The 57,671-nt window shown below is 38.7% G+C and carries 49 protein-coding genes (2 of these 49 cut by a window edge); 25 read left to right on the top strand and 24 right to left on the bottom strand.

The genetic code is table 11. The annotated features are described in order from the left end of the window. Positions 1-753, top strand: the 3' portion of a protein-coding gene (locus ACKGJN_RS08010; RefSeq protein WP_409538951.1) for a hypothetical protein. The gene continues 6 nt to the left of window position 1, outside the view; only the last 753 of its 759 coding nucleotides appear in the window; its start codon lies off the left edge, out of view; its stop codon occupies positions 751-753. 80 nt (positions 754-833) lie between these two features. On the opposite strand, the gene ACKGJN_RS08005 is transcribed toward ACKGJN_RS08010, so the two are convergent. The 3 genes from ACKGJN_RS08005 to ACKGJN_RS07995 all read right to left on the bottom strand — a co-directional run bounded on the left by ACKGJN_RS08005 (position 834) and on the right by ACKGJN_RS07995 (position 2,992). Next, positions 834-1,697, bottom strand: a complete 864-nt coding sequence (locus tag ACKGJN_RS08005; RefSeq protein WP_409538950.1) for a Cof-type HAD-IIB family hydrolase — start codon at positions 1,695-1,697, stop codon at positions 834-836. Between the two features lie 226 nt (positions 1,698-1,923). Next, on the bottom strand, positions 1,924-2,280 hold the full coding sequence (locus tag ACKGJN_RS08000; protein WP_409538949.1) for a phage holin family protein: 357 nt from the start codon (positions 2,278-2,280) through the stop codon (positions 1,924-1,926). Positions 2,281-2,356: 76 nt separating this feature from the next. Continuing rightward, positions 2,357-2,992, bottom strand: a complete 636-nt coding sequence (locus ACKGJN_RS07995) for a SanA/YdcF family protein (RefSeq protein ID WP_409538948.1) — start codon at positions 2,990-2,992, stop codon at positions 2,357-2,359. 171 nt (positions 2,993-3,163) lie between these two features. Here ACKGJN_RS07995 and ACKGJN_RS07990 point away from each other — a divergent pair, with 171 nt between their 5' ends. Beyond that, complete coding sequence (locus tag ACKGJN_RS07990; RefSeq protein ID WP_409538947.1) at positions 3,164-3,793, top strand: NAD(P)H-dependent oxidoreductase; 630 nt, start codon at positions 3,164-3,166, stop codon at positions 3,791-3,793. A 26-nt stretch (positions 3,794-3,819) separates the two neighbouring features. Here ACKGJN_RS07990 and ribB read toward each other — a convergent pair whose 3' ends face one another. The 5 genes from ribB to ACKGJN_RS07965 all read right to left on the bottom strand — a co-directional run bounded on the left by ribB (position 3,820) and on the right by ACKGJN_RS07965 (position 12,138). Beyond that, entirely contained in the window at positions 3,820-4,968 is a 1,149-nt protein-coding gene (gene ribB / locus ACKGJN_RS07985; RefSeq protein ID WP_409538946.1) for a 3,4-dihydroxy-2-butanone-4-phosphate synthase, read from the bottom strand. Between the two features lie 39 nt (positions 4,969-5,007). Beyond that, complete coding sequence (locus ACKGJN_RS07980; protein ID WP_409538945.1) at positions 5,008-6,453, bottom strand: LptF/LptG family permease; 1,446 nt, start codon at positions 6,451-6,453, stop codon at positions 5,008-5,010. 2 nt (positions 6,454-6,455) lie between these two features. Beyond that, complete coding sequence (locus tag ACKGJN_RS07975; protein WP_409538944.1) at positions 6,456-7,100, bottom strand: LolA family protein; 645 nt, start codon at positions 7,098-7,100, stop codon at positions 6,456-6,458. Positions 7,101-7,110: 10 nt separating this feature from the next. Beyond that, on the bottom strand, positions 7,111-9,492 hold the full coding sequence (locus ACKGJN_RS07970) for a DNA translocase FtsK (RefSeq protein WP_409538943.1): 2,382 nt from the start codon (positions 9,490-9,492) through the stop codon (positions 7,111-7,113). A gap of 1,599 nt (positions 9,493-11,091) precedes the next feature. Then, positions 11,092-12,138 carry a response regulator gene (locus ACKGJN_RS07965; RefSeq protein ID WP_409538942.1) on the bottom strand — a complete coding sequence of 349 codons (1,047 nt, stop codon included), beginning with the start codon at positions 12,136-12,138 and terminating at the stop codon, positions 11,092-11,094. A gap of 305 nt (positions 12,139-12,443) precedes the next feature. Between ACKGJN_RS07965 and ACKGJN_RS07960 the strand changes: the two genes are divergently transcribed. The 4 genes from ACKGJN_RS07960 to ACKGJN_RS07945 all read left to right on the top strand — a co-directional run bounded on the left by ACKGJN_RS07960 (position 12,444) and on the right by ACKGJN_RS07945 (position 16,631). Next, on the top strand, positions 12,444-12,830 hold the full coding sequence (locus tag ACKGJN_RS07960; protein ID WP_409538941.1) for a hypothetical protein: 387 nt from the start codon (positions 12,444-12,446) through the stop codon (positions 12,828-12,830). Positions 12,831-12,878: 48 nt separating this feature from the next. Next, positions 12,879-13,142 (top strand): zinc ribbon domain-containing protein, encoded by a 264-nt coding sequence (locus ACKGJN_RS07955; RefSeq protein WP_409538940.1) that lies wholly within the window; start codon positions 12,879-12,881, stop codon positions 13,140-13,142. Positions 13,143-13,289: 147 nt separating this feature from the next. Then, positions 13,290-15,797, top strand: a complete 2,508-nt coding sequence (locus ACKGJN_RS07950; RefSeq protein ID WP_409538939.1) for a cation-translocating P-type ATPase — start codon at positions 13,290-13,292, stop codon at positions 15,795-15,797. A gap of 174 nt (positions 15,798-15,971) precedes the next feature. Beyond that, positions 15,972-16,631, top strand: a complete 660-nt coding sequence (locus ACKGJN_RS07945) for an LOG family protein (RefSeq protein WP_409538938.1) — start codon at positions 15,972-15,974, stop codon at positions 16,629-16,631. A 120-nt stretch (positions 16,632-16,751) separates the two neighbouring features. Here ACKGJN_RS07945 and ACKGJN_RS07940 read toward each other — a convergent pair whose 3' ends face one another. From ACKGJN_RS07940 to ACKGJN_RS07925, 4 genes are read right to left on the bottom strand one after another with little or no spacing between them, the layout of a single operon-like run. Then, positions 16,752-17,252: a hypothetical protein gene (locus ACKGJN_RS07940; RefSeq protein ID WP_409538937.1), complete on the bottom strand. Its 501-nt coding sequence runs from the start codon at positions 17,250-17,252 to the stop codon at positions 16,752-16,754. A 56-nt stretch (positions 17,253-17,308) separates the two neighbouring features. Next, positions 17,309-18,310 (bottom strand): MlaD family protein, encoded by a 1,002-nt coding sequence (locus ACKGJN_RS07935; protein ID WP_409538936.1) that lies wholly within the window; start codon positions 18,308-18,310, stop codon positions 17,309-17,311. A gap of 7 nt (positions 18,311-18,317) precedes the next feature. Then, on the bottom strand, positions 18,318-19,073 hold the full coding sequence (locus ACKGJN_RS07930) for an ABC transporter ATP-binding protein (RefSeq protein ID WP_409538935.1): 756 nt from the start codon (positions 19,071-19,073) through the stop codon (positions 18,318-18,320). A 13-nt stretch (positions 19,074-19,086) separates the two neighbouring features. Further along, positions 19,087-19,863 carry an MlaE family ABC transporter permease gene (locus ACKGJN_RS07925; RefSeq protein WP_409538934.1) on the bottom strand — a complete coding sequence of 259 codons (777 nt, stop codon included), beginning with the start codon at positions 19,861-19,863 and terminating at the stop codon, positions 19,087-19,089. A 248-nt stretch (positions 19,864-20,111) separates the two neighbouring features. Between ACKGJN_RS07925 and ACKGJN_RS07920 the strand changes: the two genes are divergently transcribed. Together ACKGJN_RS07920 and ACKGJN_RS07915 are read left to right on the top strand one after the other, a co-directional pair. Continuing rightward, a complete protein-coding gene (locus ACKGJN_RS07920; RefSeq protein WP_409538932.1) occupies positions 20,112-22,067 on the top strand; it encodes a S9 family peptidase in 1,956 nt (651 codons plus the stop codon). A 114-nt stretch (positions 22,068-22,181) separates the two neighbouring features. Then, complete coding sequence (locus tag ACKGJN_RS07915) at positions 22,182-22,382, top strand: hypothetical protein (RefSeq protein ID WP_409538931.1); 201 nt, start codon at positions 22,182-22,184, stop codon at positions 22,380-22,382. Positions 22,383-22,613: 231 nt separating this feature from the next. Here ACKGJN_RS07915 and ACKGJN_RS07910 read toward each other — a convergent pair whose 3' ends face one another. From ACKGJN_RS07910 to ACKGJN_RS07895, 4 genes are all read right to left on the bottom strand, one after another. Next, positions 22,614-24,788 (bottom strand): M3 family metallopeptidase, encoded by a 2,175-nt coding sequence (locus tag ACKGJN_RS07910; RefSeq protein ID WP_409538930.1) that lies wholly within the window; start codon positions 24,786-24,788, stop codon positions 22,614-22,616. Between the two features lie 399 nt (positions 24,789-25,187). After that, positions 25,188-25,766 (bottom strand): pseudouridine synthase, encoded by a 579-nt coding sequence (locus ACKGJN_RS07905; RefSeq protein WP_409538929.1) that lies wholly within the window; start codon positions 25,764-25,766, stop codon positions 25,188-25,190. Between the two features lie 88 nt (positions 25,767-25,854). Beyond that, positions 25,855-26,052: a YgaP family membrane protein gene (locus ACKGJN_RS07900; RefSeq protein WP_409538928.1), complete on the bottom strand. Its 198-nt coding sequence runs from the start codon at positions 26,050-26,052 to the stop codon at positions 25,855-25,857. Positions 26,053-26,096: 44 nt separating this feature from the next. Further along, positions 26,097-27,179 (bottom strand): zinc-dependent alcohol dehydrogenase family protein, encoded by a 1,083-nt coding sequence (locus tag ACKGJN_RS07895; protein WP_409538927.1) that lies wholly within the window; start codon positions 27,177-27,179, stop codon positions 26,097-26,099. A 238-nt stretch (positions 27,180-27,417) separates the two neighbouring features. Between ACKGJN_RS07895 and azu the strand changes: the two genes are divergently transcribed. From azu to ACKGJN_RS07845, 10 genes are all read left to right on the top strand, one after another. Then, the gene (azu, locus tag ACKGJN_RS07890) at positions 27,418-27,942 is read left to right on the top strand and encodes an azurin (protein WP_409538926.1); all 525 of its coding nucleotides are present in this window, start codon (positions 27,418-27,420) and stop codon (positions 27,940-27,942) included. 230 nt (positions 27,943-28,172) lie between these two features. Further along, positions 28,173-29,522 (top strand): DEAD/DEAH box helicase, encoded by a 1,350-nt coding sequence (locus ACKGJN_RS07885; protein WP_409538925.1) that lies wholly within the window; start codon positions 28,173-28,175, stop codon positions 29,520-29,522. 495 nt (positions 29,523-30,017) lie between these two features. Beyond that, complete coding sequence (locus ACKGJN_RS07880) at positions 30,018-31,658, top strand: TldD/PmbA family protein (protein WP_409538924.1); 1,641 nt, start codon at positions 30,018-30,020, stop codon at positions 31,656-31,658. A gap of 29 nt (positions 31,659-31,687) precedes the next feature. Further along, complete coding sequence (locus ACKGJN_RS07875; protein WP_409538923.1) at positions 31,688-33,001, top strand: TldD/PmbA family protein; 1,314 nt, start codon at positions 31,688-31,690, stop codon at positions 32,999-33,001. A gap of 649 nt (positions 33,002-33,650) precedes the next feature. After that, on the top strand, positions 33,651-34,271 hold the full coding sequence (locus ACKGJN_RS07870; protein ID WP_409538921.1) for a DUF4159 domain-containing protein: 621 nt from the start codon (positions 33,651-33,653) through the stop codon (positions 34,269-34,271). 12 nt (positions 34,272-34,283) lie between these two features. Next, positions 34,284-35,297, top strand: a complete 1,014-nt coding sequence (locus ACKGJN_RS07865) for an AAA family ATPase (protein ID WP_409538920.1) — start codon at positions 34,284-34,286, stop codon at positions 35,295-35,297. Continuing rightward, positions 35,298-36,194: a DUF58 domain-containing protein gene (locus ACKGJN_RS07860; protein ID WP_409538919.1), complete on the top strand. Its 897-nt coding sequence runs from the start codon at positions 35,298-35,300 to the stop codon at positions 36,192-36,194. A gap of 1 nt (position 36,195) precedes the next feature. Next, a complete protein-coding gene (locus ACKGJN_RS07855; RefSeq protein WP_409538918.1) occupies positions 36,196-37,494 on the top strand; it encodes a BatA domain-containing protein in 1,299 nt (432 codons plus the stop codon). Continuing rightward, positions 37,491-39,707: a tryptophan-rich sensory protein gene (locus ACKGJN_RS07850; RefSeq protein WP_409538917.1), complete on the top strand. Its 2,217-nt coding sequence runs from the start codon at positions 37,491-37,493 to the stop codon at positions 39,705-39,707. The genes ACKGJN_RS07855 and ACKGJN_RS07850 overlap by 4 nt, the downstream gene beginning before the upstream one ends. Further along, positions 39,697-41,433 (top strand): hypothetical protein, encoded by a 1,737-nt coding sequence (locus tag ACKGJN_RS07845; protein WP_409538916.1) that lies wholly within the window; start codon positions 39,697-39,699, stop codon positions 41,431-41,433. The genes ACKGJN_RS07850 and ACKGJN_RS07845 overlap by 11 nt, the downstream gene beginning before the upstream one ends. A 27-nt stretch (positions 41,434-41,460) precedes the next feature. Here the strand turns inward: ACKGJN_RS07845 and ACKGJN_RS07840 are convergent, their stop codons facing one another. Genes ACKGJN_RS07840 through ACKGJN_RS07825 form a run of 4 tightly spaced genes read right to left on the bottom strand, consistent with a single transcriptional unit; the run spans position 41,461 to position 44,439 of the window. Continuing rightward, positions 41,461-42,228: an oxygenase MpaB family protein gene (locus tag ACKGJN_RS07840; RefSeq protein WP_409538915.1), complete on the bottom strand. Its 768-nt coding sequence runs from the start codon at positions 42,226-42,228 to the stop codon at positions 41,461-41,463. A gap of 19 nt (positions 42,229-42,247) precedes the next feature. Further along, positions 42,248-43,492, bottom strand: a complete 1,245-nt coding sequence (locus ACKGJN_RS07835) for a hypothetical protein (protein WP_409538914.1) — start codon at positions 43,490-43,492, stop codon at positions 42,248-42,250. Between the two features lie 24 nt (positions 43,493-43,516). Then, positions 43,517-43,816, bottom strand: coding sequence for a winged helix-turn-helix domain-containing protein (locus ACKGJN_RS07830; protein WP_409538913.1), 300 nt, complete (start codon positions 43,814-43,816; stop codon positions 43,517-43,519). After that, positions 43,813-44,439, bottom strand: coding sequence for a hypothetical protein (locus ACKGJN_RS07825; RefSeq protein WP_409538912.1), 627 nt, complete (start codon positions 44,437-44,439; stop codon positions 43,813-43,815). The genes ACKGJN_RS07830 and ACKGJN_RS07825 overlap by 4 nt, the downstream gene beginning before the upstream one ends. Positions 44,440-44,751: 312 nt before the next feature. Between ACKGJN_RS07825 and ACKGJN_RS07820 the strand changes: the two genes are divergently transcribed. The 7 genes from ACKGJN_RS07820 (at position 44,752) to recQ (ending at position 53,242) form a co-directional block, all read left to right on the top strand. Then, entirely contained in the window at positions 44,752-45,090 is a 339-nt protein-coding gene (locus ACKGJN_RS07820; RefSeq protein ID WP_409538911.1) for a protease inhibitor I9 family protein, read from the top strand. A 111-nt stretch (positions 45,091-45,201) separates the two neighbouring features. Continuing rightward, positions 45,202-47,076, top strand: a complete 1,875-nt coding sequence (locus ACKGJN_RS07815) for a S8 family serine peptidase (RefSeq protein WP_409538910.1) — start codon at positions 45,202-45,204, stop codon at positions 47,074-47,076. A gap of 130 nt (positions 47,077-47,206) precedes the next feature. Next, a complete protein-coding gene (locus ACKGJN_RS07810; RefSeq protein WP_409538909.1) occupies positions 47,207-47,386 on the top strand; it encodes a hypothetical protein in 180 nt (59 codons plus the stop codon). A gap of 210 nt (positions 47,387-47,596) precedes the next feature. Beyond that, on the top strand, positions 47,597-49,396 hold the full coding sequence (locus tag ACKGJN_RS07805; RefSeq protein WP_409538908.1) for a DUF885 domain-containing protein: 1,800 nt from the start codon (positions 47,597-47,599) through the stop codon (positions 49,394-49,396). A 473-nt stretch (positions 49,397-49,869) separates the two neighbouring features. Next, the gene (locus ACKGJN_RS07800) at positions 49,870-50,175 is read left to right on the top strand and encodes a panthothenate synthetase (protein ID WP_409538907.1); all 306 of its coding nucleotides are present in this window, start codon (positions 49,870-49,872) and stop codon (positions 50,173-50,175) included. A 474-nt stretch (positions 50,176-50,649) separates the two neighbouring features. Beyond that, positions 50,650-50,985, top strand: coding sequence for a single-stranded DNA-binding protein (locus ACKGJN_RS07795; protein ID WP_409538905.1), 336 nt, complete (start codon positions 50,650-50,652; stop codon positions 50,983-50,985). 172 nt (positions 50,986-51,157) lie between these two features. Further along, a complete protein-coding gene (recQ, locus tag ACKGJN_RS07790) occupies positions 51,158-53,242 on the top strand; it encodes a DNA helicase RecQ (protein WP_409538904.1) in 2,085 nt (694 codons plus the stop codon). A gap of 207 nt (positions 53,243-53,449) precedes the next feature. On the opposite strand, the gene ACKGJN_RS07785 is transcribed toward recQ, so the two are convergent. The 4 genes from ACKGJN_RS07785 to ACKGJN_RS07770 all read right to left on the bottom strand — a co-directional run. Beyond that, on the bottom strand, positions 53,450-54,181 hold the full coding sequence (locus ACKGJN_RS07785) for a peptidase associated/transthyretin-like domain-containing protein (RefSeq protein ID WP_409538903.1): 732 nt from the start codon (positions 54,179-54,181) through the stop codon (positions 53,450-53,452). A 485-nt stretch (positions 54,182-54,666) separates the two neighbouring features. Beyond that, the gene (locus ACKGJN_RS07780; RefSeq protein ID WP_409538902.1) at positions 54,667-55,584 is read right to left on the bottom strand and encodes a M14 family metallopeptidase; all 918 of its coding nucleotides are present in this window, start codon (positions 55,582-55,584) and stop codon (positions 54,667-54,669) included. A gap of 130 nt (positions 55,585-55,714) precedes the next feature. Beyond that, positions 55,715-56,764 carry a glutathione synthetase gene (locus ACKGJN_RS07775; protein WP_409538901.1) on the bottom strand — a complete coding sequence of 350 codons (1,050 nt, stop codon included), beginning with the start codon at positions 56,762-56,764 and terminating at the stop codon, positions 55,715-55,717. Further along, a protein-coding gene (locus ACKGJN_RS07770; protein WP_409538900.1) for a flavohemoglobin expression-modulating QEGLA motif protein crosses the window boundary here: on the bottom strand, positions 56,761-57,671 show its final stretch. The gene runs 940 nt beyond the window's last position; the window shows 911 of its 1,851 coding nt (coding positions 941-1,851); the start codon falls outside the window, past its right edge; the stop codon is at positions 56,761-56,763. The genes ACKGJN_RS07775 and ACKGJN_RS07770 overlap by 4 nt, the downstream gene beginning before the upstream one ends.

The following is a 57,671-nucleotide window of genomic DNA, read 5'->3' as shown; positions in this document are numbered from 1 at the left end:
TTATTTGAAACCACCAGATTCCTTTGTCTTATATTTCTTTTTTTGATTTCTCCCGAATTGCTCTCAGCTCAGGAAACATCCATTATGATAAGGGTTAAAGCTAAAGACGCAAAATTCATAGGCAGTTCCATGGGAGGGTCAAAGGTTATAGTAAAAGAACATTTGTCAGGAAAAATTTTGGCAGAAGGTTATACATCCGGAAGCACGGGGAATACAGATAGAATCATGAATAATCCTATCTCCAGGAATACCCAACTTTCAGATGAGCAAACAGCCGGATTTATGGCGAAATTATTAATTGAAAAACCTGTTTTTGTAACCGTATCGGCTTATGCTCCAATAGATAATAGCGTAAAGTCGGAAACACAGCTTTGGTTGATTCCGGGAAAAGATATTACAGGAGATGGTTTAATACTGGAAATCCCGGGCTTTAAAATTGATGTTTTGACTCCACAACTTCACGAAAGTATAGGTGAGAAAAGTGAAATTGAGATAAGGGCAAATATAATTATGATGTGCGGATGCCCTCTTACAAGTGGTGGATTATGGAATGCCGACGAATATGAAGTGGAAGCTCTTATTTTTAAAGATGGGAAACCCTTAAATCCTATTCCAATGCAAATCACGGACAAACAAAGTACTTTTTTGGGGAAGGGAGATTTTTCTCCGGGGAATTATGAGGTTAATGTCTATTCCTATGATCCTAAAACGGGAAATACCGGTTTAGGAAAAACAAGTTTTATTGTTAAGTAATATTTAATCCCACCAGCGAATTTAAAAATTCCTATTTCCGCTGGTAAAGTTTGGGTGGGCATTCTGGGAGTTTCTTATAGCTATTCCAATAAACCTAGTTGAGCGATGGTTTTTAAAACACCGTTTTCATTATTATCAAAAACTGTGATAAACTTGCTTGCCCCTATAATTTCAGGGTGTGCATTTTTCATTGCATAACTATTCGTGGTATTCTGCATCATTTCAAGGTCGTTAAGGTAATCTCCAAATACCAGGGTTTCATCCGGAGTAATATTTAATTCCTTTTGAATCCCTTTAATTGCATTCCCCTTATTGGCAGTGAGGGAGGTGATATCAAGAAATATATCAGCAGCGATGGCCACCTTAAAGTCATTTTCAAAATGTTTGAAGGAATGATAACCATTTGCTTCCACCCCTCTGTAATCACAGATAGTCACTTTTAAGATAATATCTTCTACCTCCTGAAGATCTTTAACAATTATGAGTCGTTCATAATATTGTTTGATTTCACTGATGAATTTCTCATCGTTATATTCAATATAAGCCGATTCTTTTCCGCAGAGAATAACCTGAGTATCTTCGAGTTTTCTTCCAATTTCAATGAATTTCCTTGCAGCTTTGGCATCCAGAGCATTTATATAAAGTTCTTTGCCTTTGTGTAAAACGTATGTGCCATTTTCAGCAAAAAACAACATCCGTTCTTTTATTCGCTCGAATTTTGATTCCAGATTATAAAACTGGCGGCCGCTGGCGACCGAAAACATTATTCCTTTTTTTGTGAGTTCTTCCTCTATTGTCCAAAAATCGGGATGGATTTCGTGTTGATCATTCAACAAAGTGCCATCCATATCGGTAACTATTAGTTTTATCATATTTTTAATCCCACCATCGGTGTGTTTAATTCCCAGATATCTTCCCGGTCCAATCGAGTGGGGTTTTATCAAAATTCAGGATGTTTTATCCTTTAGCATTCGTCGTTCGCATTGCTTAAAGATTATTGATTTTGTTGCAAATATAAAGGTTTAAATTATCCTTTTAAGGATTTTAAATCGGCTTTAAGATTGGAATAGATAGAAGTATTGATCAAGAAGATAAACAAAATGGCCTCCGACAAATTGTTGGAGACCATTTTTTAGAATTTTTAAGCCCTCATTGAAGGTTTTAATTATTTTAGAACAAAATCGCATCTACAATCGCTCCAACAATAGCCAGGATTATTGCAAGCCAAAGCGAGGTTAAAAAACCAATGGTTTTAAAATCCTTGCTTAGTTTATCGGCAAGTTCAATAATAATCGCATACACAATAATTCTAATTATAAATCCTAATCCTAAGAAATAGAAAATTCCCAGGGTGCCAATGTGAAAAATTGCTGTTAGGATCCAGCTTAATAGAAAACTGAGGATTCCAATAATAAGAGCAACAATTATTGCTGATTTAAATCCTTTTAATTCGACTTTAGTCATCATTTTGGCGGCAGCCAATAGTACAAGGGAATCAATAATTAGGTGAAGTAGCCACTGTAACATAATCTTGGTTTAGAAGTTAATATTATAAATATAAAAAATAATATCAAGCTAAACATTACTTTTTTATGCTGGAGGATTAATCATTATAAGGATTTTCAAGGGTGGTTGGTCCCCGATCGATTATGATTTCCCAAACGGCCTTGAGGTTGGCAAGTTTTTCTCTGATTAAAAGTTGGTGTGAAGGTTTATAAACCCTATTTTTAGCGATGTAACCAATATAATTTAAATCAAGATTTTTGGCTACAAAAAGAGTGCGGGGCAAATGAAATTCCTGAGTGACAACAATAGCATCAGAAATGTTGAATACCGCTTTTGAACGATACATGCTGTCATAAGTGTCATATCCGGCGTGGTCTAAGATTATTTTATCTTTTGGAATTCCTTTTTCTATCAGGTAGTTACTCATGGCATCCACTTCGTTATAATCGTCGGTTTTATGATCTCCGCTTAGTAAAAATTGTTTTGCTTTATTTTTCTGAAACAATTCAAAGCCCGCATCTATCCGGTCTTTTAAAATGGGAGAAAGTTTACCATCAGAAAATACACTGGCTCCCAGAACTATAATTGTTGAAGAATCTGGAATCATCTCCATTTGATCATAGATTAAGGTTTTGGTGTAATTCTCAATGTATTTATGTAAACCCCAAATTAGACCTAACCCCAAAAGTAGGAGTGCAGGTACGAAAATCAGGATTTTTTTGAGACTTTTCATTTGACTGTTTACAATGTGAAGTAAAAACGCTTTTTATTCAAAAGTAGTACTTTCAGAAAGGTTGAAGATACTGGAATATAGCTTTATGGTGATGTGCCATTGAGATAATTTATTCCCGGAAATCAAACTTGGTTAAAGTATTTCTTAAATTTGCAAATTGAAAGAAAAGTTATGAAAACTATTGAAGCTCTACAATGGCGTTATGCCACAAAAAAATTTGATAACGCAAAAGTTCTTCCTGGGGATAAAATTGAAACCCTTAAAAAAGCATTTAATTTAACAGCTACTTCCTATGGACTTCAGCCTATTAAACTGGCGGTTGTTCATAATAAAGATATTCAGTCAAAACTGGTGGGTTTTTCATTGAATCAAAAGCAGGTAGCCACGGCTTCTCATGTTTTTATTATTTGTATTGAAAGAAAAGTAGATAAAAAATTCATTGAGAATTACTTCAATAATGTTCATAAGATCCGGGCTACCTCAAATGAGATCCTCGACCCTTTTAAAAACTTTTTAATTGGTGATTTTGAGAATAAATCGGTTGATGAAATTACAAATTGGGCTATTAATCAGGCGTACCTGGCGCTTGGTACTTTATTAACAGTGTGCGCAGCTGAAGGTATTGACGCCTGCCCAATGGAAGGTTTTGAACCTGAAAAATACGATGAACTATTGGGGCTTGATAAAATGAATTTAAAATCGGTGTTGGTACTTCCGGTTGGTTATAGGGCAGACGATGATTTGTTTCAGGATTTTAAAAAGGTACGCCGGCCCTTATCTGATGTGATCATTGAATTTTAGTTCCGGAAAAAAAGATAAATACTGAATTAGTAGTTAACGTATTCGGTTATTTCAAGGCCGTATCCTATCATTCCAACTCTTTTGGTTTGACGTGTATTAGATAACAACCTGATTTTATGGATCTCAAGATCGTGAAGAATTTGTGCTCCAATTCCAAAATCCTTATTATCCATAATAACCGGGGGAGCTTTCATTTCTCCTTGTTTTTGAATTTCTTTTAATTCGCCAAGCCTTGAGAGCAGGTTCAAGGATGGATTTGCGGGATTTATAAAGACAATTGCACCCCGACCTTCATCATTGATGGCCTTGAACATATCATCCAGTTTTTTATCGGCATTATTGGTGAGCGTTCCTAAAATATCATTATTGATAAGAGTGGAATTCACCCTTACAAGGATCTCTTCATCTGGTTTCCAGGATCCTTTGGTTAGTGCAAGGTGTACCTGGCTGTTGGTAGTTTGTTTGTAAGCTCGTACCCTGAAGGTTCCAAATCTGGTTTGGATATCAAAATCCTCTTTTTTCTCTATCAGGGAATCATGTTTCATTCTGTAGGCAACCAGATCTTCAATGGAGACAAGTTTTAAATCAAATTTATTTGCAACTTCTATCAATTGAGGCAGTCTTGCCATCGTTCCATCATCATTCATGATTTCAACAATAACTCCCGCAGGCTGAAACCCTGCAAGCCTTGCAAAGTCTATTGCAGCTTCTGTATGCCCGGTTCTTCTTAGAACGCCACCTTCCTTGGCTTTTAATGGAAATACGTGGCCTGGCCTGCTTAAATTCTGGGGTTTGGTTGCTGGATCTATAAGGGCACGGATGGTTTTTGCACGATCGGCTGCAGAAATTCCAGTAGTAACACCTTTTCCTTTTAAATCGACAGAGATCGTAAACGCGGTTTCCAAAGGATCTGTATTGGTGCCCACCATCATTTCGAGTTTCAGCTCTTTACAATGTTCTTCTGTAAGTGGAGCACAAATTAATCCTCTTCCGTGGGTAGCCATGAAATTGATCATTTCAGGAGTAACCATTTCAGCAGCGGCAAGAAAATCTCCTTCATTTTCACGATCGATATCATCCACAACAATAATAACCTTGCCAGCTCTTATATCGTCTATGGCTTCTTTTATTGAATGTAATTTAATGGATTGAGGATTTTCAGTAATCTGGGCCATAGTTTTAAAATCTTTTTAAGGCTGCAAAGGTATTTAAATCTATTTTGTTTCCTTCTTACCTGAACTTAATTTTTTGATCAGCTTCTGAAATGGTCGAACAAAGTTTCCAAATGCAAGCAGTCCCTGGTCTGTTGTTGCACGGTAGGTGAAGAATACTCCCAACGGAAGCATTACCAACGTGGAGAGCCAGGTAGCAAGAAATGGACTCATAGATCCTTCCTGCGCGCTGTTTTTAGCGAAAATCCCAATAAAATGATAAGTGAGGAACATTAAAATGGCAATTACCATTGGTAATCCCATTCCGCCTTTGCGAATGATAGCACCCAATGGGGCTCCTACAAAAAACAATACGATGCAGGCAGCGCCCAATGCGTATTTTTCATGCAATGCGATCTCAAATTTATTGAGTTGTTTGGCACTGGCTTTAAATTCCTGCTTTTTGATGGTGATATTTGATATACCGGCGTTAACCGTTCCCAATGCCAGATTTACAACTTTCAAACCATTGTCTGTTTCATATAAATCCAGTATGGGATTCCCAATTTCGAGGGAGGTGGTATCTTTAGGATTGAGATTTGCAGCGAATAGTGTTGCACCGGTTCTGCGATACATAATATCTGCAAATTTATTCATCTCCTCATTATAAGAGTTCGATAAGGAGTCGATACTTTGGTTGAGTTCAGAAATTTTGAGCATTCCCTGAGAATTTCGGTAATTTTCATCTTCAAGGTCTACATTATTGAATGTAGATAGATCAATATTGATAATGTATTCTTCAAAATAACTTTTAGTGAAAGGCTTATTGGCTCGTTTTGCAGGATCCTTTTGCTGAATTTCATCGTAATAATTCCCGTCTCTTAATATCAACGAAAGTATTTCAGAATCTGTACTTCCCGCCAATTCTCCCTTATTCGCCTTAATTACTGTGTAATTGCCCCCGCGACTGGATCTCTGATGAATGATAACATCATTTAAAAACTGATCGTTATCTCCGGTTTTTTTATCAACCTTAATATTGAAATCTCCTATTTCATTAAAAATCCCTTCTGAAATTGCCATCGCAGGTTTTAATTGAGCTATATTTTTTCGGAGATTGATGGATTTAAATTCGGCAGCGGGGATGACATTATTTGCGAAAAAGAAAGCGATTAAACTCACAAAAACAATGAAAAAGGTAAGGCCCCTCATGGCTCTTTGCAGGGAGATACCGGATGATTTCATCGCGGCAAATTCATAATTTTCTGCAAAACTTCCAAAGGTCATTATGGAAGTCAATAAAATGGTTAATGGTAGAACAAGCGGGACCAATTTAGGAGAAAAATAAAGCAGGAATTTCATGATAATGCCTACATCCAGATCTTTACCGGCAAGTTCACCTATGTACAACCAGATTGTTTGGAGTACAAAGATGAACATCAGGATTGTAAAAACCACAATGAAGGTTTTTAAATAACTTACCAGTATATATCTGTCTAATATCTTCAAAATTAATCCAGGCGATTGATGTAAAAGTCCTTATAACGATCCTCACCAAAGCTGAAAAGGTTTTTAGCTAAAGGTTGATTTGTTTTAAAACTTTTTACGGTGATGGTGATTTTTGTACCATTCTCCTGGGTTTGGATCAAATTGTAAATATGTTTTGTCTCACTATCAATACCCAAAAGAATATTTTTCACATCGGCATTGGAGTCAATAGGCGTAAGGTTGATGTATTGAATTTTTCTTCCCTTTATATCCTGGGCTATATCCCATTTGTAGGTGTATCCATCTTCATAAAAAGTAAACATTTTAGATGGGGTGATGTTATTTTCATCTTCTTCTACATAGGTGGAAATATTTATTTCCTGATCTTCCGGAATGATGGTGTAAATCTTTTTACCATCGAATAACTGAGTGGTGCCCATAAGGTTCAAAACATATTTTTCGCCATTGATACTAACATCTCCGCGGGTTTCCTGACTTACATTTTCTGAAGCATTTTCAAGTGAATATTTAAAATCTATCACCATATTATCATAGGATTTGACTTTAGCCGAAACCTCGTTCAACAGTTTATTTGCCTTATCTGAATTCTGTGCATTTATTGAGAAAACGCTCATTACAGCAAGTATAAGAATGCTTAATTTTTTCATTTTGATTTTTTTAATTGTTGATCTCATTATTTAATAATTTATCCAGCGACACCATATCAGAGATCAAAACCTGCCTTGCCTTGCTTCCCTCAAAAGGACCTACGATCCCCGCGGCTTCCAGTTGGTCGATAATCCTACCTGCTCTGTTGTAACCTAATTTCAGTTTTCTTTGAAGCAAAGAGGCTGATCCCTGTTGGGCTACTACAATTGTTTCGGCTGCTTCCCGAAACAATTTATCGCGCTCGCTAACATCAATATCAAGACTTGTGCCACTCTCCTCCCCATCGTATTCGGGCAATAAATGAGCATCTGGATAGGCTTTTTGAGATCCAATAAATTCCGTGATCTTTTCAATTTCCGGGGTGTCTACAAATGCACATTGGAGTCTTATTAAATCATTTCCCTGAGTAAATAACATATCTCCCCGCCCAATTAACTGATCGGCTCCTGAACTGTCTAAAATCGTCCTGGAATCTATTTTTGAGGTCACCCTAAAGGCAATTCGCGCCGGGAAATTAGCTTTTATGATTCCCGTTATCACGTTTACAGAAGGTCTTTGAGTGGCGATGATGAGGTGAATTCCTATGGCCCTGGCCAGTTGGGCCAAACGGGCGATGGGAGTTTCCACTTCCTTCCCGGCAGTCATGATTAGATCGGCAAATTCATCAATAACCAAAACGATGTAAGGAAGAAATTTATGTCCGTTTTCAGGATTTAGTTTCCTTGCTTTAAATTTCACATTGTACTCCTTGATATTACGAACCATTGCATCCTTTAGAAGGTTGTAGCGGTCATCCATTTCAATACATAAGGAATTAAGCGTGTTTATAACCTTCGTATTATCGGTGATTATGGCATCATCCGTATTTGGTAATTTAGCAAGGTAATGGCGCTCAATTTTATTGAAAAGCGTTAATTCCACTTTCTTGGGATCTACCAGTATAAACTTGACTTCTGCTGGGTGTTTGCAATATAAAAGTGATGCAAGAATCGCATTTAATCCAACAGATTTCCCCTGTCCTGTGGCACCCGCCATAAGTAAGTGCGGCATTTTTGCAAGGTCTACAACAAAGGTTTCGTTGGAAATAGTTTTCCCGAGGGCCAGTGGCAGCTCCATTTCAGCATTCTGAAATTTTGGCGAAGCTATTACAGAACGCATAGAAACTATGGTGGAATTTTTATTAGGCACTTCAATCCCTATAGTTCCTTTTCCAGGGATAGGTGCTATGATCCTGATACCAAGCGCAGAAAGGGAAAGCGCAATGTCGTCTTCCAGATTTTTTATTTTGGAGATCCTTATTCCTGCCTCGGGAACAATCTCATATAAGGTTACTGTTGGTCCAACAGTAGCTTTTATTTGTGCGATTTCAATTTTGTAATTCTTAAGGGTTTCAACAATTTTATTTTTATTTTCTTCAAGTTCTTCCTGATCTACCGTAATTCCTCCACTATTGATGTTATAATCTTTAAGAAGATCTATGGTTGGCCACTTGTAGTTTTTAAGTTCAAGAGTAGGATCAAATTCGCCAAAATCCCTGATTAGTTTGCTGCTAAGCGTATCGACTTCTTCTTCCTCTTCCTCTGGAGTTTCCACTTCCATTTTCACTTCAACTTCGGGAGAAGTAACCTTCGTCTTTGAAACTTCTTTTTTCTTTCCTTCTGAAATTGAAAAGTCGATTTTGGTATTAGGTTCTTCTTTGATTTTTCCCTTCTCCTTAGCCGCTTCAGATACCCAGTCTTTTTCTTCGGAAGTGATTTTAGCTGAAGGGTTTGAAGAGTCAAAATCTGTTTTGATCTGTTTTTTCTGATTTTTGAGGTATTGGCCGACCATTTCCGGAGAAATTTTAAGGCGAATTGCAAGATAAGTGATTAGAAGGAAGGTGAGGAGCAATAAGGTTCCTGCAAATCCTATATAATCCTGTAAATAATCGTTGAGTTCATAGCCTACACGACCGCCAAGCAGTTCACTAAGTTCTGCGAAAAAACCGAAGAAAACGGCCCACCAAAGCATTAATAGGATTCCCCAGAACCAATATAAAAACAGGTTTTTAAGCTGATATCCAAAAAAAAGATAAAAACCGGTCAAGGTAATAAGTCCGGCAACAATAAATGCAGAAACACCAAATCCCTTATAAATAAAAAAGTCACTTATGGCTGCTCCAAATTTGCGCATCCAGTTTTTGGAGACCACTTCCCGGTTTCCCAGTTCACTCAAGGTACTTTGATCTGCCTGCCAATTAAACAGAAATGAAATGAATGCTATAAACAAAGCAAGTCCCAAAAGCATTAAAAAACTACCCAAAACCACTTTTTGTTGTCTGCTTATTTTAAAACCCGGCTTTTTGGATTTTGCGGTACCGTTTTTTTTTGTAGAATTTTTTTTGTTGGCCATGAATATTGATGGAAATTTTTTTCAAAAATACAAATTAGCATTTGTCTAAAATAGAGAAAAGAATATGAATCTTCCAATAAATAGAATCAGGAAGTATAACATCATTTTGAATGAATTATTTTAACCCTGATTTTTAAGGTGTAATTGAGTCAATGTAAGAATTTATTGTCGATTTAATTTGTGGCGTAAGGCAATAAGGTTGAAAACCTGGACAGTGTTTTTTTAATACCCCCCTTAAGTACCTCCCCCAGGTGAGAATTATTGAAAGTCAAAATGCAAATTTAACTTTAGTATTAAAAAAATTAATTTAAAGCATAAAAAAAAGAAGCAGAAAGTATTAGCTTACTGCTTCTTTTGGAGTTTTAAGTTCACTTACGTAACCATTAAGGAGTATAATATCCTCTATAAATTTTCAAATTTGCGATTAAACTGTGTTTTGACTCCACTAATTTCTATAACCCGAAGTAAAGATTTTTAAAACAATTAAAATATGATATATCTCATCTATTGAAATTTTAACATTCACCATGGATATTTCTGGTATTCAAAATTAAATTGCAACATCAACATAAAATAGAAACGGGAAGCCTAAGCCTCCCGTTTCCTTAAGAAGATATTAAGTGTACTAATAACTTAATGAATATCAACAATCTTACAACTTAATATAAAAATCTGGTTATTCGGTTAAAGTACCTTTGACATCTTCTCAATTCGATCTTCAATTCCAAAAGGCTTTGAAGAATCGAATATTAGTTTTTTGATCCCCTAAAAGATAAATTATCAATTTTAAGTTATACTAATTTACATTCTCTTTTGGTAAAAAAATATGATATATCTCAGATAGCTTAATTTTAACATTTAACCTAATTAGATCCTTAGTTCTCAAATTAGATTCCAGAAATTTATTTAAAATAGAAGCGGGAGACCGAAGCCTCCCGTTTCCTTAAGAAGATATTAATTTCACTTCTAAACATTTTATGAAGGTCAATAGCATTGCAACAAGTGCAATATTTTGAGTCTCCGATTAGAGTGTATTTAACATCTTCTAAATTTGATTTTTTCACTCCTAATGGTACTGAAAAACCAAATGTCAATTTCTGAACTTAAATAAACAATTCTATTTTTTCAACACAACTAAATTAATTATTTGGGTTTTTAAAATCAATGATATAAGTCATATTCAATAAGTTTAACATTTCAAATAATCCAAAGGTTTTATATGACTCCTGTTTAGTTACCTCATTTTTTTAAAATTTTCAATTTTCTTTATTATTTAGAGAGATTTTCTAATACGAATTTATTTCATCCAGGCGTATATAAAATAAAAAAGCAGAAAACTAAAGTTTCCTGCTTTTTAGTAGGAGTTCTTAGGTATCACTTACGTAACCATTAAGGACTATTTTAATCCTCTATGAATTGTTAAATTCGCGATTAAACTGTGTACTGTTTACTCCTTAAATTTGATCTTTTTCCTCCCCCAAAGTACTCAAGATCAAATTTATTTTTTGATTAGTACTAAGATAATACACTTTTGATTAAAAATATATGATATATCTCAACTGACTGAGGTTTAACATTTTAATCATTTTAATTTAAGTTTTACTTTACACCATATAGCTTCTGTAAATTTAATATTTTAATATTTCTGCCATCTATATCGATTAACCGGTCTTTTTTTAATAATGAAAGACTCCTTATAAGACTTTCCGTAGAAATTCCAGCAACACTTGCAAGATCACTCCTCGAAATATTTATCGAATCACGATGTTTATCGTGCATTTTTGCGGCAAATTTTAAAATTGTATTACTGGTTTTCTTCAATACCGATGCATAGGCCATTTCCAATAAATGTGATTTTAGAGCAGATAGATTATCCGAAAGCAACTCGGCTAATTCCATTGTTAAAAGGGGATTGTGAGACAATATTTCCCTGAAATGCAAATTTGATATTCTGTAAGCCAATCCATCTTCCAAAGCCGTGGCTGTTTCTGAATAACGGGCTGGATTATTAAAAGAATAAAACCCAAAGAGATCTCCGCTTTTATAAAGACCGGTTATAAGTTCCTTGCCATATTCATCCATTCGGTAATTTTTAACCATACCTTCTTCGGTTAAATAGACATAATTGGCATTTTTTTGTTCTTTATAGATCACTTTATTTTTACCTAAATTGACCTCATCTCTTAAGGATTTAATATAATCTTTAAATTCAAAAAGGGAAGCCAGTTTAATTTCAGGAAGTTCTGCAGATTTCTGTTTTGGAGCATACTTTAATTGGGCTAGTTTTTTCAAACGGCTATCGATGCTGTTCAGAAGATCAGTTTCTTTAAAAGGTTTACTTATATAATCATCGGCTCCAAGGTTCATTCCTGATCTTATATCCTTCTCTTCCGATTTGGCCGACATAAAAATGAAAGGAATTCTTCTTGTGGTTTCCTTTTGGTTTAACACATTAAAAACTTTGAATCCATCCCATTTTGGCATCATAATATCACAAACAATAATGTCTGGTCGGTTTTGAAGTGCAATCTTAACCCCGGTTTTACCGTTTTCTGCAGCGAGTACATTGTAATTTGATAATTGCAATATTTCGGTGGTATTCTCTCTTAACAACTTGTCGTCTTCTATTAGCAATACAGTTTTCATCTTCCCTTTTTTTTAGAAAATTCATAGAAATATTTCTGAATAAATGAATAGGGGTAATAATACTTTCGGTGGGGTTTTGAAAGTGGGGGAAAGGGTAATAATAATGTTTTAAATATACACAGTTTTTTTAATTCTTCGGCTTTTTTTTAGGAAATTTATTGATTTGTGAACGCCCGTGTTTATTGGCGTCCATTATTTTATTATAAATTACAGCGCTTCAAAAGTGATATTTGTCATATAATTTCTTGTATCTTCAATTTACTTTTAATGTCGATATTAACTTTGTTTTTAAAAAAAATGCAAATATGCAGGGTATTCAAAAATTATATCAAAATCTGGGAAAGTTATTTTATGCAGTAGCTGCATCAGATAAAGTGGTTCGTGAAGAAGAAAAGAACGCACTGAAAAATATAGTTAAAGAGGAGTGGCTGGATGTAGATGATTTTAAGGATGAATATGGATCGGATGCAGCCTATCTTATCGAGATCATTTTTGATTGGCTTGATGAGAATGAACCTTCGGCTTTTAGTGCTTTTAATGATTTTAAAGATTTTAAAAAAGACCATGAAGAATTCTTTACTCCCGGTATCAATAAATTGATATGGAAAACCGCCGACCAAATAGCATCTTCTTTTTCAGGAAAAAATAAATCGGAATTGATAATGCTTTCTGAATTAAAAGCGATCCTTTAGAGACAAAATACTTATATAATTATGTTTTCTTAACCAATACTATTATAGATGAAACCAGCTATTTGTCAAAGTTGTGGATTACCCTTTACCATTGAAACCAGTGGAACAAATCGTGATAATTCTAAAAACTTGGATTATTGCATTAATTGTTTCAAAAATGGCGAATTTGTGGATCACTCCCTGAGCCTTCATGAACTGGAGATCAAACTTCTTGAAATGGCTGAAATTCACAATGAAATTTCTCTGGAGGAAGCACAACAGATTATTAGGATACTGCCGGATCTGAAAAGATGGAAAATGAGCAATATTTAATTCCTGCTAATCTGAAGATTTCAGGAGAATATCTCCGCTCATTCTTAGGATTGAATATAGGAATGTGATACCTGCCTGTAAACCTAGATATGTCCATTTAAACAATACATATAGATGTAGCTATTTGCATTCGTGATTTTTATCAAAATGAAAAATCAAAATCCGTTCACTTTTAAAGGTCTCTCTGCTGAGGAAGTCAAGGAATCCCGATTGAAACATGGAGAAAATACAGGGAAAGACCGGGATTCAGGGTATTTTCTCTCAGCTATAAAGGAGATTGTGCTGGAGCCTATGTTTATTTTACTTGCGGTAACCTCTACCATCTATTTTATACTTCAGGAATTTACCGAAGGCTTTTTTTTATTAGGAGCGATTATCCTTATTTCTGCTATCTCCTTCTTTCAAAATGCCCGATCTCGTAAAGCCCTCAACGCCCTTAAGGAATATACCCAAAGCCTAACTTCTGTTATTCGGGAAGATAAGATTATCAAAGTAAAATCAGAAGAAATAGTCGTTGAGGATATCGCAGTTGTAAATGAAGGAGAAATGATTACCGCGGACGGAAGAGTTCTGCAACTCAATGACTTTTTGGTAAATGAGTCTGTCCTTACCGGAGAATCTTTCAGCGTAACTAAAGGAATTGCTGCGAAGGAAGACAACAATGTGTATCAGGGAACTTCCGTAATATCGGGACAATGTGTTTATAAGGTAACCCAGGTTGGACCGAGCACAAAATTGGGTAAAATAGACGCTTCACTAGGCGATATTCATAAAATGAAATCCCCACTACAAAAGCAGATTTCAAGGTTTGTAAAACAAATGGCGCTCTGGGGAGTGTTTGTTTTCCTGTTGATCTGGGGTTTAAGTTATTATAACACCCGGGATCTTTTGGAAAGCCTTCTAAAAGGACTAACCATCTCAATGTCCGTACTTCCGGAAGAAATCCCGGTTGCTTTTACAACTTTTATGGCACTTGGGGCTTATAGATTAATGAAACTCGGAATTATAGTCAGGCATACCCAAACCATAGAAACCCTTGGTTCGGCCACTGTTTTGTGTACAGATAAAACCGGTACCATCACCCAAAACAAAATGGATTTGTATAAAATCTATGAGCATAATACAAAAAAGATTTCCGATAAAAAAAATTGGGATCTACCGGAATTTTATAAAATTATATCCATCGGGATGTGGTCAAGCGAATCGGTTCCTTTTGATCCAATGGAAAAATCCCTGCACGAGGCATATCAAAAGTATGGAGGAGAAGACGAACGTACTTCCTACAAGATGATCCATGAATATCCATTGGGAGGTAAACCACCTATGATGACCCACATTTTTGAAAATTCATCAGGGGATCGAAAAATAGCTGTAAAAGGTGCTCCTGAAGCTGTGATCGCCCATGCAAATCTCAGTCAGGATGAAAGCGATGGAATCTTAAAAGAGGTTTCCGATTTCGCTTCCCAGGGTTTGAGGGTCCTGGGGGTAGGAGAAGCACAGTTTTCAGGAAACGATTTTCCTGAAACCCAGGAGGAATTTCCTTTTGAATTCCTGGGGTTACTCGGTTTTTACGATCCCCCAAAAAAGAATATTAAAAACACCTTGGATACCTTATATGATGCCGGAATAAAGATCAAAATTATAACCGGCGATAATAGTTTAACAACCCTGGCCATTGCAAAACAGGTAGGTTTCAGGAATGAGGAGGAGGTGTTGACAGGGGAGGAGCTCATGAAACTTTCTGACGCCGAATTTGATAAAAAAGTATTACAGAACAATATTTTCACACGTGTATTTCCAGAGGTGAAATTAAAAATAGTTCATAGTTTGAAAAATCAAAATCAAATTGTGGGAATGACCGGAGATGGAGTAAATGATGCGCCGGCTTTAAAAGCTGCACATATAGGGATTGCTATGGGGAAACGAGGATCGGATATTGCCAAAGAATCCTCCTCTCTAATTTTATCTGATGATGATTTCGGTAAAATGGTGGATGGCGTAGCGATGGGGCGCAAAATTTATTTTAATCTTAAAAAGGCCATTCAGTATATCATATCTATCCATATTCCCATCATTTTAACAGTAGCTCTTCCCCTGGTTTTAGGTTGGATCTATCCTGTGATTTTCACACCAATTCATGTGATATTTTTGGAATTGATAATGGGGCCAACCTGTTCTATCATTTATGAAAATGAGCCGCTTGAAAAGAACGAATTAAAAAAGCCTCCGCGATCTATGGAATTAACATTTTTGAGATGGAGAGAGCTTTCAAGAAGTGTGTTGCAGGGCTTGATCATTACAGCAGGCTGCTTGTTTATTTACCAATTCTCTGTTCAGAATTTCTATGGAGAAACAATTACAAGGACCATGGTTTTTAGTAGCCTAATCTTTGCAAATATATTTCTAACACTTGTGAACAGGTCATTTTATTTTTCGGTGTGGAGCACTTTTCGGTATAAAAACCCTTTGATCTGGATAATTATTGCAGGGAGTTTTGTTTTGTTGTTGGTTATTATCTATCAGCCAGCGGTAGCTTCATTATTTAAATTAAGTCCGTTATCCTTATATCAGTTCACAATTTCAGTTGGAGTTGGGTTTACAAGCGTCATCTGGTTTGAAGTTTATAAATGGGTTATCCGGTTAAGGCAATTATAATACTGGATTTTAACTGATAATTGTCACGTGCAAATGAAAGCCTATGTATTAATTTTATTCTGAAGAATCCACGGGATTATCGCTTTCAAAATGAAAAATAATAATTCAAAGCTGCCTTTCTTAACCGCGGAAAGAAAATTTTTGTCGGGCCCAAGATCCAGGTTCAAGAATTTGTTGTTTACTATTAAGGTTGCCTGGAGTTTTATTAAAGGTTTCAGAAAAATGCATTCTTTAGGTCCTTGTGTAGCGGTCTTTGGATCGGCAAGATTTAAAGAAACAAGTAATGATTACCTAAAAGCTGTGGAAATTGGAGAGGCGCTGGCCAATTTAGGATTCACGGTAATGACCGGTGGTGGCCCTGGGATTATGGAAGCTGCAAATAAAGGCGCTTTTCAGGCAGGGGGAATTTCAGTGGGCTGTAATATTATCCTACCGGAAGAACAGGCTCCTAATCCCTATCTTCATAAACAAATCACTATTCCTTATTTTTTCGTAAGAAAGGTTATGCTAATAAAATATTCCTATGCTTTTATAGTAATGCCAGGTGGATTGGGCACCTTAGACGAATTTTTCGAATCGCTTTTATTGATTCAAACAAAAATGATCAACCGGTTTCCAGTGGTGCTTTTTGGAAAGAAATATCATAAGGACCTGATCACTCATATTATCATGATGCATGAAAATAAAAATATTGATGAAGCAGATATCCAAAATCTTCTTATTACCGACTCTGTTGAAGAAATGACTGAATATCTTAAGGAACATTCAATAATCAAGTATAAGTTGATTAAATCTTACAATAAACCAAAATGGTGGGTTGGCGGCCGATTTTAATCCCCTCACTAAGGGTTTAATTCTCCGTGGCTTGCCCGAATCCTTCAGGCGGGCCTGCCTCGAATTTTTAAAAGTATTCTCCAATTCATACCTCTTGGGGTTGCCCGAGGTTTTTGATTTTTACTGAGTTCTAAAGCCTAAATTTGTTTTAATAAGCGGCACCTCCCATTTAATCATCTCCTTTAGGAATTCATCTAATTTTTCCGTCACCAATATTTCTGTAACCTGAATGGGAGTGTAGGTGCCCAATTCTATAAGGTCATCATCCAGGGCATTCCAATTTTCGATAATTGGAAATACAATGAAGATTTCCACATCTCCATTATACATTTGAGAAAATACCAGGGATCCTCCTTTTAAAAATTGAAAAGCAGGTATGAGATTTGTTTTTTCAATCATTTCCGGTGGAAAAGAATCAAAGGTGATATTTACAGCTTCATTTGTATGGATCCAGTTTAATTCCTGCACCCGCCATCCAATATTATAGGTTTTCTCAGCATCCTTTAATACTTTGGTAATTAAAATTTTGATTTGGGTATTCCAGAGAATACGCTTTTCTATCACCGTTTTTATAGAATCTTTATACTCATTTACGCGTTCTTCAAGATGTTCTATTTTCATATGAATCCCCTTTAATTTACGTTTGGATAAATTAATAAGTTGTCGGTCATTTAAGGTTATTGCTTAATGGTATCTTGAGCTTTAATGAAACGCTGTTCCCGCCTTTCCTGTTTTCTGAAATAACCCCGGAATAAAAAACTTTGTTTTATGGCCCCCATGATCTCGTCGAATTTCTCACTTCCCTCTTCCGTATTCCGGATGGCGCTGTCGAAATTTTTCACAAAAGAGGTATCCTGCATTAAGTAGTTTACAGCACCTTCCCCATCTCTTAAATTCACGGAGAATTCATTTAAATTTTTGGATATGGAATCAATTTCCCGGGAAGATATTTCCAGATTGGTAATGATGTTTTCTATTTTTCCTTTTGAAACTGTATCACTGAAGAGCACTCCTGCTACACTTTCCTTTAAGTCAATTTGAGAAAGAATGTTGTTAAGCTTAGCTATCGATCTTGAACCAGCCTCGCTCGTTCTTTGAAGATTTGTGATGCTCAGTTTTATATCGGTTACTAAATCCTCATCCTTAAGCAGCGTACCAAGAAGGCCTTCGCCATTATTTATTGCATTTGTTATTTTAAGTAGGTCGGCAGTTAGCAAAGCTGCATTTTCATTGGTGGTATTTAGGGTGGTTAACATATCTACAGTAGCGATTTTGCTAATAGATGCTATTGTATCCCCGGATTTTACAACTTCATTTTCAAAATTATCACCCGGTAAGATATTAACGATCATACTCCCCACCAATCCATCCGACCCAATAGTTGCCAGAGAGCTTTTCCTTATAAGGTTAGCTGTTTTCATCTCAATCGCCATATTAATATTTATGGCGGTGTCATTAATGATTACGATCTCCCTTACAGTACCCACATTTACACCCGCAAAGCGTACGTTATTTCCTAGCTGAAGCCCTGATACATTTTTAAAAACAGAATTTATTCTTATGCTTTCTCCAAAAAGATTCTGCTTGCTCCCAATAAAATAAACGCCGAGTGAAAAGAGGATTATTCCAATAACTACAAATATGCCTAAGAGCACATTTTGTGATGTATTCTTTCTCATAATAGAATTATTTAAAAAATGCTTTTGTCTTGGGATCATCAGAATTGGATAATTCCTGAAAAGTTCCTTCAACATAATTTATTCCATCCAGCAAAAGGATCATCCGGTTTGAAATAACCCTTGCACAATCCACATCGTGCGTAATTATTAGCGATGAGGTATTATATTTTTCCTGTATTGTCTTCATTAGTTCTATAATTTCTTTGGAAGTTATAGGATCTAGTCCGGTTGTAGGTTCGTCATATAAAATTATCTTGGGCTTTAGAATTAATGCTCTGGCCAAAGCTATTCGCCGTTGCATTCCTCCTGAAAGTTCTTCGGGCATGAGATCAACTGTATGCTCCAATCCTACATTTTTCAGGGCTTCCATCACCAATTCGTCTGTGTCTTTCAAATCGAACTTATCGGTATGCCGCCTAAGAGGAAATTCCAGATTTTCCCGTACGGTCATGGAATCATAAAGAGCACTGCCCTGGAATAAAAATCCTATTTCTGTACGTAATTTATCCATTTCCTGATGACTTAAAGTGGAAATATCTTTCCCAAGAATCTTAATATTTCCGCTATCCGGCTCCAAAAGCCGAACCATGCATTTTATCATTACCGATTTTCCAGAACCGGATTTTCCCATCATAACAAGGTTTTCTCCTTCATACAACACTAGGTTAAAACCATTTAAAACCTTAAGGTCACCAAAACCTTTGTAAAGGTCATTTATTTCAAGTACGGCTTTACCCGTGGTATGGGAAGTATTTTTTTTCATATATCATGCATTCTTAATAGAAAATATCAGCAATAAAAACAGCGATAAAATCTATAATAAATAATAACATAGAGGTATAAACTACTGCTGAATTTGAAGCCTCTCCAACTCCGGCGGTTCCTTTTTTGCTGTTATATCCTTTAAAACATCCAACCAGGCCAATTGCAAATCCGAAGAAAAAGGTCTTCAAAGTAGCAGGGAGCAAGTCTGTAAATTCCAGGGCATCAAAAACCTGATTGAAATAGAGTTGAAGGGAAACGCCTCCTTTGATGTTTTCAATGATCGCAGATCCTACCAAAGCGATAAAATCCCCGAAAATAACCAGTACCGGAAGCATAAGGGTGGCGGCCAAAACCCGGGTAACCACCAAAAACTTGAACGGATTTGTTCCTGAAACCTCCATGGCATCAATTTGTTCAGTAACTTTCATAGACCCAAGTTCAGCCCCTATTCCAGAGCCAATGCGTCCAGCACATATCAAGGCAATAATCACAGGGCCAATTTCCCTCACAATGGAAATGCTTATCATTGAGGGCATCCAGGCAACAGCACCAAATTCCAGTAGTGTTGGCCGGGATTGAAGAGTGAAAACCAAGCCTAAAATAAATCCTGTTACTCCAACCAGCAAAAGTGATTTATTACCCATATTGTAACATTGGTTTATCAATTCCCGAAATTCAAAAGGAGGAGATAAAACTTCCCTGAAATACCGGCCGGCAAAACGCGCGAGTGCTCCTACCTCCTCAAAAAAAGTTCTTAAATTTGAATAAAAATTTAAAGATTTACTCATACGTTTCACGGTTAATAAATAATCAAAGCTATATAAGTTGGTAAATTGCTGAAATGATTTATGTCATATTATAATCCCAGAATATTTCATATTTAATTATTTAAAGTTACGTTAGGTTCCGTCTTATTCGTAATTAAACTAAATTAATAAAGGAATACTTAATCATATCTATTAAATTAATCAATAATTTCCAATTTATTACCCTAATTTAGGGGGTAATAATTATTAATAATCTAAAATTGGTATTTATGAACAAAAATTTTATTTTTTTGATACTGTCTTTCATTTTTCTATTTTCCTGTAAGAAGGAAGAGAAGAAGGAGGAGAAAAGGGAAATCGGTACTTATTCCATAGCGCAGTTTATGGACAATGAAACTGTATTTGGAAATAGTTTTTCTCAGGATAATTCAAATCTGCTGGTAACCAGTAACCGGTCTGGAATATTCAATATATACACAGTTCCTGTTGCCGGGGGAGAATTTAAGGCTATTACAAATTCAGACAGTTCTTCCGTTTATGCCATTTCCTATTTTCCTGAAGATGACCGTATTTTATTCCGGATGGATGATAATGGGGATGAGGTTTTTAAATTGTATTTAAAAAAGGGAGACAGCATTCAGCGCCTGACTCCGGCTAAAAATGCCCGGGCCATTTTTTACAACTGGGCAAATGATGATAAAAGCTTTTACTACGCAAGCAATCAAAGAGACAGCCGCTTTATGGATCTTTATAAAATGGATATTGAAAGCTTTACTCCTAAGATTGTCTATGAGAATAATGAAGGATATGAAGTTTCAGCAATATCCAATGATGGGAATTATCTAGCACTAACAAAAGCTTTAAATACAAATGATTCTGATTTGTACTTATACAATCTGAAAAATAAAAATCTAACCAAAATCAACCAGGAGAAAAATGCCAATGCTGCTCAGGATTTTTCTGAAGATGATCGTTTTCTTTATTATACCACCGATGCGGGCAGTGAGTTTGCTTATTTGATGAAATATGATATCGCAAACAAAACTTCAGAAAAAGTATTGGAGAAAAAATGGGATATCATGGGAATGGGATTTTCAAAAAACGGAAAATATCGTATTGTTTATGTTAATGAAGATGCTGTAAATGTAGTAGAAGTTCAGGATACAGAAACCGGTGAAAATTTGGAGCTTCCTAATTTTGAAAATGAATTTATTACCGGAATCGGATTTTCAAAGGATGAAAAAGTGGCTGTCCTCAATGTAGGGGGGTCCCATACTCCTACAAACTTGTATGTTTACAATCTGGAGACAAAAGAAGTTACGAAACTCACCAATGTTCTGAATGAAGAAATTGCACAGGAGGACCTGGTAGAGGCAGAGATTATTCGGTATAATTCTTTTGACGGATTGGAAATCCCGGCGGTGTATTACAAACCTTTAAACGCCTCGGAAGCGAATAAAGTTCCGGCCCTTGTATGGGTGCATGGAGGTCCCGGAGGCCAATCCAGACAAAATTTTAGTTCATTTATTCAATACCTGGTTAATCATGGATATGCTGTGCTGGCGGTAAATAACCGGGGGAGCAGTGGTTATGGAAAAACCTTCTATCAAATGGATGATCAAAAACATGGAGAGGAAGACTTAAAGGATGTTATAGAAGGAAAAAACTGGTTAGTCCAACAAAAGGATATCGATGGGGGAAAAATTGGGATTATAGGAGGTTCCTATGGTGGGTTTATGACTATGGCAGCACTTACTTTTGCTCCCGAGGAATTTGATGCCGGGGTGAATTTATTTGGAGTAACAAACTGGATCCGCACTTTAAAAAGTATTCCACCCTGGTGGGAATCTTTTAAAGATGCGTTATATCTGGAGATGGGCGATCCATATTCCCAGGACAGTATTCGTTTAAAAAAGATCTCACCCTTATTCCATACAGAAAAAGTAACCAAACCTTTATTGGTATTGCAAGGTTCACAAGATCCAAGGGTTCTTAAGGTAGAATCTGATGAAATCGTTGAAGGGGTTCAAAAAAGCGGAGTGCCTGTTGAATATGTATTGTTTGAAGACGAAGGTCATGGTTTTGTTAAAAAAGAGAACCAGATAGAGGCCTATGAGAGAACTTTGCAGTTTTTGGATAAGTATTTGAAAGGCGGAGAAACCAATCCGGCAGATTCCGGAACAAATCCTGTAGAAAAAATAAAGGTTGGGACGGAAAAGGAATAATAAAACTCAATAAAATCAAGTGTTTAACAGGTATTTGAATATTTTCTTGATAATGTATTTTGTGTCAAAAAAACATATACATTTGGCAGATAAAACAAATAATATTTATTTAAAATGAAAAAATCATTTTTGACTCTTGCTGCAATCGCTTTAGTATTTAGTTTTACTTCTTGTAAGGAAACTACAGTTGAAAAAACTGAAGATACAGAAGTTAATTTAATGGAAACCGAAACTCCGGTTGAAGTTATCGAAGAAACTCCTGCTGAAGAAGTAGCTGTGGATTCTGCCAGTACTGAAGAGGCTCAAGTACAATAAAATAAAAATAGGACTGCTGTAGTTAGTTTTTAATTAACTGTAGAATTCTATCAGGTATTTTAACCCGATCTTTTTAAAAGGTCGGGTTTTTAATTTTTTAATTCCATTGCAGTTAAAGGAAAAAACAACTATTTGGTTTTCCACAAATATCCTAAAAAATAAAAGCTCAAAAAAAACCCCGTATCAGTTTTAAATGACACGGGTGTTTTTTAAAATTTACCTGTTGTTTTTTTACATCTTTTCAGGAACAGGAAAACCTCTGTCCCGCATTAATGCATCAATCGTGGCATCTCTTCCACGGAATTGACGATAGGCTTCTGCAGGATCCATGGAATTCCTTGGGGCGAAAAGAAATTTCACCAATCTTGCAGCCACCTCTTTATCGTAGAATCCACCGGGAGCTTCTTCAAATGCTTCTGCAGCATCGGAGGTTAAAACATCGGCCCATAAATACCCGTAATATCCGGTTGCGTAGCCCTCTCCGGAAAACACGTGCCCAAAATGTGGAGAGCGGTGGCGCATCACAATTTCATCTGGCATATTTAGTTTGTCCAGGGTTTCTTTCTCAAAAGTTTCAGGATCGATAAGCTCAGGATCTGTGGTATGATATTTCATATCCATCAATGCTGAAGCTAAAAATTCGGTAGTTGAAAATCCCTGATTGAAGGTAGAAGCTTTTTTGATCTTTTCCACCAATTCTGCCGGGATTGGTTCTCCGGTTTCATGATGAAGGAGGAACCTGTTAATAACTTCGTCTGTAGATAACCAACGCTCTAATAACTGCGATTGAAACTCGGTGTAATCACGAACACCTCCATTAAGAGTTGGATATTTCACATTGGAAGAAAAGAAATGAAGCGCATGTCCAAATTCGTGGAAAAAGGTCGTGGCATCATCCCAGGAGATCAATGCCGGCTCTCCGGCAGCTGGTTTTACAAAATTGGAATTGTTTGATCCCAGGACGTTTTCTTTTCCTTCAAAAGTCGTATGACTTCTGTAAGTTGTCGCCCAGGCTCCAGATCTTTTTCCTTGTCTTGCAAAAGGATCCAGGTACCATAAACCTATATTTTCTCCAGTGGTTTTATCGGTTACTTCCCAAACCTTTACATCTTCATGGAAAACAGGAACAGTTCCTTCCGTAACCGGTTCGAACTTATAATTAAAAAGTTCTCCTGCAGTGAAAAACAAGGCTTGTGTAAGATTTTCCAGCTGTAGATATTGTTTTACTTCATCTGAATCAAGATCATATTTTTCCTTTCTTACTTTTTCGGCATAATACCGGTAATCCCAGGGCTTTATGCTGATATTTTTTCCTTCGGCATTCGCAACTTTTTGCATATCCTCAACCTCCTGATCTACTCTGGCAAGGGCTGCAGGCCAAACGGCCTCCATAAGATCCATGGCATTTTCAGGATTTTTGGCCATTCGGTTTTGTAATCGCCATTGGGCATAATTTTCATACCCCAACAATTCTACCCGTTCATCACGTAATTTTAGAATTTCAGAAATTATTTTTTTGTTGTCAAACTCATCGTTGTTATCTCCACGGGAATAATAATTATTCCACACCTTTTCCCGTAATTCCCTTTCATCAGAATACGTTAAGAAAGGATCCATAGAGGATCTGGTGTTGATGATGGCATATTTTCCCTCATTTCCACGATCGGTTGCAGCTTTGGCCGACGCTTTCATAAAGGATTCCGGCAAGCCATCTAGCTGGTCTTTTTCAAGGTAAACCACATAGCCTTCTTCATCTGCAAGAACGTTACTTGAAAATTTAGTATAAAGTCTGGAAAGTTCCATATTTATTTCTGCATAGCGTTTTTTAGCTTCGGGATCCAATCCGGCGCCTTCCATCGCAAAATTTTCATAAATCAATTGAACCACCCGTTGCTGATCAGCTTCCAACGGATTTTGCTGGGAGCTGTTGTAAATTGCTTTGATACGTTCAAAAAGTGCTTTGTTCTGGGAGATCTTAGAAGAATATTCGGAAATTTTGGGAGCCAAAACCGTTTGAATTTCCCTGAATTCAGGTGAAGAAACATTACTGCTCCAAATACCATAATAGGTAAATACTCTGTCCAGAGGTTTTCCGGCTTTCTCCATAGCAACAATGGTATTCTCAAAAGTCGGAGCTTCCTTGTTAGCAGCTATTTGATCTATCTCCAGCAAATGCAGTTCCATAGCTTTTTCCATAGCCGGCTGTAATTTATCCAGTTGCATTCGATCAAAAGCAGGAACGCCTCCATAAGGTCCTTGCCATTCTTTAAGTAAAATGTTATTCAGTTCACTTTGTTCTTTCATTTCTGTTTTTTGTTGTTTTTCCTGGGCACTCGTTTGCAAAAATGGGGAAGTTCCCAAAGCGAGCAGTACTATTAAGCCTATTGATTTCTTCTTGTAGTTCATTCTTTTAGGGATTAAATATGTGTTGTTTTTTAGTGTTTCCTCTGTGTCCTGGTAATAATTACCTGGAAGACTTTCTTACAAGTGCAAAAATTCATCCAACTTTATAAATTTTTATAACCAGCTGATCTGGAATTTAAAATTTGTAGAATTAAACCGGAAAAGGTGAGGAAATGGTCATTGTTGTTTTCATAGTATTTTTCGATTTTTAAAGATACAATATATTCCATTTATATTTTTGCCCGGGACACTGCATGATGAAGAAATGGAAACAGATACCATTCAGGCAAAAGCTTTTGGTTATTATTCTAAATAATAATCAGATCGGGCAGTCCATTTTATGAGATAAAAGACAGGGATGGGAATGCATAATAGTTTTGAGTCAAATCTGTTTTTGGTCTCTTATAAATAAAAGGAAGTTACAGGTATTACTTCTCCGGGCTTCATACTTTCCAGCACTTCATTCCCAATGCGAATCCTTACAAGCCTAAGGGTTGGGAAACCAACTGCGGCGGTCATTTTTTTAACCTGCCTGAATTTCCCTTCAGTTAAAGTAATAGAAACCCAGCTTGTTGGTCCGTGCCTGGCATCCCGAATTTTTTTGCCGCGTTCTGGAAAATCTGGTGGACTCTCCAGCCTGACGGCATCACAGTTTTTAGTGAGATACTTTTCACCACCAATCCCAATCTCTACACCCTTTTTTAAACGTTCAATGGCCGCTAAAGTTATCGCGCCATCCACCTGAACGTAATATTCCTTTTCGGTTCTTTTGCTACGAACCTTTTGACTCATTTGTCCATCGGTAGTTAGAAACAGCAAGCCTTCCGAATCTTCATCCAGCCTTCCAATTGCCATGGTTCCTTCCGGAAAATCAAACAATTCCCCAAGTCTCTTTTTATTCTTTCTTGTGGTTTGATTATTTTCGAACTGACTTAAATATCCGTAAGGTTTAAATAGTTTGAAATGCTGAAAATCGGACATTGCTTGAAAATTAAGTGAAAAAGCGAAATTAGGGATTTTTAGAGTTATTTATACCCTGATAATCCCTGATTTCGCTTAAATCAAATAGCTATGAAGCCTGTTTTTTTCTTGTTGAAATTCTGAAAGAAGCATAAAGCGGACAAAATCCTATAAAACTTGTTAGAATTAAAATACCGGCTAAAATCAGCAGAATTATGGCAGCCGTTCCTGAAATAGTATCTGTAAAATACAAAATTGAAACAACTAACGCTAAAAGAATCCTCAGGATCCTGTCAGCCTTCCCCATGTTTGTTTCATTTTTTCTTATATTAAGTTGAGTTTTATTAGGGGTTAAGGCTCGATAATTACCTTGATGGCCTTTTCTTTTCCTGCATTGCCAAAAACTTCATAAGCTTCGAGCATGTTTTCAAGTTTAAAGTGATGTGTGATTAGTTGGGCCGGTTTTAATTTTCCCGATGATACTGTTTTTAAAAGCATTGGAGTTGTATTGGTGTTTACCAGTCCAGTAGTTAATGTAATGTTTTTGATCCAAAGATCCTGGATCTGGAATTCTACAGGTTTGCCATGAACCCCAACATTGGCAACATGCCCACCTGGACGAACGATTTTCTGACAAATATCAAAAGTCTCCGGAACACCCACTGCTTCAATCGCAACATCAACTCCGTCTTTGGTTTCCGATAAAATCTTTTTCACAGCATCTTCGTTCGAGGTATTAATGACATCAGTAGCTCCAAATTTTTTGGACATTTCCAACCTGTTTTCATCGATATCGATCATATATATTTTAGCCGGGGAATAGAATTGGGCGGTTAACAATGCAGACATCCCAATGGGACCTGCTCCAATTATAGCAATGGTGTCTCCCAGTTTAACACGTCCATATTGAACACCTATTTCGTGTCCTGTAGGTAAGATATCGCTCAACATAACCAAAGCTTCTTCATCGGATCCTTCCGGAATGAGATATAGGCTATTATCTGCATGAGGAATCCGCACATATTCCGCCTGAGTACCATTGATAAGATGTCCTAATATCCAGCCACCATCTTCGCAATGTGCATACATTTGTTTCTTGCAATATTCACATGATCCATCAGAGGTTATACAGGAGATTATCACACGATCTCCTTTTTTAAAGTTTCGGACAGAATCCCCGGTTTCCTCTATTATCCCAACTCCTTCATGACCTAAAGTTGTTCCGGGCTTCACCGTAGGTGTTTTACCGTGTAAAATCCCCAGATCTGTACCACAAATAGTCGTTTTTGTGATTTTAACCACAACATCCGTAGATTTTTCAATTTTCGGCTTAGGGATATCTTTTAAGACTATCTTACCGGGTCCATCATATACAAGGCCTTTCATTGTTGCGGTGCCTGATTGCTTTTCTGTTTTTTTGATTCTTGTTTCCATAGGTTTTAATTTCTTATGCGGTTTTAAATACCTCGTGAACTTGCTATGAGGAAAAATGATCCCATAAATTTCATGTTTTTTAGATTTAATTTATATGATATTGGTCATTTATATAAATACAAATTCCTGATAGTTCATATTAAAACAATTATTAAAAGGAGTTTAGTGTCCGGTTTATTTATTTTATCTTTGCACAAGCCTAAATACTATTGGCAGTAAATAATAAAATATATTGAAAATGAAAAATTTGAAATTAGCATTTTTGTTTCTTGCAACTATTGGAATGGTAAGTTGTGGTGATAAAAAAGAAGAAAAAGAAGGGATTAAATTGGAATCTCCTTCTACAAGTACCGAATCAATGAAAACTGGTGAAACTTCAACCGATGAGAAAATGGTGGAGCTTAGCATTACCGGAAATGACCAGATGCAGTACAATAAAAAAGAGTTAAAGGTAAAAGCCGGTCAAACCGTAAAATTAACCCTTACTCACGTTGGGAAAATGGATGTTAACGTTATGGGTCATAACTGGGTGTTACTGAAAAAAGGAACCGATATTTCTGAATTTGGAAATGCCGCTGCTTCTGCAAAAGATAATGACTATATCCCCGCAGGAACCGATGCTGTGATCACCCACACAAAAATGATTGGTGGCGGAGAATCTGTGACCATAGAATTTGAAGCTCCTGCAGCTGGAACTTATGACTTTATATGTAGCTTCCCGGGTCATTATGCATTGATGAAGGGTAAATTCATCGTTGAATAAATTGACTGTTTAACATCGATTTCAGGCATTAAGTTGAGATGCCTGAGGTTGATGAAATAGATTAGAAAAGGATCTGACGTATATGTTGGATCCTTTTTTTTGTTTCAAATTTGATATCATTCATGGATTATCAAAATTGAATAAGATAGCATTAAACATTCCCGCAGCCAGGAATTCTTAATTAACAAATCCTAATTTCCTTCATCAACGAATTAACTTACCTTTGCCTGATGAAAGATAATATTGAATCAAGGGACATACTTTCCAATTTAGGCTTTGAAAAGTTGAATAAAATGCAGGCGCTTGCGGGAAAAGCTATTGTAGAGGAAACCGATGTTTTGTTGCTTTCGCCCACAGGTTCTGGAAAAACCCTAGCGTTTTTACTTCCAATTTTTGAAATGCTTAAACCCAGCATTAAAAATGTACAATGCCTTATTCTTGTTCCGTCCCGCGAACTTGGTTTGCAAATTGAACAGGTCTGGAAAAATATGGGAACCAATTATAAGGTGAATATTTGCTATGGAGGACATTCCATAGATACTGAAATCAATAATCTAAGCAATCCTCCTGCGGTGCTTATTGGTACTCCGGGAAGGATCATGGATCATCTGGAAAGAGATTCTTTTGATACCTCCGGAATTGAGGTCCTAATTCTGGATGAATTTGATAAATCGCTTCAAATGGGGTTTCACAATCAAATGTCTTTTATTATTAAGCAGTTACCCCAACTCAAAAAACGTATTTTGGTTTCGGCTACTTCCGAAGTGGAGATTCCAAGATATACCGGGGTTGTACACCCAAAAATTCTGGATTTCAGCTCAAAGGCAGCTCCGGAGGAAAACCTGACTTCGAAATTGGTAATTTCAAAAGACAAAGATAAAATTGAGAGTCTATTTTATTTGCTATGTTCTTTAAACTCTGAAGCTGCCCTGGTTTTTTGTAATTACAGGGAAGTCGCAGAGCGCATAAGTGATCTTTTGAATGAAAAAGGGGTTCATTCAACTTACTATCACGGAGGAATGGATCAGGACGAACGGGAACGTGCATTGATTATGTTCAGAAACCAAAGTGTGAGTTATTTAATCACAACCGATCTTGCCGCACGTGGGCTGGATATCCCGCAAATGAATCATGTGATCCATTATCAATTGCCGCATAAGGAGGATGAATACACCCATAGAAATGGCCGTACCGCCAGAATGCTGGCAACCGGGACGGCTTATATTATCCAAAGTGAGGTAGAACAAAAACCGGATTATCTGGATCCAAAAATGGAGGTCTTAAAAGTTGGTTCTTCCGGTAAACTGCCAAACCGGCCCGAATTTGAAACCATTTATATCAGTGGTGGAAAGAAAAACAAACTCAATAAAATAGATATCGTTGGATTTTTCTCAAAAAAAGGAAAACTCGAAAAAGGCGATCTTGGACTTATTGAAGTAAAAGATTTTATTTCCTTCGCAGCTGTAAAAACCAATAAGGTTGATTCTATGCTGAATAATATCAGCAATGAAAAAATGAAGGGAAAAAAATTCAAGATAGAAATAGCAAGAAAAGTGGTTAAAAAAGAAGAAGATCGCTAAAAATATTGTTCTCTTTAAGAATCAATTATCAATAGAATTTTATACCAATAATTCTTTGTAAAAACCGAAGGCTTTAAAACCTCCGGTTTTTTTATTTGGTGATTTAAGGTGCCTGGTTTTTCCATCAGCCTAAGAAATATCTGAATAGAAGATCTCAGTCAAAAGTTGTTACGTTTAAATGCTTTCCCGGATAAAAATATAATCTGAAGATTAAAATACATCACTTAAAAAATTGCCTTGTATATAGGAAATTTACTATTTTAGGATTCTATTAACAGGAACAAGCAAGCTTACCTGGATTTCTTCCGGAATTTTAAGTGACTATAAAAGGATAAAAGTAGATTTATTGACAATTTCAACAATAGTTAAAAATCAAATAACTATTGCTATCGGTCGCTATGAATCTGTTATTTCATTATTTTATATAGTGGTTTTCGTTAATTCACAGCATTCAATAATATTTTTATTCATTCAGTCAATAAAAGGAGGTTTAATATGGAAAGAAGAAAATTTGTTCAATTAGCAGGTTTGGGAACAGGCGCTTTAATGATGCCATCCCTTTTCCTGGGAAATAATATTCCGGTGGAAGCCCTGCTCGATCCGGGAATGGATATCGCAGTTAAAAAACGACTTGCAGATGTAGCCCTGAATACGGCAAGATCACTTGGTGCAACCTATGCTGATGCCAGAATTGGCCGGTATCTCAATCAGTACGTTTCTACAAGGGAAGATAAAGTTCAAAATGTTGTGAATACCGAATCCTTCGGAATTGGGATCCGTGTGATCACAAATGGTACCTGGGGTTTTGCATCTACCAATGATGTCACCGAAGATGGGATAAAAAAAGCGACAGATCAGGCCGTGGCTATCGCCAAAGCAAATTCTATAATTCAGAAGGATCCTGTAAAACTTGCTCCGGTGGAGGCATACGGGGAAGTCTCCTGGAAAACACCTATTAAAAAAGATTTTAAGGAAGTACCTGTTTCTGAAAAAGTAGAACTACTGCTTAAAGCCAATGCGGCGGCTATGGACAATGGAGCCAACTTTGTAAACTCTAATCTTTTCATGGTAAATGAGCAGAAATATTTTGCTTCTACCGATGGTTCGTATATAGATCAGGATATTCACCGCATCTGGCCAACATTTGGCGTAACCGCAATTGACAGGGCTGCCAATAAATTCAAATCCCGTGATGCCTTAAGTGCACCAATGGGAATGGGGTATGAATACCTGGATGGCCTGGAGTCAGAAAAGCTGGAAGGGCCTGCCGGACTCAGATTATACCGCAACAGCTATGATATTGTGGAAGATGCTACCCTTGCTGCGAAGCAGGCTAAGGAAATGCTTAATGCAAAATCTGTAGATCCCGGAAAATATGATCTAGTCCTGGAGCCAAATCATTTAGGACTTACCATCCACGAATCTGTAGGCCACCCGCTTGAACTGGACCGAGTGCTGGGATATGAAGCGAATTATGCCGGTACCAGTTTTGCCACTTTAGACAAGTGGAAATCAGGTGATTTTAAATACGGAAGCGATATCGTAAATCTTATTGCCGACAAAACCCAGCCCGGGTCATTGGGTGCAGTGGGTTATGATGATGAAGGAGTGAAAACAAAACAATGGGATCTTGTGCGAAACGGGGTATTGAAGAATTATCAGGCCATCCGTGACCAGGTTCATATGATCGATCAAAATCAATCCCACGGCTGTTGTTATGCACAAAGCTGGAATGATGTACAGTTCCAGAGAATGCCGAATGTTTCCCTGGAACCCGGAAAAGAAAAATATTCCATCCATGAAATGATCAAGGATGTTGAAAAAGGGATCTATATCGCTGGAAGAGGTTCTTATTCTATAGATCAGCAACGTTACAACTTCCAATTTGGAGGTACTGTATATTATGAGATCAAAAATGGCGAAATCGTGGGAATGCTGGATGATGTAGCGTACCAGTCCAATACCCAGGAGTTCTGGAATTCCTGTACCAAAATATGTGATGAGAGTGATTACCGTATGTTTGGATCCTTTTTCGATGGAAAGGGCCAGCCTTCACAAGTAAGCGCAGTTTCACACGGGAGTTCCACTTCAAGATTTAACGATGTAAATGTGATCAATACAGGTCGTACTGTTTAACCCTTTTTACTAAAATAAGAGATACTACAATGGCAATATATACAAAAGAAGAAGCACGGAGAATCCTGGAAAAAGCATTGAGCTTTTCCACGGCCGATGCCTGTGAGCTCAGTCTGGGAGGAAGTGAAAGCGGAAACATTCGCTACGCCCGAAATACGGTTTCTACCTCAGGTTACAGATCAAATCAGAATTTAGCTGTTACTTCCAGTTTTGGAAAACAGTCCGGATCGGCTACCATAGATGAATTTGACGATGCTTCCCTGGAAAAAGTTGTGAAAAGGGCAGAGGAACTTGCAAAACTTTCTCCTGAAAACCCTGAATTTATGGCTCCCCTTGGGCCACAAACCTATGATGAGCCTAAAAGTTTTATAGAATCAACCGCCAATATAACGCCCGAATTTCGTGCGAAAGTAGCTGCAAGCAGTATAAATCCTGCTTCAGAAAAGGATGTTACCGCAGCAGGATTTTTAAACGATTCTTCAGGATTCCGCGCCTTGTTGAACTCCAACGGACTTTTTGCTTACAATAAATCTACCGATGTTGATTTTACCGTGACCATGAGGACCAATGATGGAACAGGATCAGGATGGGTTTCCAGGGATTTTAATGATGTCAGTAAATTTGATGCAGATGAAGCGGCGAAGGTCGCTATCGATAAAGCGGTTATGTCCAGGGAAGCCAGGGCGATAGAACCCGGAAAGTATACTGTTATCCTGGAACCGGCAGCTTCTGTAGATCTTTTGCGAAATATGTCCCGGGCTTTTAATGCGCGTACCGCAGATGAAGGCCGGAGTTTCATGTCTAAAGACGGCGGCACCAAACTGGGGCAAAAAATCGTTGACGAACGGGTGAATATATGGAGTGATCCTTTGCATCCCGAAGTGCCTACTTCTACATGGAATGGGGAAGGGATGCCGCTCAAAAAAACCAGCTGGATAGAGAATGGTGTGGTGAAAAATCTTGCCTACGATCGTTTTTGGGCTAAAGAAAAGGGAACAGATCCGGTTCCTTATCCTTCAAACTTCATTATGGCAGGGGGAGACGCATCCCTTGCAGATCTTATAAAAAGCACCAAAAGAGGAATCCTGGTAACCCGTTTGTGGTACATACGCGGCGTAGACCCTCAAACCCTGCTTTATACCGGACTTACCCGCGATGGAACTTTTTATATCGAGAACGGTGAGATCCGCTATCCGGTCAAAAATTTCAGGTTCAATGAAAGTCCTATCATTATGCTGAATAACCTTGAAGAACTTGGTCAGCAGGTGCGAATCAATGGTAATTTAATCCCGTATATGAAGGTGAGAGATTTCACTTTCACCAGTTTATCTGACGCGGTTTAATAGTTTCTAAATAATTCAAACTGGTTGTGAATGTTCAATTTCACAGCCAGTTTTTGTTTTTTTAAGACCCCCTGCAAGAATAACCACAAAGAACACAAAGAACACAAAGAACGACACAGAGAACACGAAGAAAACCATTGCAAAAGAAATTAGGAAAATCTGCAATTGAATAAACGGAAAGATTAATAAACGGCACTTTGTGACCTTAGTGCATAACTTTGTGCCTTTGTGGTAAAAATGCGATTTAGGTTGTTTTTAAAATAAAATTCTTTCATTTCCGAAGATTAAAAATATGGTTGTGTTTTAGAACATTGTGGATTATTATATAGAGCTCAATTAAGAATTGCAGTTTTTGCTACGTTGCTAATTTAACCGCAAAGCACGCCAAGAAAAATCGCAGAGGACGCAAAGAAAAAAGTGATGATTAAAAATGAACGAACTGAAAAATTATTGAATTGAAAATTAAATAAGGGCTACTTGACAAAAGTGCCAAATGGAATAGTAAGAATTTGCGATCTTTGCGGAAACTTTGCGCCCTTTGCGGTTAATGAAAGCACCTTTCTACCATTTCTCATAGTTATTAATTTCATAATGCTTTAAACAATTCCGGTTTTCTCAAGTCTAAAATCTAATATCTAGAATCTCAAGGATGAATAACAAATTCTTCTTCACAAGATTGCAATACGAATCAGGAGACTGGGATGTGGATCAGCGCATGCCATCAAATCTGCTGAATTCACTTGTGGAGTATACCACCCTGGAGGTAGACAAGAAGGAAAACATAATCCCATTGAGCAGTGACGAGATCTTCAAATGCCCTTTTTGTTATATTTCCGGTCATAAGCTCGTGCAGTTCACCAAAAAGGAAAAAGAGAATTTCGAAAAATTTATTCTTAATGGAGGCTTTGTTTTTGCCGATGACTGTAATCACGATATAGATGGTTTATTCGCCAAATCCTTTGAACGGCAAATGGAAGAGATTTTCGGCGTGGGGGAACTAAAAAAGATCCCCAATGATCATGAGCTTTACAATGTGTTCTTTAAATTTGAAGACGGCCCGCCAACTACTTCCCAGGAGCTGAACGGTTGGGGAGATGATCTTGTTCACGAATATTTAAAAGCCATTGAGATCAACGGCAGGATTGGGGTTTTATACAGCAATAAGGACTATGGCTGTGAATGGGACTACGATTTTAGAAACAAACGATTTTATAAAAGAGATAATACCCGTTTTGGGGTTAATATCGTGATGTATGCACTTACATCATAAAAGAGATACTATATGAATAGAGATTTAGCCGATTTGGACCTGGAAGTAAAAACACTTACGGGCAAACTGGATGATTTAAAAAAGGAAATCGGAAAAGTGATCATAGGGCAGGAGGAAACCGTGGAACAATTGCTAATCACATTTCTTGCCGGAGGACACGCCTTGTTGGAAGGAGTTCCGGGACTGGCCAAAACACTTATGATACGAACCCTTGCACATGCTATAGATCTTAAGTTTAAAAGGATTCAGTTCACTCCGGATCTTATGCCATCCGATATAATCGGAACCGAGATTCTGGAAGAAGATCATACTACGGGAAAGAAGTTTTTTCAGTTTAATAAAGGACCAATTTTCGCCAATATCATTCTTGCCGATGAGATCAACCGGACACCACCAAAAACCCAGGCTGCATTGCTGGAAGCCATGCAGGAATTCGCGGTGACCTATTCCGGGAAGACCTATGAGTTGGAACGCCCTTTTTTCATACTTGCAACGCAAAATCCTATCGAGCAATCCGGAACTTTTCCCTTGCCGGAAGCACAACAGGATAGATTTTTATTCTACATCAAGATAGGGTACCCGAATGAAACCGAAGAAAATGACATTTTAAAAAACACAACGGGCAGTAAAAAGGAAAAAATAAATCCTGTAATTACCGGCTCTGAGATCCTTCGTTTACAGGAGTTGGTAAGGGAGGTACCCATTAGTGATGAGCTCGTTTCTTACGTAAATCGGGTGATACGGGCTACAAGGCCGGAAACCAGTACAATTGAATATGTGAAGGAATGGGTAAGCTGGGGAGCCGGACCAAGAGCCGGGCAGGCGATGATTTTAAGCGCCAAGGCACGCGCCCTGATGAAAGGCCGGCTTGCCGTTACTCTGGAAGATCTGAAACTCGGAGCTTTTCCAGTATTGCGTCACAGGATTATCGTGAACTTTAAGGCTGAAGCTGAAGGAATAATATCAGATGATGTAACCAGGGAACTTTTAAAAATAACAACAGTAGCTACAAAGGGAGGGAATTAAGTGAAGCAGGATTATCAACAGTTACTAAAACCTGAAATTATAAATACGGTGAGCGGCCTTGCTCTCATTGCCCGTGTCACCGTGGATGGATATCTTTCCGGGCTTAATCGCAGTCGGAGGGTGGGGCCGGGAATGGAATTCAGCCAGTTTCGGGGATATGAACCCGGGGATGATCTTAGGTTGTTGGACTGGAAAATGCTCGCCAGATCCGGCAGGTATTACATAAAGCAATCGGAGGTAGAGACCAACATTGCCGTTAAATTCATCCTGGATTCGAGCAAATCCATGCTGCACGAGGAAAATGGACTTGCTAAGATGAATTATGTCCGGGTTTTAGTAGCTTCTTTAGCCTATTTATCCCAAAATCAAGGAGATGCTGTCGGACTTTTTGCCCTGAATGACCGCCACCTGCACAGCTTGTATCCACGGGTTCAAAAAAAGCATTTTAACCGACTGCTGCTTGAACTTATCAATATCAAAAATGAGGGTACATGGCCGGAGAATCCAATGGCTGCTGAAAAACTTCACGACCGAAGTCATAAGGAACTCATCTTCTTTATTACCGATATGTATGAAAACACTTCGGAACTAACCGATTTTATAAATCGCCTGAAAACCACCCGAAATGAAGTTGTGGTTCTGCATATAATGGGGAAAAATGAACTTGAGTTCGACTACGCAGGTACCCTGACTTTTGAAGATCTGGAAACCGGTGCGAAAATGAAGGTGGATGCCAAAGAAGCAAAAAGCGCTTACCTAAAGTCCATGGAAGAAATGATTAAGAATACCAAAGATACGTTGCTTGCTAAGGGTGTTAGTTATCAGCTTTTCCGGCTGGATCAACATTTGGGAGAAGCGCTGCAGCTATTTTTAAAGAAACGAAACAATTTGATGTAAAATGATCTTCCTGAATCCTACATATTTCCTGGCTTTATTGGGACTTGCCGTTCCTTTAGCCATTCATCTCTGGAGTAAAAAGGGGGGCAGGACCATCAAAACAGGAAGTATTCAATTGCTGAAACAATCTGACCCCAAAAAGAGCAGCAGTATAAAATTGAACGAATTATGGCTACTGCTACTGCGGTTACTCGTAATATCAATCCTTGTGCTCATCCTCACAGCGCCTCAGCTTAAATTAAAAGGTAAAAATATACCTGTAACCTATCTTATTGAACCTTCCTTACTGACTTATGAAAATGTGAGTTCGATCATAGATACGCTGGATACGGCTGCTGAAAAAAGGCTGTTGCAAGCGGGTTTTCCTGAATATCAAAAGGAGGAATTCGAGGAAACAGCGGTCAGTATTCCAAATTACTGGCAACTGACCCGTGAAATGGAAGATTTGGCTACCGATAGCATTGTGATCTTTACAAATGCTTTTAGTTCGGGTTTTAGAGGAAAACGTCCGGAAATAAGTAAAAATATTACCTGGATCGTTCTGGATCCGGGGGAACCAAAAATGGGAGTTGTAGAAGCTGTTCAAAAAGGAGATCAACTGGAGTTGATTTCCGTAAAAAGCGATCATCAAAGGTTGAGTTTTGAAAAGGAACTTCTTCCTTTAAACAGCGATGGGGTTGTTATAAGTGCAAACAGGGACAGCGTTTTTATATCTTCTTCAGAAAATCAGAAATGGCTGTTACTGAATAAAGCCGATTCCCTTAATGTTTTAGTTAACTATGACGAAGCCCGGTTTGCTGAAATGAAATACATCAGCGCTTCCTTCAAGGCGATTTCGAACTATCTGGACAGGAAGATAGGAGTGAAGACAATTCAGGATTTGCATACTCTGACAACCGAAAAATATAACCTGATTGTATGGTTAAGTGAAGCGCCTGTTGCGCAAACCGAAGCTCCATTGCTTGCGTTTAAACCGGACAGCCTTGCTAATTCTATTATAGTTCAGGGAGCTGCAGCAAATGTTTTTCACCTCACCGGTTCGCTGAATGCTGAAAACAGCACCCAACAGCATTTGCCGGAGCATTTGTTAAGCTTGCTGGAAATACATCAAGATTTGAGGGAAAAAGTAAAAGAATATGACAGGAGAGTGATGGATAGCAATGAACTTCAACCTGTTACTGAAGGAAATGTGGAAATTCAGGATTTTTCGCAAACCATGGATCTCTCTAAATATTTATGGATACTGCTGGGGCTTTTTATCATTTCAGAAAGAGGACTTTCAGCATATAGAAAACAATGAGAACAGCTGCAAAGGACATATTAATACGATTTAAAAACCGCTGGCAGCTCCTGCGCTGGATGGAGATCTTCCTCTATGCGATTGGGCCGGCCGTGCTGATCTATTTTCTTTTTCTGAATCTTATCCTCACGCTGGTGGTTTTTATGCTGATTGCATCGGTTTGCACGCTTATTCTTCGCCCATGGACTTTGAAGTTGGAAGATGTAAGCTCTTATATCGACCTGAAATTGAGTTCTATGGAATACAGTACAGGTTTACTGTTGTTACCACAAGAAAGTTTGTCCGGACTGGCACAACTTCAGCAGCAAAAAGTTTCAGCAGAACTCAAGGAAAAATCAGGCAGTATAAAACCGGAAAACAATCTTTTTAAAGCTGGTTTAATCAGTTCGGGGTTGATTTTAATTGGATTTATAATGTATCAGTTCAATTTAACCAATCATTATAAAACCTCCCAAACATCAGCGGAAGAACAGGAAATCATTCTTTTTGAACCTACAGATGCTGCTTCAGCAGAAACCGATCCACCTGTTTTGGATAGCCAGCAGGTAATCATCAGTTATCCCAACTATACCGGCGTTTCTTCATATTCTACTTCAAAAATGGAGCTTCAGGCGGTGGAAGGTTCCCGGGCAACCTGGAAATTAAAGTTCAGCGCTAAAGTTGACAGTGTCACTATGGAAAGTATGGGAAACAGCCATCCTATGAAGCCAGTGCAGGATTCCTACTCCGGAACTTCGGTTTTGAACACTTCCGGTTTCTACAATTTTAAATTTATGGATACACTTGGAAATTCCTATGTTTCTAAACTGTATTCCATAGAAGTGATCGCGGATAAAAGCCCTGTAATTGGAGTTGATGGACTTAAGCAATTTTCTTCCTTCAACTTTGATGATGAAAAACGTGTGGAATTCAGCGCTTTGATCACCGATGATTTTGGAGTTGCAGATGCATTTATTATTGCCACGGTAAGCAAAGGAACGGGGGAAGCTGTGAAATTCAGGGAAGAAAAACTGAGTTTTGAAGAACCGGTTAAAAGGGGAGCAAAAAGCGTGAAACTTTCAAAGAAAATAGACCTGGACCAAATGAACATGGAACCCGGGGATGAGCTGTATTTTTACATAGAAGCGAGGGACCTGAAACAGCCTGTGGCTAATATATCCCGAAGTGAGACTTATTTTATGGTGATTAAGGACACCGTTTCCTATGCTTCGGTTATGGAAAGTTCCCTGGGAGTTGAGCTTATGCCTGATTATTTCAGGAGTCAGCGGCAATTGATCATAGATACCGAAAAGCTTATCAGCCAACGAAACAAATTACCAAAACCAAAATTTAATTCCACCAGCAATGACCTTGGTTTCGACCAGAAAGCGCTACGGTTGAAATACGGACAGTTTATGGGCGATGAATCTGAAGGCGGGATGGAAGCGCATGTAGATGAGGGAAATGAGGAGGAGCAAGATCCGCTTGCCGAATTTACTCACGACCACGATGGGGATAATGAACACAACCTGGTAGAACCGGAACACGATCATGAGAAAGAGGATGAGGAAGACGTGAAAGACCCGCTATCAGAATTTCTGCACGATCACGGCGATCCGGAATCGGCTACGCTGTTCACGGATAATTTAAGGAGCAAACTCCGGCAGGCACTCAATATTATGTGGGATGCCGAACTGTATTTGCGTTTGTATGAACCTGAAAAATCTCTGCCTTACCAATATCAGGCTTTAGGTTTGATCCAGGAGATCAAGAACAGCGCGCGCATTTATGTGCATCGCATTGGGTTTGATCCACCGCCCATCAAGGAAGAAGTACGATTAACCGGAAAAATTGATGAGGTGACCAATTTTCAGAAAAAAGAGGATCTCAAAAAACCGGAATCCTATCCTTTTATCAGAAAAGCGGTTATACGGCTGGAGCAGTTAATTGCTGATGAGCTTCCTGTTAATTCTGAAGACAGGAAACTTTTTGAACAGGCAGGAAATGAACTGGCCGAGAAAGCCATTGAAGAGCCGGGAAAATATCTGCAGACTTTGCAAAACCTTAAATGGTTATCGGAAAAAGATCAAAACGAACCGAAAATGTTTGTCAAGGTACAGCGCGGACTGCTTTTAGCGATCCCGACTACAGAACCCACACCCGGAAAAAGAAGAGCTTTTTCAGGAGATATTAATGAATTATTGTTAAAAGAACTGGAGCTGAATGACAGATAATTTTACCTTTTTAAATGAACATTTAATCCTGCCAATCTTTTTTGGGGCAGCGATTTTAGTGCTTGTTTTTATCTGGAAAGAATGGTCCCAATCCGGGAAGTATCACTTGGCTATAAAGGTTTTACTGGCATTTTTAGCTATTTTCTCTTTGATCTTGATCGCTTTAAAACCGGCAATTCCAGGTAATATAAACTCGAATAAGGTTGTGCTGCTGACAGATGGATTTGAAGATTTTCAGTTAGACAGTCTTAAAAAAGCACATAAAGGAATAAAACAGCTGGAATATGACCTGGGACAATTGATTTCAGAAGAAATAAGCTCTGCTGAAAATGTATTCATCCTGGGTCATGGACTAAAGAAATATGACCTGTGGCAGCTCGATGAAGTTCCAGTGAAATTTCTTGCCGGAAACCCACCCGAAGGAATCGTAAAACTGAACTATGAACAGGAGAATTTTGTTGGGGATAATTTGGTGCTGAAGGGATTATATTCAAATCCAAAAAGCGGGAACCGACTTATATTGCAGAATCCTGCCGGAACCGGACTTGATTCTCTGGTTTTTAATGCGGAAGAAAAACAACCTTTCCTGCTTTCGGCCGAATTAAAAGTGGAAGGAAGATACCTTTTTTCTTTGCTGGAAAAGGATTCTTTGGGTGAAATGCTGACTTCAGATCCGGTGCCGGTGAAGGTAGCCGAAAAAGAACATTTGCAGATATTGATAATAAACAGCTTTCCCACATTTGAGACCCGCTACCTGAAAAATTTCCTGTCGGAAGCCGGACATCGTGTTACGGTGAGAAGCCAGATTACAACAGGTCGCTACAAATATGAATATTTTAATACGGACCGCAGCCCGCTGGGAAACCTGACAGAAAACAATCTCGAATCTTTTGATCTCCTCATTATAGATGCTGCTTCTTTGCGGAGCCTTCCCGGAAATCAAATAAGCGCCATAGAAAACTCGGTGCGGGAGAACGGTCTTGGGGTTTTTATCCAGGCTGATGATGGTTTTTTTAAATCTCCGGGAATTTCAGATCTGGATTTTGAGAGGATTACAACTTCCGACGTAAGTTTGGAACCATGGCCGGGAATAAAACTTTCTGTTCATCCTTATACCTTAAAAGATGATTTCGGGATGCAAGCCATTCATGCCACCAATAATATGATTTGGTCCGGATATAAACGAAATGGATCTGGGAGGATGGGTACTTCGGTTTTCACGAATACTTACCAGCTTTTGCTGGACGGGCATAGCAGGGCATATAAGCAATTATGGTCGCAGGTGGTGGAGCATATCAGCAGGAAAGAAAACACTGCTGCAGAGTGGGAGTCGAATCAACTGATCGCTTATAAGGATGAGCCTTTTAATTTTCGGTTAAGAACGGTTTTAGACTCCGTTGCGCTTAAAAACCAGGATGGAAATACAATTCCTTTGATGCAGGATGTTGATTTTCCAACGCTTTTGAAAGGAACCACCTGGCCAAAACAATCTGGATGGAAGAGCCTCCAGGCAGATACTTCCGGGATCTTTGAATATTATGTTTCAGAAGAAAGTCACTGGAGGGTTCTTACGGCTTTTAACACCCTTGAAGATAATCGCCGCTATTTCAACCGCCCTGAGATAGCAGGGCAGGGGTCAAGGCCTTCGGAACCCATAAATCCCCTGTGGTTCTTTGGGTTATTCCTGATCTGTATGGGAGGATTATGGCTGGAGCCGAAGCTGTGATGTTCAAAAGCAAATTGTAGGAACTAATTACCAGGTGGGTAGGTGATCCAGTTCCTTTATCTCATTTTTGTATCGGGTAGGCAAGATTAGGGCTTTCAGCAGCCAATCTGCCTTTATACTTCTACTCAGTTTATAAAGTCTAAGTAACGGATTTAAAAGCGAGAAGCTTCGGTGGCCAAGTAATTCGCGAACTTTTTTAGGCACTACAAGTGTTTGTGCTTCCAGCAAGATACTGTAGCGAACAAAACCCAGATGTTTTCGGTACTGGCTGAACAGGTCATCCGTGTAAAAGCTGTGTTGCAGATTCCTGTTGATGTGTTCCTGCCGCATCGTTTCCCATTCTTCAAAGGTTTCGGGTAACCCAATCAAACCCATCCTTTTACCAACGCGGTAGAAAACCTCAAATACTTCCTGCTTTTCGTCCTTTTTTAACCTGCGTTCCATTACTTCAAAGGCCCTGATGGAGTAATCGATGAGCATAAAGAGGACATCCCTGTACGCCCAGTCAGGAATAGTTGCGCCGCGTTTTTCTTCCACATTCGCATGGATCGCGGCCATGGAATCAATCGCGCGCAAGGCTGCCTGTTTTTCGGAAAACACAATGGCGCGGGCGTAGGAAACGGTTGAGAAAAGCCTCCCCAGAGGATCGGCAGGAAGGCGTCCTGTGAAATACAGCCAGTCTACAGCTTTGCTGAGTGCAAATTCTGCAGATGCACCTGCGAAGATGAAAAGGATAGTGTCACCCTTCCCCCAAATCTCCCGAACCACGGAGCTCTTATCTACAAAATATTCCATTCCATTTAATTGTGTTGTATCATTTAAAGCTGAAAAGCACGGGAAATACAAAAGTCACCAGGATTGCCCATACAATATAGATCGGCAAAAATGAAGCGATGCTGTTTTCAACCTTCCCCACTTTATCACCGTCTTTAATGGCCTGGAATTGCCTGAAAGTCACCAGTAGCAGATTTGTAAGGATAAGGATGTTACCGCCTAAAACCGCAAGCCTGTTTGGGGTAATTCCCCATTCTGAAATTCTGAAAACAATAGCAGACAGTGCAATTCCATTTACAATAATTGTCACAATTGATAAGCACAGCAACGTAAGTGCCCCAATTTTGCTGTCGGAGTTTTTTGAGGTTTCGGCAATGGAGAACAGGATTATTGCCATAACCCCAATTAAAAGCACATTAAAGATCAGTAAAAATTCCCTGTCATTATAGGGATCCTTGCCTGTAAAAATTACCGCAAACAGGTAAATTACAAGCATTATGAGCAATAATGGTGTAAAAACCTTCGCGATCACCGGAGAAACCTTGTTTACTAACTGTGGATTTGTTCGAACGAGGTAAGTTCCAACTATTGGAGCAGCAGCAAGGCCCCAAATAGCTATGTATTTAAAATAGAATTCTTCAATGGGAAGATCAATGAGCTCAAATAGTCCCAGTGTAATTCCGGTCATTAAGCCCCCTGCAATAAGTAAAATTGTAGTCATTACCACCAGGTCGCCATTAAATCTCAGAAATTCCAGACGTTTTTGATGATAATTCGGTTGGTTGCCAACGAACATAAACCCTAAACCGGCCCATAAAAGCAACGGAAGATGAATGCATGCCAGGATCAAGGTGTCGCTTTTATCGTCCTTTGGAAGCAGGTTTATATAGATGGCAGAAACCAAAATTACAGAAGAAACAATAACCAGCTTTTTTGTCCCGACTTTTTGTTTCCAGGCAAAATAAGCCGTCAGCAGCGGAAAAACCACAAAGGCGATATTTCGGGGATAAAAATATTCGGGATCGAGTCCGGTGAATTCAGGTATTTTGGCGATTAATCCTGCCATGAATGAAGCGATAATTAGGAAGATCAATTCCCTATTTGTGCCCCAGGATATTTCTTCACCCTCAAAGTTTAGCCGTGCATTCCAAATTTGTGCCGATTTTGTTTTCTGAATGTCGGGAAAAACAAGGTTAAAAGACCTCTTGAAATTTGCTTTGTTGTCCCGGTAAAGTTTTTCCAGTTGTACAGGATTGTCCAGGTTGTTTTTGATTTCATTTTTCATCTTGCCGATCTGTTTTTTATCTGTTTATTTCTGCGATTTAATTAATTTTTCCAGTGCTTTAAGATGAGCATCGAAGGCTCTCCTGCCATCTATGGTCATAAAATATCTGGTATTGGGTTTCCTGCCAACAAAGGATTTTTCCATTCCAATAAACTCCTCTTTCTCCAATCCTTTAAGATGACTGGCAAGGTTACCGTCCGTCACATCTAAATATTCCTTTAAGGCATTAAAATCCAGGGTATCGTTCACTGCGAGTATAGACATGATTCCCAGTCTAACCCTGCTTTCAAAAGCTTTATATAAACCATCTATTATCGCTTTCACTTTTCGTATCTCAAGTGCATGTAAATACCATAAATAATATGCATTAGGCCAAAACCAATTGCCCAGAACAAGAGCCCTAAACCAGGGAAATAAGAACTTACCAATCCCAAAATGATGAAAACCATTCCCAGGTATTTCAAATCTTTAAAGGTGAATTCACTTGCATTTATAAGTGCCAGGCCATAAAATATCAAAGTTAAAGGCGCTATCAATTCAAAAATGCCTTTTGAGATCATGATCAATATGAAAATTCCTCCCGTAACCAGAGGTATACCCATATTTATCACTAACCTGCGCGACACCGGGTTCCAAAGTATTTCATTATTTTTTGTTGCTTTCTTAGAGGATAAATAAATAGCTGTTCCTACTGCAAGAAGCAGAACTATAAATGCAAGAAATGCAAGATTAAGGATATCGTCGGAATTCTCCAGCCTGGGCAGTGTATTGTAAATGGCGTCCCCGGGATTCACGTAGAATAGGCGATAAGCGAAATATGCACCTGCCAGCGCATAGATTCCTGCTAAAATTCCGGACAAACCCGTTAGGGATAAGAACTTTGTGGACCGCTCCATCATCAAGCGAATCTCCGAAAGATCTTTTATATATTCCTGTTCAGTTTTCATAGAAAGTACTTTGAAATACAAAGTTAATACAGGTTCTTGAGATTTAAAATTTTTTATTGAAAAAATAATTAAAACACCTTTCCCCAGTATCATCCTAACTACCAATTAACAAATAAATAAAATCCATTTATTAGGAAATCTATTTTATCCATATCCCCCTAAAAGGGGATTGTGTTGTCTTCAATAATGGTTTAATTTCAGTATCTAAGGAAATTAAAGAAAGCATATTAAGTCATTTCCGGAAACGGTACTCCTCTAAAATAAATCAATCTGTTTTAACAGCCCTTCCAATTTTTTAAATAATATTTAATTATGAAAAATTCAACTTTTAACCTTCCCAAAAAAATATTAGTCATTTTAATTGGTCTTTGTCTTTTTTATTCATGTAGTGCAGATATTCTGGAGGAAGAAGAACCAAAAGAAATTAATCTGGTTACCGGTAATTCCGGCGATGCAGATATTATAAAAGACCAGTATATAATCCTTTTATCCAAAAAACCCGGAAACCGGGATCGCCGGGCAGTAGAAGTTTTGGCATCACTTGTAAAAGAAGTAAGATCAATGCCAGGAGCCAGGATGAAAGGTACTTATAAACACGCTTTAACAGGATTTACAGCAAAATTAACACCAGCTCAGGTAAAAAGATTTTAGAAGGATTCGCGAATACTTTCGATTACCCCAGACAGAATTATTGAATTAGAAGATACAGAAGTAACCTCTGCTGTTACCGTTCAGGAGTATCCAACCTGGGGTTTAGACAGGATGGACCAGCGGGAACAAAAGCTTGACAGGGCCTATTCCTATGCAGCAACTGGAAGTGGAGTAAATGCATATATTATGGATTCAGGAATAAGATATTCACATGATGAATTTGAAGGCAGGGCTTCTTTGGGTGTTGACCTTGTACTTTTATATCCTGAGGAGGAATATGATGTGAATGATCCCAATCTTGAACCCGGAAATGACTGCCACGGCCATGGTACCCATGTAGCAGGAACAATAGGTGGAAATTTATATGGAGTGGCAAAAACTGTTAATTTAGTATCGGTACGTGTCTTTAGTTGCAAGGGCTTCAGCAGTTACTCCAGGATAATTCAGGGTGTTGAATGGGTAACGGAGAATGCCGTAAAACCTGCGATAGTGAATATGAGCTTAGGGGGAGCAGCATATGAACCTCTTGATATTGCCGTTGAAAATTCTATTTCTACAGGTATTAATTATGCTCTTGCAGCCGGAAACGCAAACAGCGAAGCCTGTGATTACAGCCCTGCCCGAACCCCATCTGCACTTACCGTAGGGGCAAGCATGATCGATAATCAAAGAGCTGACTTCTCTAATTTTGGAGATTGTTTGGATATTTATGCACCGGGTTACCAGATCACTTCAGCCTCACATTTGGATGATACTTCTGTGCGGCAAATGAGCGGCACATCTATGGCGGCTCCTCATGTTGCCGGCCTTGCAGCACTTTATCTGGAAAAGAATCCTAAAATTACTCCTGTCCTTCTGCAGGAGGAAATTATTAAAAACTCCACACCAGATGCTATTTCCAACGTACCTTCAGGAACCACCTCCCTGGTGCACAGCCTTTGGGATCCGGTAGTGTTCTCAGCTCCGGTCCCTCCTAATTTAAACCTGAAGGCATTCGGCTTTAAAGAAAAAAATAATACCATTATCCACCTTACCTGGGAACCCACTGAAGATCCTTTTATAGAAGTCTACCGCAATGGAAGTTATTTCTCAAGATGGTACAATGATGGACGTTATAAATTAACAACCAAGGGCAAGGGTAATGATGTATTCCAGGTTTGCGAGATCAATTATGACAATTGTTCAGCGGAAGCTGTTGCCAATTTTGATGATCCAGTAGACTTTGAACCTAATATTTCCCCGGTGCCAGGCTTCACCTATATAGTTGATGGTTTGCAGGTACAATTCACCGATACAAGTACAGATGAGGACGGTACCATAATCGCCTGGACCTGGTATTTTGGAGATGGCTCAAGGTCCGTTCAGCAACATCCAGAATATACTTATAGTGAATCGGGTACTTATAAAGTAGAGTTTATGATCCAGGATAATTATCACGACCTCCAGTATATTTTAGTAGATATTACCGTAGGTGCTGTAAACGGAAACTTTCCACCCACAGCTGAATTCACGCATAATTCTACCGACCTGAATGTACAGTTCAGCGATAACAGTATTGATCAGGATGGTTCAATAGTAAACTGGAAATGGGATTTTGGAGACGGGAATTCTTCAACAACATCCAACCCACAGCATGTCTATGCAAAACCTGATACTTACAACGTAAATCTTTTAGTGACTGATAATGAAGGAGCAACCGCAACGATTTTACGGGAGGTAACGGTGAATATCAATGAGCCCGCGCCCGGAGAAATTATTCTTATCGCAAGTGGCTATAAAGTTAAAGGGAACTGGCATACCGACCTTTCCTGGAATTCTACTGGTACATTTGATATCTATCGTGGTGGAAAAATGATTGCCACAGTTTCGGGTAGCAGTGCTACTTATACGGACGTAACTAATTTTAAAGGAGGTGGTTCTTTAATCTATAAGATATGCGAGGCAGGAACTACGCTGTGTTCAAATGAAGCGATAGTTCAATTTTAATAAATTCACAGGCCTGGAGTTTCCGCTGTCAGGTCTTTTTCCATATAAGCAATTTTAATGATATCGATAAATTATTTGGAATGTGGATCCCGGGAATTTATGTTCTGTAACAAAGTTTAAAATTCGGCTAATGGGAGTGTTTGTGCCAGTGATGAAAGAATCGGTTGAAATGCTTTATCAGTATGACCGCGATTATATTTTTGACGGCAGTAAATTTGAGAAAGAGTTTGATCTCATGCCTACTTCTTATGGGGATGGGATAACTGAAATAATTGAAACCGATTACAAAAAAACCATCGGTAATAACTAAGCGTTAATAAATGCAATTTGAATAAATCATATAACACTCCCTTTTTTCCGCTGGAAATCATAAGGTTCCCTGTTTTTACCCCTATAGACCAGTGTAGGTTTTCTTCACGGTCACTGGGAAACCGTAAAAAAAAAGAACGATAAGAAAGCCGAAAACCGTTTCCACCGAAATTTTCCTACCTTAGTAACTTTACTTTAAAACACACCTAATATGTTTAAAAATAGCATCCTTTCCCTTTGTTTAATTTTAGCTTTTACAGCCTGTAAAGACGGGAACAATAAAACCGAAAAAGAGGACGAAAGAAAGGCCGCCAGTGCGCGATTTGATTCCCTGCTGGACAATTATTATGAAGATGGTTTACGCCTGAACCCCATTTCAGCTACCACTACAGGGGATATGCGTTATAACGACCAGTTTCCCGATTTCCTTTCTCCTGCTTATGAAGACAGTCTGCGCAATTACTATACTTCCTATAAACTGGCAGCACTTGATATCGAGGATGATGGCCTTAGCCAAAGTGAAAAGATGTCTAAGGATATCCTCTTGTGGGAATGCAATATCAATTTGGAGACCATGAATTTTGACAATGCCAAATTCATGCCTATAGATCAAATGTGGTCGGTAAATCTTTTTATGGGTCAGTTGGCGAGTGGGGCAAGTTCGCAGCCATTCAAAACCGTAGAAGATTATGAGAACTGGCTGCGGCGTGTAGACGGTTTCCTTACCTGGATGAATTCTGCTGAGCGCAATATGCGTGAAGGAATGGAGCTGGGATATGTACTTCCCAAATCCCTTATTGCCAAAGTGATCCCGCAAATGGAAGCTATGGCTAAGGAGGATGAGAACCACCTGTTCTATGGCCCGGTAAAGAATATTCCCGACAGTTTTTCTGAAGAAGAAAAAGAGGAAATCATTGCAAAATATGATGAGATGGTGAAAAATAAGGTAATCCCTGCTTATCGGAAAATGCAGGAGTTTATGGGGAAGGAATATTTGCCTGCGGGAAGGGAAAGCAGCGGAATAGCTGATATTCCCAACGGGGCAGCCTTTTACATGCACCAGATAAAAAAATATACTACCACCGATATGACTGCCGATGAGATCCACCAGTTAGGCCTGGATGAGGTGGCGCGTATTTCTGCGGAAATGGAAAAGGTAAAGGCTGAAGTAGGCTATGAGGGCGACCTGAAATCTTTCTTCAATTATGTGCGAACTAATAAAGACCTGATGCCTTTTTCTTCTTCTGAAGAAGTAGTAGAGAATTTCAACCAGATATATAAAACTATGGAGCCGAATATAGACAAACTTTTTGATAAGACTCCTGCAACCGAATTTGAGGTGCGTCGCACCGAAGCTTTCAGGGAAAAGTCTGCCAGTGCCGAATATAACGCGGGATCTTTGGACGGTACCCGGCCCGGAATCTTTTATGTTCCAGTACCCGATCCTGCCTCCTATAACACTTATAGCGACGAGTCGCTGTTCCTGCACGAAGCTATTCCCGGGCATCATTACCAGATCTCACTTACCCAGGAAAATCCAGACCTGCCACAATTCAGAAAAACCCTTTGGTACAGTGGTTACGGCGAAGGCTGGGCATTATATGCCGAATCTTTAGGAAAAGAACTTGGATTATATACAGATCCATACCAGTACTTTGGCACTCTAGGCGCGGAAATGCACCGCGCCGTTCGCCTGGTAGTAGACACCGGACTGCACAGCAAAAACTGGACCCGCGAAGAGGCTATTCAATACTCCCTGGACAACGAAGCCGAAAGCGAAGAAAGTATTATATCTGAAATAGAACGTTATATGGCCAACCCAGGGCAGGCTTTATCTTACAAGATAGGTCAGCTCAAGATCCGTGAACTGCGGGAAAGGGCAGAAGCTGAGCTGGGAGATAACTTTGACATTCGCCAGTACCACAACCAGGTGCTGGAAACAGGCGCTGTGCCATTGCAGTTGTTGGAGGATAAGATTGATAAGTGGATTGATGAGGAGAAGGGAGAATAGTTTTTCAGGAGCGGTTCAGAAGTGAAAGTGGTTCGGACTCTTCGGGAGTGATCCCGGGATTTCGGGAAGGCACAAATGTACCCTTGGGTATGAATTTTGAAAAGGCGGGAAATGTTTGGAGTCATTAATGAACAGGACCGAATAGAATTTATGTGGAGTGTTTTATCACATAACTTTCCTTGAAAAGCACAGCAAAACAATCAAAAAGGCCTTTAAATTTTACCTTCTCTACCATAAAAAATCCGTCATTTCCCTTCAACTGGTATAGTGGCATGAAAAGTATAGGTGCAAAATCATTGAAATTATCCGGAAAAATTTGATTGCCTTCTAATTTTTTTAGTGAAATAATTGGATAAAAATCATTAAAATTTAAGCTTTATTTAAGTATAATAAACTCATTGTTAAATGATTAATGATCCAATATAGCCATTTCTGTTTTGTATATTTAAGTTATTAATTTAAAATATACAGTTATGAGAATGTTAGTTAATTTAATCTTTCTCATTGAGCCTTTCAGTTCGATGGTTAGAGATGGAACGGTGGGCGATATTATTGGCCGCGTAATTGATGCCGTAAAACCGGAGAGCATTTACTTTACCGAACTTGAAGGGAATCGCGGAGCCGTGATGGTAGTAGATGTTAAAGAAGCTTCTTCCATTCCATCTATTGCAGAGCCCTGGTTTTTAAATTTTGAAGCCATCTGCGAATTCCGAATTGCCATGACACCAAATGACCTGATGAAGGCCAATCTGCCTAAACTCGCGGAAGAATGGAGTTGAGTTCAAAAGGCTTGAAAAAAGAGCATAAGCAAACCACTTCCAATAAACTGAAGTGGTTTTTTTTATTGCCATTTTTACCTGCCGGAATTCTATTTAAGAAGTAACCTGAATCTAAAAACCGGAAGTTATCCCTTCATATAACCCAGGTCCTCAGATCTTTTGAAACCTAAATTCTTCTACATTTTCCATTCATGGTAGGTTATAATAAAATATTCCCGGTACAAATGGATTCAAGCATTTATTTTTTATCAAATCTGTTCTGAACCTTGATTGTTTTGTATTACTTCAACTAATTGAATATCAGGCTAGTGAATTCATTGTTATCAAACTATAACCGACAACAAACGCTTACAAACGATTTTAAACGAAAGTAAATAATTAGTAACCGAATCCAGTTTAAGTGCTGCTCTATGTTTGTACCGTTGGATCATAAGATTCAATAGTATTAACTGTTTAACCTTAAATTATATTATTATGAATGCACTTAGAAACAAAGTACAGTTGATTGGAAGAGTAGGACAAGATCCTGAAATTGCAAACCTGGAAACCGGAAGAAAGCGGGCGAAATTCTCGATCGCCACACACGAAAACTACACCAATGCCAAAGGTGAAAAAGTAGAAAACACCGACTGGCACAATGTGGTTGCCTGGGGAAAAACCGCCGAGATCATCGAGCAATTTGTCACCAAAGGAAAGGAAATCGCCATAGAAGGCAAATTATCCACCCGGATCTGGGATGACAAAGAAGGCGTTAAACACTACTTTACAGAAGTGACTTGCAACGAGTTGCTTTTGTTAGGAGCTAAGTAAAGATCAATCAGCATCGCCGGGAGAAATCACTCCGGCGTTGCTTTCTTATTGAATTATTAAGGTGACGACAATATATTGACATATCAACTAATGTATTTTAAATTATGCGTCAACTTAAATAGTCTTTCATCTATTAGCTGTATTCTATTGTCTGCTTAATAAGCTTCTTGTTATGATTGTCAAAGAAAAAATTGCATCGCTCTTGAAAACGAACTTTGGTTACGACAGTTTCCGGCCAAATCAGGAGAAGGTCATTGAAGAAATACTTGCGGGAAAAGACGCTGTTGCCATAATGCCCACGGGTGGCGGAAAATCCCTGTGTTTTCAACTGCCGGCATTGATATTGCCCGGAACGACCATTGTTATTTCCCCGCTTATTGCCCTAATGAAGGATCAGGTGGATTCCCTAAAAGCAAACGGAATAGCTGCCGATTTTTATAACAGCAGTCAGGCTTATGATGAACAAAAACGCATCTTAAGCGAGCTTCGTTATGGAAAACTCCGGCTATTCTATATAGCGCCTGAAAGTTTAACGCAGTTATTACCGGTGCTTTCCAGCATTAAAGTGAACCTTATCGCAATAGATGAAGCACATTGCATCTCCACCTGGGGCCACGATTTCCGGCCGGCCTATACCCAATTGGGAAGTCTAAAATCAAAATTCACCGAGGTACCTGTGCTCGCACTTACCGCAACAGCAGACCGCGCCACACAGGACGACATCACAAAACAATTGAATATTCCGGAGGCCAGCGTTCACATTGCTTCCTTCGACAGGAAAAATTTATTCCTGGAAGTCCGCCCGGGCAATAACCGTCTCGGGCAAATTTTAAACTTCCTGAAATCCCGACCCGAGGAAAGCGGAATTGTATATTGCCTCAGCAGAAATGGCACGGAAAATTTAGCTGCGAAATTGCGGCAATCAGGCTATCAGGCCAAAGCTTATCATGCCGGGATGAGCTCTGATGAGCGCTCTGCCATTCAGGAAGATTTTGTGAAAGATAGCACGCCAATTATCGTGGCAACCATCGCTTTTGGAATGGGAATTGACAAAAGCAATGTGCGCTGGGTGATCCATTACAATATGCCCAAGAATATTGAGGGCTATTACCAGGAAATTGGAAGAAGTGGCCGCGATGGCCAGTCTGCACACACCTTGTTATTCTATAGTTTTGCCGATATTATCCAATTACGACAGTTTATAAAAGGAACCCCTACAGAAGATTTTCAACTGGCAAAGCTGGAGCGGATGCAGCAATTCGCCGAGGCATTGAGCTGCCGCCGGATAGCTTTGCTCAATTATTTTGGAGAACACTTTTCTGAAGATTGCGGCAATTGCGATATTTGCAAAGCGCCACCCAAATATTTTGACGGAACGCTTTTAGCACAAAAAGTATGCTCGGCCGTATCAAGACTGAAGGAGCAGGAAGCCCTGGGAATGGTTTTGGACGTTTTACGCGGTTCACAAAATGCAGCGGTATTTGAAAAAGGATACCAGCATATTAAAACCTATGCAGCGGTAAAAGACATTTCCTGGCAGGACCTGCATCAATATATTATCCAACTCATCAATCGGGGAGTTTTGGAAATACGGTTTCATGAAAATGGCCGTTTGCTGCTTACACCCCTGGCAAGATCCATTTTATTCGAAGGAAAACAAGTGCGGTTGGCAACTTTAATTCAAGCCAAAACAGAATCAAAAAGAGAAGGTTTCACAAAAACCGAAAAGAAAACACTTTTTGAAAAATTGCGGAAACTTAGATCCAATATTGCCCTGGAAGAAAATGTTCCGGCCTACATTGTTTTCAGCGATGCCAGCTTAAAAGATATGGAAGAAAAGCAGCCCGTTTCAGAAGAAAAATTTGCCCAAATAAGCGGTGTGGGCCAGGCAAAACGGGAGAAATATGCAAAGCGTTTTCTGAAAGTTATTGCAGCTCACCAACAATCGCTGCAACCTAAAATCCCCACTCATGAACAGAGTTTTTCCCTTCATAAAAAAGGGCTGACCCCGGAGGAAATCGCAGAACAAAGGTTCATGCAAACAGAAACCATCTACGGCCATTTGTTAAAAGCACATCAACTGGGAGAAGCTATAGATTTGCATCAATTCATCACTTCCGAAGAAATAAAAACCATAGAAAAAGCACGAAAAACCCTTGAGTTTCCGGAGGGCTTAAGACATTATTTCGATCATTTTGAACAGCAGGTACCTTATTGGAAAATAAAATTTGGTTTGTACTTTCTGGAGCAAAAATAATTATAAGAGGAAAGACCATAACATTTTTGCAGCGACAAACCCGCGCAATCACGGCAGGGATTCTTTCTCGCCCAAAAGCGGGTTCAGAATGCTAAAAAATATCTAATACAAACATAGGATGACAAAAAAAATGGAGATGCCCGTTCAGAAATATAAAATAACCCGGTTTTAAAGATTTTCCAAACCAAATCAATTTAGAATTTCATATCACGGCTGTTTATATTTTATCCAGGTGTCTAAAAGGTGAAATTTTATTCTGTCCGGGTTTTTACTGTCAATGACCAGTTGAGCGCTTTCTTCCTCTCCCGCCAGGCTTATGATCCTTTGCGCTTCATCTTTGGTTAGGTTGATTTCCTTCTGTAAATAAGTGGTATAGCCCTCTAAAACAGCAATATTCTTCAATTTTTGTTCGATTAAAATGTTTCGTTTTAGTTCTTTAGTTCTGCCGTTTATCGCATTAAGAATAGGATCGATCTGAAGGTTTCCGCCAAGGATTCCAAGCAGATGTATCCATTTAAAATCGCCGGCCGTTTGCAGCCGCCTTTCATTTGTGGTTAAAGGTTTAATTTCTTTAGGTATGATTCCCAGGGAAACCGCATTAATTTCCCGAGTGTTTTGGATATTTACTTCCGGAAGTTCATTAATAAGCTCTTTCATTTTTATTTCCAAAAGCTCCGTTTCCACATCTGCTTTGTTCAGTATCTTAATTAAATCGGCAGAACCTATTCGAGAAAATAGAATGGTATCTCCAACAGATGCCTTTAATGAAAAATATCCCTTAGAATTGGTAACCGTGGCCCTTTTGGTGGTGACATTTTTCAGAACTACATTTTCGAGGATACTATCATTTTGAGACACACGACCCCTAATTCCTTCCCGTTCCTGCGCGAAAGTGCCAAGGCTGAATATTCCTAAAATAATAATAAACCAAAATTTCATAGGTTTCTTTTATTTCGACTTCACTCAATACTTGCATTTTTTATCGGTAATATATAACAGTATTAGCTTGTCGCTAAGGATGTTTCATCTATCTTTTATTATTAATCAATAAAAATCTTATCTGGTATAATTTAAATTGTGAGACCTTCAACAGAGCCTAAATCTAATAATATTGGGTGGTTTATTAACTTCAGAAGATAAAAAATTTAAAAGAAGTCGTTTGCAGTTCAAGCCAGGAATTAAAACTTCATGCCTTTTAATCCTGAAAGAATCAAAAATCAAGAGTCCAAAGCTTGCGCGATAAATGCGAACCCAATTGAAAATACTTTGGAACTGCGTTCAAGGAAAATAATATTATCGTTCATTCATTGCAAAAAATTCTTCGCAACCAACATAGCCCTTAATTTTGTCAAAACCAGACAAGAATGCACGAATGTTTATGTACTATGTAAAAAAGGTTTCCTGATTTGAAGCACAGAGATCCTTTAAACTTCAACCTCCTCCACCACGAAAAACCCGTCATTTCCTTGTGACTGGTAGAGTGGCATAAAAATATGCGCATCCCATTCACTTCGAATTTCCTTACCATTCTGATAGGCGAGAAGCTGTCCTATTTCAATTTTCTGAAAATTCTCAAAGCCCGGTTCCATTATGAATTCATCTGAGTCCTCCAGTCCGTGACGGTGAATGATCTCAAATGTTTTTTGGTCGGGAGCATTGTCCTGAACGAATTTATCTACACAACCCGGGAAACACGAGATTTGGGTCAGGTCAAGTTTACAGGCCTCTTTTAAGGCCAGCCAGATCACTCCTTCATGATTTTCAACAGAACGCTCATCTGTATGTTGCCCGGCTTCAAATACAAATCCGGTAAGACCGGTGCGACTCATGTAATGGTCTATACAGCCCGATACTATATCGCTGAATCCTCTAATGATGTATGTGGGAAATTTATGCGCCCAGGCGTCATTGTCGTTTACTTCCTGTACCGAGATAAACGGAACGGTGGCGGCAGAGGTTGTGTGGCAATCCAGGAAATGGCGTTTGGTAAAATCGGATTCAGGATATCTCTTCAGGACTTCAATGATCTCAAACATCTCCTTTTTTTCCTGTGTATCCTTTTCCCCCTTTTCAACATTTTCTATAGTCCAAGTGCGATTAAGGTCTTTATCGATAAAACGCTGGTCAACGTTGAGCGCTATTTTATTTCCAACAACTCCCACAATCGCTCCTTCTATCTCCGGTTTGGTTTTTTCCAGTTCCTCAAAGACTTTTTGAAGAGCTTTTACTCCGCTGGGTTCATTTCCGTGAATCCCACCGGTAACAAATAAAAGCGGACCTTTTTTATTGCTGGTATAGGTCCCTATAATTCTTGAATATTCTTTATTTTTCCCTTTCTCCATCGTTTAATCCCTCATTGAGGGTTTTATTCACCGTCCCGATATTCTTATGGGATGACTCGAATTATTAAAAGTATTCGCCTCCTGTATTATCCAACACACCTTGTGGGCTTGCCCCGAGGTTTTTGAGTTTTTAATCCATAGTTGCGAGCTCGCGGTTAGAAAGCTTGTTCCCATAATTCTTTTTGTATTCCAGTTTTCTTTCAATTGCTTTCACTACCACATCAGAAAAATCGGGTAAACCAACTTCCGGGAAATTGTCCATACCGCCGGGGCTTAATACATTGATTTCGATCAATTTGTCCTTTACAATATCCAGCCCAACAAAGAAAAGGCCGTCCCTTATAAGTTTTGGGGCAACAATTTCAACGATCTTTCTCATATCATCTGTATACTCGCTAACATCTGTAGTGGCACCCTGGGTGATGTTGCTCCTGAATTCGCCCTCACTGCTAATTCTTCTTATAACCCCATATTTCCCATCTTTTACCATTATTCTTCCGTTCATTAACAATACCCTTACATCACCGTCTTTCACTGCAGGCAGAAATTCCTGGGCAATAATATAGCCTTGTGCTGTGAGGTTCTCAATGATTTGGTTAAGGTTCTTTTCGTTTTTGTCTATAAGGTAAACTCCGCGGCCTCCTGAACCTTCCAGTGGCTTTAAAACCATTTTCTTTTTATGTTCCTCAAAGAATGCCAGGATATCTTCCTTGTTTCGGGTAATAAGAGATGCAGGTTTAATGCTGCTGGGCAATTCTTCAAAATACAGCTTGTCAATAAAGGCATCAGAGAGGCCGTAGGCATCGTTTAAAACAAGGACACCTTCTTTTTGTACCATTCTTCCAAATGCAACGCCAGAGTGTTCTGCCCAGTTTCGGCCTTCAGCTTCTTCCGTAGGATTATTTCTTATAAAAAGAACATCGAGGTCCCGGGCATGGATCTTTTCCTGTTTAGCTTTCTCACTATGCAGCAGGTCTATAAAATCCTGTGCAGTTTTGGGAGCCGCATTTTTAGGCAGGCTGGTGGCAACTACAGCGAGTTCCTGTTCATTGGTAAAACTGAAATCGCCCACGCCCATGGCGTAAACTTCGTGACTTCTTTTTCGGGCCTCATGCATAATGAAGGCAGTAGTACCGCATTTTTCGGTCTCAACACTATTAACTACAAAACATATTTTCATGTGGTTATCATTTGTGAAAGGGGTAAGCCTTTCCTTATTAAATCGATTTTTTCGGTTACGTTTTCTTTCAATAAATAGCTTGGGCGCAAAACTCCCGGTTGGAGGATGCGACGGTCTGTAAGCTCTTTTATAATTTGAGTGTGTTTTATTCCGAATTTTCCTGAAAGAAGAGGTTCATAATCTCCTCCTTCCACTAAATATTTTCTAAGGTCAACAAGACCTTTCAGGTAAATAATATCTTTTAGGAAACCACCACCCTGCATGATCCTTGAGGTTATATTAAAAGAGCGGATGTGTGAAAAACCATACTCCTTTACCAAAAGGTGGAAAATCTCCTTAAAACCTGCGCCTTCCATAAGGGCATCTCCGGCAACCACACGGCCGGCAAGGGTTCTTAGGCGGTTTGGGGTTAAGCCATCTACAAGATATTCTGCCATCACGGCAAGACCTTCCTGCAGCGGATCATAATCGGCAAGGCCGCTTTTCATTTGCTGCAAGGGCTGCCGGCTTCCGTTATGATAGGTAAGCACGTGCGTCCCCACTTCGTGCTGGATCAAGGCTACAGATTCCTTGCGGTTCATTTTATAATCCTGCGGAATATAAAGTTCTCCCTGTGAGACCATCATTATATTCACATCCTTTCTTATGTGTACCCTGCTTTTAAAGTTTTCATCCTGTTCCCTGAAATAATCAAATTCTTTACGCGCCAGGGCACTAAAGGCTTTGGAATCTATTATATCCATTGGCCTTGTGTTTTGCACCTCGTCAACCTTATTTAGAAGGTCACGGGCCTCTTCACATAAATTCCTTTCAACGCCCTTATAAAGGCGAATGCTGTTATAGAAGAAATTTTTTGTGCCGCGTTCATTGAGCATGGTAATTTGCTGATCCAGTTCTTCCCTTTTTT

The sequence above is a fragment of the Gillisia xinjiangensis genome (genome assembly GCF_046298265.1).
GTDB classification, from domain to species: Bacteria; Bacteroidota; Bacteroidia; order Flavobacteriales; family Flavobacteriaceae; genus Gillisia; species Gillisia xinjiangensis.
This window is presented reverse-complemented; position numbering and strand designations above follow the sequence as displayed.

Coding starts and splice junctions, on each gene's coding strand:
- ACKGJN_RS08000 (WP_409538949.1), bottom strand. CDS start 2,280: ATGTTACAGTGGCTACTTCACCTAATTATTGATTCCCTTGTACTATTG.
- ACKGJN_RS07995 (WP_409538948.1), bottom strand. CDS start 2,992: ATGAAAAGTCTCAAAAAAATCCTGATTTTCGTACCTGCACTCCTACTT.
- ACKGJN_RS07990 (WP_409538947.1), top strand. CDS start 3,164: ATGAAAACTATTGAAGCTCTACAATGGCGTTATGCCACAAAAAAATTT.
- ribB (WP_409538946.1), bottom strand. CDS start 4,968: ATGGCCCAGATTACTGAAAATCCTCAATCCATTAAATTACATTCAATA.
- ACKGJN_RS07975 (WP_409538944.1), bottom strand. CDS start 7,100: ATGAAAAAATTAAGCATTCTTATACTTGCTGTAATGAGCGTTTTCTCA.
- ACKGJN_RS07970 (WP_409538943.1), bottom strand. CDS start 9,492: ATGGCCAACAAAAAAAATTCTACAAAAAAAAACGGTACCGCAAAATCC.
- ACKGJN_RS07965 (WP_409538942.1), bottom strand. CDS start 12,138: ATGAAAACTGTATTGCTAATAGAAGACGACAAGTTGTTAAGAGAGAAT.
- ACKGJN_RS07960 (WP_409538941.1), top strand. CDS start 12,444: ATGCAGGGTATTCAAAAATTATATCAAAATCTGGGAAAGTTATTTTAT.
- ACKGJN_RS07955 (WP_409538940.1), top strand. CDS start 12,879: ATGAAACCAGCTATTTGTCAAAGTTGTGGATTACCCTTTACCATTGAA.
- ACKGJN_RS07950 (WP_409538939.1), top strand. CDS start 13,290: ATGAAAAATCAAAATCCGTTCACTTTTAAAGGTCTCTCTGCTGAGGAA.
- ACKGJN_RS07940 (WP_409538937.1), bottom strand. CDS start 17,252: ATGAAAATAGAACATCTTGAAGAACGCGTAAATGAGTATAAAGATTCT.
- ACKGJN_RS07935 (WP_409538936.1), bottom strand. CDS start 18,310: ATGAGAAAGAATACATCACAAAATGTGCTCTTAGGCATATTTGTAGTT.
- ACKGJN_RS07930 (WP_409538935.1), bottom strand. CDS start 19,073: ATGAAAAAAAATACTTCCCATACCACGGGTAAAGCCGTACTTGAAATA.
- ACKGJN_RS07925 (WP_409538934.1), bottom strand. CDS start 19,863: ATGAGTAAATCTTTAAATTTTTATTCAAATTTAAGAACTTTTTTTGAG.
- ACKGJN_RS07920 (WP_409538932.1), top strand. CDS start 20,112: ATGAACAAAAATTTTATTTTTTTGATACTGTCTTTCATTTTTCTATTT.
- ACKGJN_RS07915 (WP_409538931.1), top strand. CDS start 22,182: ATGAAAAAATCATTTTTGACTCTTGCTGCAATCGCTTTAGTATTTAGT.
- ACKGJN_RS07910 (WP_409538930.1), bottom strand. CDS start 24,788: ATGAACTACAAGAAGAAATCAATAGGCTTAATAGTACTGCTCGCTTTG.
- ACKGJN_RS07905 (WP_409538929.1), bottom strand. CDS start 25,766: ATGTCCGATTTTCAGCATTTCAAACTATTTAAACCTTACGGATATTTA.
- ACKGJN_RS07900 (WP_409538928.1), bottom strand. CDS start 26,052: ATGGGGAAGGCTGACAGGATCCTGAGGATTCTTTTAGCGTTAGTTGTT.
- ACKGJN_RS07895 (WP_409538927.1), bottom strand. CDS start 27,179: ATGGAAACAAGAATCAAAAAAACAGAAAAGCAATCAGGCACCGCAACA.
- azu (WP_409538926.1), top strand. CDS start 27,418: ATGAAAAATTTGAAATTAGCATTTTTGTTTCTTGCAACTATTGGAATG.
- ACKGJN_RS07885 (WP_409538925.1), top strand. CDS start 28,173: ATGAAAGATAATATTGAATCAAGGGACATACTTTCCAATTTAGGCTTT.
- ACKGJN_RS07880 (WP_409538924.1), top strand. CDS start 30,018: ATGGAAAGAAGAAAATTTGTTCAATTAGCAGGTTTGGGAACAGGCGCT.
- ACKGJN_RS07875 (WP_409538923.1), top strand. CDS start 31,688: ATGGCAATATATACAAAAGAAGAAGCACGGAGAATCCTGGAAAAAGCA.
- ACKGJN_RS07870 (WP_409538921.1), top strand. CDS start 33,651: ATGAATAACAAATTCTTCTTCACAAGATTGCAATACGAATCAGGAGAC.
- ACKGJN_RS07865 (WP_409538920.1), top strand. CDS start 34,284: ATGAATAGAGATTTAGCCGATTTGGACCTGGAAGTAAAAACACTTACG.
- ACKGJN_RS07855 (WP_409538918.1), top strand. CDS start 36,196: ATGATCTTCCTGAATCCTACATATTTCCTGGCTTTATTGGGACTTGCC.
- ACKGJN_RS07850 (WP_409538917.1), top strand. CDS start 37,491: ATGAGAACAGCTGCAAAGGACATATTAATACGATTTAAAAACCGCTGG.
- ACKGJN_RS07845 (WP_409538916.1), top strand. CDS start 39,697: ATGACAGATAATTTTACCTTTTTAAATGAACATTTAATCCTGCCAATC.
- ACKGJN_RS07840 (WP_409538915.1), bottom strand. CDS start 42,228: ATGGAATATTTTGTAGATAAGAGCTCCGTGGTTCGGGAGATTTGGGGG.
- ACKGJN_RS07835 (WP_409538914.1), bottom strand. CDS start 43,492: ATGAAAAATGAAATCAAAAACAACCTGGACAATCCTGTACAACTGGAA.
- ACKGJN_RS07825 (WP_409538912.1), bottom strand. CDS start 44,439: ATGAAAACTGAACAGGAATATATAAAAGATCTTTCGGAGATTCGCTTG.
- ACKGJN_RS07820 (WP_409538911.1), top strand. CDS start 44,752: ATGAAAAATTCAACTTTTAACCTTCCCAAAAAAATATTAGTCATTTTA.
- ACKGJN_RS07815 (WP_409538910.1), top strand. CDS start 45,202: ATGGACCAGCGGGAACAAAAGCTTGACAGGGCCTATTCCTATGCAGCA.
- ACKGJN_RS07810 (WP_409538909.1), top strand. CDS start 47,207: ATGGGAGTGTTTGTGCCAGTGATGAAAGAATCGGTTGAAATGCTTTAT.
- ACKGJN_RS07805 (WP_409538908.1), top strand. CDS start 47,597: ATGTTTAAAAATAGCATCCTTTCCCTTTGTTTAATTTTAGCTTTTACA.
- ACKGJN_RS07800 (WP_409538907.1), top strand. CDS start 49,870: ATGAGAATGTTAGTTAATTTAATCTTTCTCATTGAGCCTTTCAGTTCG.
- ACKGJN_RS07795 (WP_409538905.1), top strand. CDS start 50,650: ATGAATGCACTTAGAAACAAAGTACAGTTGATTGGAAGAGTAGGACAA.
- recQ (WP_409538904.1), top strand. CDS start 51,158: ATGATTGTCAAAGAAAAAATTGCATCGCTCTTGAAAACGAACTTTGGT.
- ACKGJN_RS07785 (WP_409538903.1), bottom strand. CDS start 54,181: ATGAAATTTTGGTTTATTATTATTTTAGGAATATTCAGCCTTGGCACT.
- ACKGJN_RS07780 (WP_409538902.1), bottom strand. CDS start 55,584: ATGGAGAAAGGGAAAAATAAAGAATATTCAAGAATTATAGGGACCTAT.
- ACKGJN_RS07775 (WP_409538901.1), bottom strand. CDS start 56,764: ATGAAAATATGTTTTGTAGTTAATAGTGTTGAGACCGAAAAATGCGGT.